Here is a 57,671-nt window from a genome sequence, read left to right on the forward strand (position 1 = left end):
GCCAGCCACCACCCCAGCCTCCGTGCCAGCCACCACCCCAGCGAACTTGTACCGTATTCTCAGTCGATTTCGCTAATCCGGAAAGGGACGACAGCGGTGCAGCAGAAGCGGGCGCGCTGACCAACGATATCGTGCCGGCGACAAAGAGCGCGGCTGCTGTCTTGACGATGCTCATGGATCACCTCCACTCGTAAAAGACAAAGGCGTGACCAACAACCCTGCAAAACGCCCCGGGTTCCTTATGGTCGTTGCCAGTCACAAGCCTGCTGCCCCTGCCGATGGACTTCTGCTTCTCGTGGGTGTGGAGAAATGGCGTTCGAAAGATACGCCATCGAATATAGCGCTGACCGATCTCGTCTTTCGTGTCGGCGGCAGCGCCACCGAGCAGTGAACGCGAATTCGCGGGTTGCGCTCGCGTTGCGCGGAGCGGTTTGTAATGTCCCGTAGCGCGTGGAATTTGCTGCAAGCGTGAAGTGGGGCGCCACGTATCGGTTCGAAGAGCGACGCCAATACGCCTGCCTGTCGATTTGCGGAAAATGGCGATCCCGGCAGGGCTCGAACCTGCAACCCGCGGAGTAGAAATCCGCTACTCTATCCAGTTGAGCTACGGGACCGTCTGGACGGCCCCGGGGATGGGGCCCGGCGACGTCTTTAGCACGCCAAATATGAAAAATCCGCGCGTCCGCCAAGCCCGGATCGAACCGTTTTCCTCAGCCGAGCGACAAAGCGAAGCGATGGACGTTTATTGTCCCGGGTCTGCGACAGCGACGCTTGAGATGTTGCGCCCGCGTCCGGGACGGGTCCACCGGCTAATTTTGTCCGGTGCTGCCACAGGCTGAGGCGGCGCCAGGGGCGGCACTTGGATTTGCTTGCCAATGGCGCATGCGACGTTCTGCTATTCTGGTTCCATCGCCTTGAGTCTGTCACCTTTCCGCGCATTTCATCGCCTACGCGGCGCTCGTCCGCGCTCCCGGGAGTCCATCATGATCGGTTTGATTCGCGCCGTCACAATCTGCGCAGCGCTGGCGCTCGGCCTGGTATCGGCGCAGGCCGCCGACAAGGCGTTCAAGCGCGACGATCTCGCGGATGCCGCGATCAAGCTGGAAGCCCAGATCAAGAGCGAGGCCGGGCCGGTCGCCAAGACCAACGCGACCCTGCGCACCGACGCGGATGCCGCCTTCAGGCGCAACGACGGCCGCAGCGGCCTTTCGATCCTCGGCCAGATCGCCGCCACCACGCCGGAGGATGCCGGCAACTGGCTGCGCATTGCCCGTGTCATCTTCCAGATCACCCCGAAGAGCTCGAGCGAGCAGACTTTCCTGCTCGAGCGCGCCTCGACCGCCGCCTACATCGCCTACATGCGCGCCGGCAATCCGGGCGAGGAGGCTGACGCGCTCGCGATGCTCGGCAGGTCGCTCGCCGAGCGGCATTTGTTCCGGCCGGCGCTGGATGCGCTGCGGCTGTCGCTCGACATGCGGGAGGTCGCCGACGTCCGCGGCCAATATGAGAAGCTGCGGGACGAGCATGGCTTCCGGCTGCTCGACTACACCGTCGATTCCGACTCGGCGGGCCCGCGCGCCTGCTTCCAGTTCTCCGAGGAGCTTGCCAAGCGCACCGACTTCGCGCCGTTCCTGGCGCTCGCGGGGCAGGACAAGCCGGCGCTGTCGGCCGAGGGTAAGCAGCTCTGCGTCGACGGCCTGAAGCACGGCGAGCGCTACAACATCAACCTGCGCGCCGGTCTGCCTTCAACCGTGAAGGAGGGGCTGCCGAAATCGGCCGAGTTCAACATCTATGTGCGCGACCGCAAGCCGTTCGTGCGCTTCACCAGCCGTGCCTACGTGCTGCCGCGCACCGGCCAGCGCGGCATTCCCGTGGTCAGCGTCAATACGCCGGCGGTCAACATCAACGTGTTCCGGATCGGCGACCGCAACCTGATCAACACGGTTGTCGACAGCGACTTTCAGAAGACGCTGTCGCGTTACCAGCTCTCCGATCTCGGTGGCGAGCGCGGCGTGAAGGTGTGGTCCGGCGAACTCGCGACCGCGACGACGCTGAACCAGGACGTCACCACCGCATTCCCGGTCGACCAGGCACTCGGCGATCTCCAGCCCGGCGTGTACGTGATGACGGCCGCGGCCAAGGGGCCGGGCAGCGACGACGATTCCCAGCTCGCGACGCAATGGTTCATCGTTTCGGATCTCGGCGTCACCGCCTATTCCGGCAACGACGGCATCCACGTCTTCGTCAACTCGCTGGCGTCGACCGATCCGGTCGGCAAGGCCGAGGTGAGGCTGGTTGCCCGCAACAACGAAATTCTGGCGACTCGCAAAACGGACGATGCCGGCCATGTGCTGTTCGAGGCAGGGCTGGCGCGCGGCGAGGGCGGGCTGTCGCCGGCGCTGCTCACGGTCAGCGGCGAGAAGACCGACTATGCCTTCCTGAGCCTGAAGACCAGCGCCTTCGATCTCACCGACCGCGGTGTTGCGGGACGCGCGGTGCCGGCCGGCGCCGACGCCTTCGTCTATGCCGAGCGCGGCGTCTATCGCTCCAACGAGACCGTGTATCTCACGGCGCTCCTGCGCGACGGGCAGGGCAATGCCGTCACTGGCGGGCCGCTGACGCTGGTGATCGAGCGTCCCGACGGCGTCGAATTCCGCCGCGCCGTGCTGTCGGACCAGGGGGCCGGCGGCCGCACGCTCTCCTTGCCGCTCAACTCGGCGGTGCCGACCGGCACTTGGCGGGTGCGCGCCTTCACCGATCCGAAGGGCTCGTCGGTCGGCGAGACCACCTTCATGGTCGAGGATTACGTCCCGGACAGAATCGAGTTCGATCTCACGTCCAAGGACAAGCTGATCAAGGCCAATGCTCCGGTCGAACTGAAGGTCGACGGCCATTTCCTCTATGGCGCGCCGGCCTCGGGCCTCCAGCTCGAAGGCGACATGCTGGTTGCGCCCGCCGACGAGCGGCCGGGCTTCGCCGGCTACCAGTTCGGCGTCGCCGACGAGGAGACCACCAGCAACGAGCGCACGCCGCTGGAGAATTTGCCGGAGGCCGACGCCAATGGCGTAGCGACTTTCCCGGTCACGTTGGACAAGCAGCCGTCATCGACGCGGCCGCAGGAGGCGCAGATCTTCGTCCGCATGGCGGAGACGGGCGGCCGCGCCGTCGAGCGCAAGATCGTGCTGCCGGTCGCACCCGCGGCCGCGATGCTCGGCGTCAAGCCGCTGTTCGGCGACAGGAACGTTGCCGAAGGCGACAAGGCCGAGTTCGACGTGGTGTTCGTCTCGCCTGAGGGCAAGACGCATCTCCGCGACGGCCTGCGCTACGAGCTCCTGAAGATGGAGTCGCGCTACCAGTGGTATCGCCAGAACAATTATTGGGAGTACGAGCCGGTCAAGTCGACCTCGCGCGTCGCTGACGGCGATCTCACCATTGCCGCCGACAAGCCGTCGCGCATTTCGCTCAACCCGCAGCCCGGCCGCTACCGGCTGGACGTGAAGTCTACCGATGCGGATGGTCCGGTGACGTCGGTGCAGTTCGATGTCGGCTGGTATTCGGACGGCAGCGCCGACACGCCCGACCTTTTGGAAACCTCGATCGACAAGCCGCAATACGCCTCCGGCGACACCATGACGGTGTCGGTGAACGTGCGTAGCGCCGGCAAGCTCACCATCAACGTGCTCGGTGACCGCCTGCTGACCACGCAGACCGTCGACGTCAAGGAAGGCACCGCGCAGGTGAAGATCCCCGTCGGCAACGACTGGGGCACCGGCGCCTATGTCGTGGCGACGCTCCGCCGGCCCCTCGATGCGGCGGCCCAGCGCATGCCGGGCCGGGCGATTGGTCTCAAATGGTTCGGCATCGACAAGCAGACGCGCACGCTCGCCGTGAAGCTGACGCCGCCGGCACCGATCCGGCCGAATGCGGCGCTGAAAATCCCGGTGAAGCTCGACGGACTCAATCCGGGCGAGGACGCCAAGATCGTCATCGCGGCAGTCGATGTCGGCATTCTCAACCTTACCAACTACAAGCCGCCGGCGCCGGATGATTATTATCTCGGCCAGCGCCGCCTGACCGCCGAGATCCGCGATCTCTATGGCCAGCTTATCGACGGCATGTCGGGCACGCGCGGCCAGATTAAGTCCGGCGGCGACGCGGGTGCTGCCGAGCTCCAGGGCTCGCCGCCCACACAAAAGCCGCTCGCGCTCTATTCCGGCATCCTCACGGTTGCCGCGGACGGCACCGCGGAGGTGAGCTTCGACATTCCTGAGTTCGCCGGCACCGCGCGCGTCATGGCGGTGGCGTGGACCGCCACCAAGCTTGGCCGCGCCAATACCGACGTCGTGATCCGCGATCCCGTGGTGCTGACGGCGACGCTGCCGCGCTTCCTGCTCAATGGCGACCACGGCACGGTCAATCTCGAGATCGACAATGTCGAGGGGCAGGCCGGCGACTACACGATCAATGTGAAGACCGCTGGCCCGGTCAAGATGACCGGCAATCCCGCGACCACGGTCAGGCTCGCCGCCAAGCAGCGCAACTCGTTCTCGCTTGCGCTCGATGCAACCGCGGCGGGGCAGGCGACGCTCGATGTCGACATCAAGGGGCCGAACGGGCTTGCGCTCGCGCGGCACTATGCGCTCGACGTCAAGGCGGCGACGCAGGTGCTGGCGCGCCGCTCGATCCGCACGCTGGCGAAGGGCGAGAGCCTGACGCTGACCTCGGACATGTTCTCCGACCTCGTGCCGGGTACCGGCAGCGTCTCGGTCTCGGCGAGCCTGTCGACCGCGCTCGACGCCGCGACGATCCTCAAGGCGCTCGATCGCTATCCCTATGGCTGCTCGGAGCAGATCACGAGCCGCGCCATGCCGCTGCTTTACGTCAACGAGCTCGCGGCCGGTGCGCATCTTGCCATGGACACCGAGGTCGACCAGCGCATCCGCGATGCAATCGAGCGGCTGCTGGCCCGCCAGGGCTCGAACGGCTCGTTCGGCCTGTGGTCAGCAGGCGGCGACGACGCCTGGCTCGATGCCTATGTGACTGACTTCCTCAGCCGCGCCCCGTGAAAAAGGCTTTGTGGTGCCGGACGTGCTGTTCAAGAACGCGCTCGACCGCATCCGCAACTCGGTGGTGAATGCCAACGAGCCGGAGAAGGACGGCGGCCGTGATCTCGCCTACGGCCTCTACGTGCTCGCGCGCAACGGCGCAGCTCCGATCGGCGATCTCCGCTATCTCGCCGATACCAAGCTGAACAATCTGGCGACGCCGATTGCGAAATCGCAGCTTGCGGCAGCGCTCGCTCTGGTCGGTGACCGCAACCGTGCGGAGCGGGTCTACGGCGCAGCGCTCGACTCGCTCGCGCCAAAGCCCGTGCTGGAGTTCGGCCGCAGTGATTACGGCTCGCAGCTCCGCGATGCCGCAGCATTGGTTTCGCTCGCCGGCGAAGGCAACGCGCCGAAGGCGACGTTGACGCAAGCGGTGTCGCGGGTCGAGACCGCACGCGGACTGACACCCTACACCTCGACACAGGAGAATGCGTGGCTGGTGCTGGCGGCGCGGGCGCTGGCGAAGGAAAGCCTGTCGCTCGATGTCGATGGCCAGGGCGTCAAGACCGCGCTGTACCGCAGCTACAAGGCGGCGACGCTGGAGGGCAAGCCGCTGAAGATCACCAACACGGGTGATGCTCCGATACAGGCCGTGGTCTCGGTGTCGGGTTCGCCGGTTACGCCGGAGCCAGCCGCTTCGGCCGGGTTCAAGATCGAGCGCAACTACTTCACGCTCGACGGCAAGCCCGCCGACATCAGCAAGGTCAAGCAGAACGATCGCTTCGCCGTGGTGTTGAAGATCACCGAGGCCAAGCCTGAGTACGGTCACATCATGGTGTCCGACTATCTGCCGGCGGGCCTCGAGATCGACAATCCAAAGCTGGTGTCGTCGGGCGACAGCGGCACGCTGGACTGGATCGAGGACGGAGTGGAGCCCGAGGATACCGAGTTCCGCGACGACCGCTTCACCGCCGCAGTCGACCGGGCCTCGGACGCCAAGTCGGTCTTTACCGTCGCCTATGTCGTGCGCGCGGTCTCGCCCGGCAAATACGTGCTGCCGCAGGCCTATGTCGAGGACATGTACAATCCCTCGCGCTACGGCCGGACGGGGACGGGGTCGGTCGAGGTGCGAGCGGCGAAGTGAGATGGGCTCGAACCTGAGCTAGTTCGTATGAGCGAAGCCGCGCAACAAACTCCATCGTCATGCCCTGGCTTGACCCGGGCATCCACGGCCACGCGTGCGGTGGGTGACGACGTGGATGGCCGGGTCAAGCCCGGCCATGACGGCGCGAGGGGAGGCGTCGCACGTATCCTCTCGATAGCCGCGTTTGCGCTTGTCGTTGCAATCGGTGCATTCGTGGCCTGGGTGTATTCCCTCGGCCCGCTGCCGCTCGACGAGGCGCGCGCAGTTTCCACCACCATCGTCGATCGCAACGGCAAGCTCCTGCGCGCCTACGCCATGGCCGACGGGCGCTGGCGGTTGCCGGCCGAGACCAAAGCGAACGTCGATCCGACTTACGTGAAGCTGCTGCTCGCCTATGAGGACCAGCGCTTCTACGCGCATGACGGCGTCGATCCGCTCGCACTGGGGCGCGCCGCGATCCAGCTTGCGACGCGCGGTCATATCGTCTCGGGCGGATCGACCATCACGATGCAGCTCGCTCGGCTGATGGAGCCGCGGCGGCAGCGCTCGCTCCACGCAAAGCTGCGGCAGATCGTGCGCGCGATCGAGCTGGAGCGCAGCCTGAGCAAGGACCAGATCCTCGATCTCTACCTTACACTCGCGCCCTATGGCGGCAATCTCGAGGGTATTCGTGCCGCATCCATCGCCTATCTCGGCAAGGAGCCGAAGCGGCTGTCGCTCGCGGAAGCCGCGCTTCTGGTCGCGTTGCCGCAATCGCCGGAAACACGCCGGCTCGATCGCTATCCCGAGGCGGCGCGCAAGGCGCGCGACCGCGTGCTGGACCGCATGGTCGAGGAGCATCAGATCAGCGCCGATGACGCCAAGCAAGCGAAGGCCGTACCCGTGCCGAAGCTGCGCAAGCCGATGCCGATCCTGGCGCCGCATGCGTCCGATACAGCGCTTTCAACCGTCAAGGACGCGCCGGTCATCAAGCTGACGCTGGACGCCAATCTCCAGAAGGTGCTGGAGCCGCTCGCACGCGACCGCGCCATCGCGTTGGGTCCGAACATTTCGGTCGGCATCATCGTCGTCGACAATGAGAGCGGCGACGTGCTGGCACGCGTCGGCTCCGCCGATTATTTCGACGAGAGCCGGGCAGGGCAGGTCGACATGACCCGCGCATTGCGCTCGCCGGGCTCGACGCTGAAGCCGTTCATCTATGGCCTCGCGTTCGAGGACGGCTTCGTCCATCCCGACAGCCTGATCGACGATCGCCCGGTCCGCTTCGGCTCCTACGCGCCGGAAAATTTCGACATGACTTTCCAGGGCACTGTGCCGGTGAAGAAGGCGCTGCAGATGTCGCTGAACGTACCGGCGATCGTGCTGCTCGACCGGGTCGGCTCCAGCCGCATGGCCTCGCGGCTGCGGCAGGCCGGCGGCAATCTGGTGCTCCCCAAGGACGAAGCGCCGGGTCTAGCCATGGGCCTCGGCGGTGTCGGCGTCACGCTCCAGGATCTTGCGCAGCTCTATGCGGGCCTCGCCAGGCTCGGAACCACGCGCCCGCTGCGCGAAATCATGACCGACAGGGACGTGCGCGAGCCATTGCGGCTGCTTGACCAGGTCGCGGCCTGGCAGGTCGGCAACGTGCTTCTCGGTACGCCGCCACCCGAAAACGCCGCCCACAACCGCATCGCCTTCAAGACCGGGACCTCCTACGGCTATCGTGATGCCTGGTCGGTCGGCTTCGATGGCCGCATGACCATCGCCGTCTGGGTCGGCCGTCCCGACGGCGCGCCGGTTCCCGGTCTGATCGGCCGCGCGGCAGCAGCGCCCATCCTGTTCGATGCCTTCGCCCGGAGCGGAAAGTTGCCGGTCCCGCTGCCCAAGCCGCCGAAGGGAACCCTCCTCGTCAGTAACGCCAAGCTGCCGTTGCCTCTGCGGCGGTTCCGTCCTGTAGGGGAACTCGTGCGCGCTGGCGGCGAGCAGGCTCCCCACATCCAGTTTCCCCTGAATGGTTCCCGGATCGACGTCGACCGCTCGGCCGGCAGCGAGGCTGCCACCATGCCCGTGAAGGTCGCCGGCGGCGTTCTGCCCATGACGATACTGGTCAACGGCACCGCGCTCGGCGAGATCGACGGACGGCGCCAGAGGCTGATCGATCCGCCCGGCCCGGGCTTTGCGCGGCTGACCGTGATCGACGCCACGGGCGCCGCCGACACAGTCGTCATTCGAATTCAATGAGCCCGGCTTAAGCGGTTGTAGGGGCGGTGGTTTCAGCGTATGCGGAACCAATGGTCGAGACCTTTGCCCGCCCCCGTTTCGGAGAGCCCCGCGAGCCGAAAACCCCCGTAAATCCGGGCAACCGGTTCGTGCGCGTGATCGATGCCGTCACCGGCAGCCACGCCCGCGCAATCGGCTTCCTGGTGCTGTGCGCGCTGCTTCTGCTCTTGCCCGGCTTCTTCACGATTCCGCCGGTCGATCGCGACGAGGCGCGCTTTGCGCAGGCGACCAAGCAGATGGTCGAGACCGGCGATTACGTCGACATCCGCTTCCAGGACGACGTCCGCTACAAGAAGCCGGTCGGCATCTACTGGCTGCAGGCAGCCGCCGTTCATACCGCGTCCGCGCTCGGCCTGCCGCGCGCCCAATTGCGCATCTGGGTCTACCGCGTGCCGTCGCTGGTCGGCGCGATCGGTGCGGTGCTGATGACCTATTGGACCGCGCTCGGCTTCGTCACGCGCCGCGCCGCCGTGCTTGCGGCGCTGGTCATGTGCGCGTCCGTGCTGCTCGGCGTCGAGGCGCGGCTTGCCAAGACCGATGCGGTGCTGCTCTTCACCGTGGTTGCGGCCATGGGCGCGATGGCACGGGTTTACCTCGCCTGGCAGCGCGGCGAGGACGAGGCGCATCCGCCGTGGAGCTATCCCGCGATCTTCTGGACCGCAATCGCCGCCGGCATCCTGATCAAGGGGCCGCTGATCCTGATGTTCGCCGCGCTCACCATCATCGTGCTGGCGATCCAGGACCGCGACGCGTCCTGGCTGTGGCGGCTGCGCCCGCTCTGGGGCCTGATGTGGGTGCTGGTGCTGGTGCTGCCCTGGTTCATCGCGATCTTCTGGCGTGCAGGCGATGCCTTCTTCGCCGATTCCGTCGGCGGCGACATGCTGAGCAAGCTTGGCGCCCAGGAATCCCATGGCGCGCCGCCCGGACTCTATCTGGTCCTGTTCTGGATCACCTTCTGGCCGGGCGCGCCGCTCGCGGCGATGGCGGCGCCGGCGGTGTGGCGGGCCCGGCGCGAGCCGGGTGCACAATATCTGCTGGCGTGGCTGATCCCGTCCTGGATCGTGTTCGAAGCGGTGCTGACCAAGCTGCCGCACTACGTGCTGCCGCTCTATCCGGCGATCGCGATCCTCACGGCCGGGGCCGTGGAGCGGCGCGTGCTGTCGCGCTCCTGGCTGATGCGCGGCTCGGCCTGGTGGTTCGCCATCCCGGCGCTCGGCTCGATCATGGCGGTCGTCGGTGCGGTCATGCTGACGCGCCAGCCGGCTTTCGCGGCATGGCCCTTCATCGCGGCGTCGCTGATCTTCGGCCTGTTCGCCTGGTGGCTCTACGACAACAACCGCGCCGAACGCTCGCTACTCAATGCACTGGTTGCGGCGCTGATGCTGGCGGTCGTGGTCTGGGGCCTGGTCCTGCCGTCGCTGACGCCGCTGTTTCCGAGCGTCGAGATCGCGCGCGAATTGCGCAACGTGCGCTGCGTCGGCCCGAAGGCGGCCTCTGCCGGCTATCACGAGCCGAGCCTCGTCTTCCTAACGGGAACGTCGACCCTCCTGACCGATGGCTCGGGTGCTGCCGACTTCCTCAAGCAGGGCAACTGCCGCTTTGCGTTCGTCGAGCAGCGTTCCGAGCGCAGCTTCGTCCAGCGTGCCGAGGCGATCGGGCTTCGTTACCGCGTTGGCTCGCGCATCGACGGCTACAACTTCTCGCAGGGGCGCGCGATCTCGATTGCGATCTTCCGTTCGGAAGGGTCCGAGTAAGATGTCCGCCGACGTCGCACATCGCCCGAGCTACGGCGCGCAATTGCTGACGGTCTCGGGCCGCGCACTGGCACAACTCGTCCGTGCTCCCTCGCATTCGCGGCGCGCCGAAGCGGCGCGCCGGCTGGCGCTGCATTCACTCTGGCTGAGTGCGGCCGGCGCGGCCCTGATCATCGCGCTGATGGTCGTGTTCGACATGAGCGAGATCCAGATGATGCCGGCGCGCGGCACGCCCGGCCTGTGGCCGATCAAGATCCTCACCGATTTCGGCAAGGACGAGTATGTGCTGACGGCGCTCGCCGCCGCACTCGTGACTGTGGCACTGATTGCGGCCGGCCGGCACGGCACCTCGCGTGCGCTGCTGCTCGGCTTCGGCACGCGGTTGCAATTCATCTTCTTTTCCGTGCTCTTCTCGGTGCTGGTCGTCGAGGTCCTGAAATACGTCATTGGCCGCGGCCGGCCCTTCGTCGGCGGCAAGGCGAACGCGTTCAATTTCATTCCCTTCAGTGGAACGGAAGCCCATGCCAGCCTGCCTTCCGGCCATGCGGTGACCGCGTTCGCATTGGCCTTTGCCGTCAGCGCAGTGTGGCCGCGCCTGCGCGTGTTCATGTTCACCTATGCCATCGTCATCTTGCTGACGCGGCTGGTCCTGCTGGCCCATCATCCGAGCGACGTCGTGGCCGGCGCTCTGGTCGGCATCGTCGGCACCATGGCGGTACGCTACTGGTTTGCGGCACGCCGGCTCGGCTTTGCCATCAGCAGCGACGGGGTGATCGTGGCGCTTCCAGGGCCGGTATTCGCACGCCTCAAAAGGGTTGCCCGCGGGGCATCCGCCCCATAAAAGCGGCTGCCTGCTGACCGGACCGGTTCCCGCCGCGGGCCCATTCCAACCACGAGCATCGATTTGTCGTTCCAGCCCTCGGTTTCCATCGTCGTCCCCGTGCGCAATGAGGCGGACAACATCGCGCCTCTGATCGAGGAGATCGGCGCTGCGCTCGATGGCCGCTGGGCCTATGAGATCGTCTACGTCAATGACGGCTCGACCGATGCGACCGGCGAGCGGCTGTCGGCCATCATGAAGCAGCGGGGCAATCTGCGTCAGCTCCGCCATGCCAGGTCAACCGGACAGTCGGCGGCCGTACGCAGCGGTGTACGAGCGGCACGTGGGGCGATCGTGGCCACGCTCGATGGCGACGGCCAGAACAATCCGGCCTTCCTGCCGGACCTGATCGCAGCGGTCGAGAAAAGCGATCGCATCGGCCTCGTCGCCGGCCAGCGGGTCGGGCGCAAGGACACCGGCTTCAAGAAGTTGCAGTCGCGCATCGCCAACGGCGTGCGCGGCACGATCCTGAAGGACGGCACGCGCGACACCGGATGCGGCCTGAAGGTCTTCCGCCGCGAGGTGTTTCTGATGCTGCCCTATTTCGACGGGCTGCATCGCTTCCTGCCTGCGCTGGTGCGCCGCGAGGGTTTCGAGATCGCCTATGTCGACGTGATCGACCGGCCGCGCCGCGCAGGCGTATCAAACTACGGCTTCTTCGACCGGCTATGGATCGGGATCATGGATCTCGCCGGCGTGTGGTGGTTGATCCGGCGCAAGAAGCCGACGCCAGAAGTCAGCGAGGTGAAGGCATGATCATCCAATACGGCCAGGCGCTGAGCAACTATCTCTACGACGTCTTCGTCGCCAAGTTCGACTTCTGGCTCGCATTCGGCCTGGTCGCGCAGCTCTTCTTCACGGCGCGCTTTCTCGTGCAATGGATCGCGAGCGAGCGTGCCGGAAACAGCGTGGTGCCGATGGCCTTCTGGTTCTGCTCCATGGGCGGCGGGCTGATGACGCTGGTTTATGGCGTCGTGAAGCGCGAGCCGGTCATCATCCTCGGACAGGCGCTGGCGACCATCATCTACGTCCGCAACATCATGCTGATCTGGAAGAACCGCGGCAGCGCCTCGAAGACGCTGGATCGCTGATCCCTGTCCGGGCCAGGGCTTTTGGCCCGTCCGACCAAAATGTCGAAAACAACCCCATGCAAAGTAAGACTGGCGATCGCCGGTCCTAAACGCCAGGCATCCGGTAGATAAGGCGTATCGAACAAATTGGAGTTGACGCAGAGCCGGGCAGGGCGGCCGCCTCCGCCTCGTTTCTGCGGTAGGGCCCGCCCTCGCGCAGGCGATCGAGATGCCGCTGCTCTCGGGCGCATGGATAGACTCATTTCAGCGAGCAGCGATTTCCGCCGTGGCACTTTTATGGGTTGAGCGCCTTCTGGTGCCTGGCTTTCCGGCGCTTGATCACGTCAGGATAGAGCGAGCACAGCGTCACGACCACAATCGCAAAGCTGGCCGCCGCGCCGCCCTGCTTGTCGATCAGATATCCAAAGAGAGGCGCAACGAGCGAAAATGATCCATCTCCCGCCATGGATGCGACAGACATCGCCGTAGCGCGGCTGTCTGATGATTCAGCATACCGGTTGATCAGTATGCGCATGATCGGATCGGAGATGCCTTGGGCGACCGCGTGGAGCGCAAGCCCTATGGAGACGATGACGATGCCAACCTTGCCTTCGGATGCAAAGGAGAGGCTCATGATGGCGAAGGCGGCCACGATCAGCGCGGTTTGCGTATGCAGCAGGCCGAAGACGCGACAGATGCGCTCGACGAAGAACGAGGCGACGAGCGAAATGAACAGGAGTGCCGTGAAGCATGTGCCGATCCATTCCAACGGCAGATGGTGCAAATCCGAGAAGGGCTGAAACGCCCAGAAACCGGCCTTTACGCCGATCGTGATAATCGCGAATTGCAGCAGGACCCGCCGATATTCGGCGTTGCGTCGGACCAGCGCGACCGCGGACACGACAACGGTCTTAAGCGCCGTGCTTCTGCGGCCACCTTCCTTGAGGAACAGGGCTGCTACGGGCGCGGAAATGAAGATTGCGATGGACGTGAGAATGAATGTGCTGCCCATCGTGTACCAGGTTGCGAAGACCGACCCGAAGGCCGAAGCAACACCGCGCGCGATGTTCCGCATGCCCCATCCGATGGACTCGACCCGCTCATATTCTTCGGTCTTTGCAAGGGCCTTATACTCGTCGTACACAAGAGCGGAGTCGGTGCCGGACGCCATCGACATCGAGAGGCCCAGGCCAGCCTCGAAGAGCATCATCTGCCAGTACTGATCGCAAAGTCCGAGACCAAGATAGCAGGATGCGGCCACCAGCGAGCCAAGGACCAGCGTGAGCTTCCGGCCGATACTGTCTGCAAAGACACCGCACGGCACTTCGAAACCAGCTTTGGCGATATAGTAGAAGCTCTCCAATGAGAGAGCCGTTGCGAGTGAGAAGCCCAGGCTCTGGAAGTACAAGACGCTAAAGGCCACGTGAAAGTAGCTGTTGCGCGAGAACCGGAAGACGATGAAGGCTAACCCGAACGGCTCTACCCTCATTGAGCGGCCCTTCCGAGCATTCGAATACCCGTCGCATAGATGGAGGCCCAGGTCGGCAGGTCCGGCACGACGGTCTGAGATCTCAGCCATCCGAAACACGAGTTCGCGGCATAAAGGTAGAACCTGACACGCCAGTTTCCGCGCAGCGCAGCAGCCGGCAGCATCTGTGCAACACTTTCTTCCGCCGCCTCGATCCCGGCCTCCGTCGAGGCGAAGTAGCGGTCGTCCAGGTCCATGACAAGCTGGGAGCCGGAGAGTGACAGCGCGTAAACGGGGGCGGCGCTTTTGCTTTCCTTCTTGATGAGGATCGGCGAAAGGCCAGCTATGCTGTGCAGCACGTTGGCGGCATCGTAAAGCGGCGATCCATGGAAAGCCACGTGCGGTGCCTTTCCTTCCCAGCTCGCCCTCGGATCTATGAGTAGGAAGCCCTCGTGTTGCTGCGAGGGGATAATATTCCGCAATTGTAAATCGCCGTGAATGAAGGAGGACGGAGCCGCATCGTCTGTCATGCGGCTCACGGCCGTATCCAGCATCGTGAGCGGCGCAGCGAAGGTACGTCCGTTGATGATCACGCGGCTCGCGACGATGTCCGAAAGAGGGGGAAGGCCCACAATCCGCCCGGCATTGATGCGCATGGCCTCGTTGTCGGTCAGGAGTGCGGTGGTCCGTCCCGTGAGGTGATACTGATCGAGCCGCCAGGCCTCCGGCGTCAGTGTCTCCGAATAGATCGGGGCCATGCAGTTTGCAAAGCGATTGAGGGTACGTTCCCATCCTTCGACCAGTTCGCCCACACCATCGTAGAGATCATGTTCGATCGTCACGTCTTTGCCAGCTTCCATGGCGAACCACCCGACAGATCGTTCGACGGATCGGCAATACACCGCGGGAAAATCGATATGCGGTGCACTGCTCATGAATTTCCGGGCGGCTTCGAAGAAGTCCGTCTCCTCGCGCATTACATCGCTTGCGCCGATCTTGATGACGACCGACGGCTCTGCGCTAACGTAGAACAAGGCGAGGGAGCCCGTTCCACTCGTCAGCCGACGAAAAGTAGTCGCAAAGCCGCGGTTTCTCACCGATCCATTGGCCATGCATGAGTCCAGCGCTTGCTGGACCCACATGGTCATATCGGGGGGAGAAGCATGAAGGTGGCTGTTCATGGGAGGACTCTTTTAGTTACGCGTCGGGGCCAGCAGCTCACGCGGCGACGGCCGGGACTGCGCCGATCGCTTCCAGCGCGTCGAGGGCTGATGCGAGGGATTCGAGCTCGATCGTCAGCGGCGGCAGGAATTTCAGGACCTCATCGTTGGGCCCGCAGGTCTCCGCGATGACGCCACGACGATAGAGTCCCCGCGAGAGGTTCTGGGCGATGGCTGCGTCCGTGAAGGCGAGACCAGTGAAGAGCCCGCGCCCCCTGATCGAAGCCACGCCTGGTGGAAAGAGGGGGACGATTTTTTCGAGTCTGCTTCGGAGGAAGGCGGCCTTGCGGGCGATCCCGGTCGCGAAGCTGTCGTCGGTCCAATAGGCGTGGATCGCCGCCGTTGCGCCGACAAAGCCGAGATTGTTACCGCGGAACGTGCCATTGTGTTCGCCCGGTGCCCATTTATCGAGTTCGGGTTTGAGAAGGACGACCGCGAGCGGCGTCCCAAATCCACTGAGCGATTTGGACAGGGTTACGATGTCCGGCACGACGCCGGACTCCTCGAAGCTGAAGAATGTTCCGGTGCGCCCGCATCCGGCCTGAATATCGTTCACGATCAGGAGGGCTCCGACCTCCTTGGCGAGTTCGCTGATCTTCCGCAGCCATTCCGGCCGGCAATGCGAAAGACCGCCCTCTCCCTGAACGGTCTCCACGATGAAGGCGGCCGGTGCGTCCACGCCGCCGCCCTTGCACTGGCTGAGTTGTGAAGCCAGCGCCGCGGTGTCGATGTCCGTCCCCAAATAGCCGTCGTATGGCAGGAAGGTCGTATTTCCGAGCGGAACACCCGCACCGGCTCGCTTCGCCGGGTTTGCCGTTGCGGCCAACGCTCCGAGCGACATGCCATGATAGCCGTTCGTGAAGGCTACGACGTTGCGACGGCCCGTCACCTTCCGTGCGAGCTTCAGGGCAGCTTCGACCGCATTGGTGCCGGTGGGCCCAGGAAATTGTACCTTGTACCGGAGTCCCCGCGGAGCGAGGATCACCCGTTCAAAGGCCTCGAGGAAGCGTCCCTTCGCTTCGGTGTGCAAGTCGAGCGAATGCACGATTCCGCCGTCGCGAAGATACTGGATGACCGGCTCAACAATGGCCGGATTGTTGTGGCCGTAGTTCAGCGTTCCTGCCCCGGCGAGCAGGTCGATATATCTGTGGCCGGATCGATCCTCCAGCATGGCGCCCGTCGCCTTGCTGAACACCGTCGGGAAGTGCCGGCAATAGGATCGAACATTCGATTCCAGCTTCTCGAAGATCTCGGTGGTCATGCGTCCCCCTGAAAGACGTTGCTTAAGGTTCGTTTGGTGTCGCGAGCTGGTCGTCTCGCGCGTGCTGACGTTCGATGAGTCTCACTCGGCTGCTTGCTGGGCTTCGAGCAGATAGCCGCTGAGGGCGTCGTAGATGGTGCTCGATCGCATCGACAGCAGGCTGAAGGATCCCGCATCGCCAAAGCCGTGCGTCGACTCGCAAAGACCGTTCACGAACAGGGGCGGCAGGTCGTGGCGCCCAACCCCTTCAATTCGGAAATCACGGGCGACGTGAAGGGATCCGTCTTCGCGACGGCGCGCCTGTTCCGCTACCTCCCGCAAGAGGGGGTGGAAGAGTTCTCGTCCTTCACTCGCACCGAAATTCTTGTAACCGGTCGCGAGGATCACTCCGTCCACCGGCAGCGTGGTGAGGCCGCCCTGATTGCGCTCGCGTACCAAGAGCGTAATCGGCGCGGCATCACTGCGTGTTTCGGTGACTTCGCTGAAGGGATGCGTATGAATTCGAATCCGTCCGCTCACCTTCTGTTCGTAAAGCTTCAGATAGAGCGAGGAGATGACGTCGTGATCCGCCGATCCGTAATTGCTGCGCCATAGATCGACGCTTAGCGACCGTTGCACGCCCTCGGGCGCCGCATGGAAATAATCGACAAAGTCCGGGAAGTAGATGTGCTCGGTGAAGGGGCTTGTATCCTTCAGCTTGACGCCCTGTCCGCGCCAGATCAGGTGAAGCTGAACGTCCGGGTAGCGACCAAGCAGGTCGAGGGCGATCTCGATAGCGCTTTGGCTGGCGCCAACGATCGCAAGGCTCCTTGGGGCCGCCTCGAGTCCGATAGCATTGAGACCAAAGAGGTACTGGGAGGCATGAAAGATACGCTTATCGTTCACCTCGGCGAAGACGGGCGGCACCAAGGGCGATCGACCGGGCGCAAATGCGATCGTTCGAGCCAGGCGCGTTCTGCCATCGGCCGATCGGATTTGATAGAGATCGGCACCAAGCGACCGATCCACCTGGATCGATACAATTTCCTCGCCGTAGGAGACGACCTCGGCAAATTGCTCTGCGACCCAGCGGACATAGCCCGCGTACTCCGTGCGCGGCGGGAACGGCTGGTCGAGATTGAGGAAATCGAACAAGCGTCCGACGGACTCCAGATAGCTCAGGAAACCGTATCGGCTGCGTGGATTTCTGGGAGTGGCGAAATCCCGAAGCGGATTGTGCTGGATGTCGCTTCCCTCGAGAAGCATTCCCGGCTGCCAATTGGGCTCAAGAGATCGCTCGAGAAAAAGAACATTCCCTCGGAAATGCGCCTCCTTCATCATCACCGCCAGAGCGATGTTTGCGGGACCAAAGCCGATCCCAATGCAATCGTAGATATCGCGCATCATTGCCAGTGCACCTCAGCGGTTTGCGGACACAATCGATGAAAGTCTGTTCGTGGAAATCGCGCGGCGAGGGGCGGCTCACCTGTCCGGACGGCCGCCGGATCGTTTCATGCGCGATACCGGCCGGCCGCGGAGATGTTCGCTTGACCACGCGTGCGCCGCGCAGCTCGAACCGGGAGATACTTCTCTCAAGGCTGATCGCGGCGAAGGATCATTCTTCCAATGACGCTGCCCGGAAATCGCCAGTTCTCCGTTCGGGCTGAAGCGAGCCTTACGGCTCGGCCTGAAAGCGGCCGTATGAATTCCGTCGACGGCGTAGCGTCCATCGTCGAAAGATTGCGCGTAGCCCATCCGATGCCCCATCGCCTTGGTCTTCAAAATCTTCGGGAGCCACTGATTGGTCCGCACTGATCTTGCGTGACACTTTTGTGAATTAGTTGCGCCGAGGCAATTGACAATTTCTAATACACATTAGAAAAGCCAGCGCATGACCTTCGCGAACCTTCCACCCCTCAATGCCTTGCGCTATTTCGAAGCTGCGGCCCGCAGGAGGAGCTTCACGTCGGCGGCCGAAGAACTGCACATCACCCAGAGCGCGGTGAGCCAGCAGATCAGAAACCTGGAAAGTTTCATCGGAGCCGCTCTTTTCAAGCGCGGCACTGCGACGGTCGTATTGACCGACATCGGCAAGAAATATTTTGAAACTGTCAGCAAGGCGCTTGAGCGTATTGATACGGCGACGTCCAAAGCGAAGACAACGCAGCGAAGCAAGAAGATCGAGCAAATCTGCCTTAGCGTGTCGCCGTCATTCACGCATCTATGGCTCGTCAAGCGTCTCTATAAATTCCACCAGGACGTGAAAGACATCCAGTTGGCCCTGAATGTCACGCGGCACTACGTGGATTTCGAAGTCGAGAACGTGGATATGGCCATCCGTCACGGCGATGGTGAATGGCCCGGCCTTCATGCCGATCTTCTGATGAAGGACCGCATGGTGGCGGTCTGCAGTCCACGGCTCCTTCAGAAGCAGCGGGTGCCGAAGAGTCTGCCGGAGATTGCCAACTATCCCATCATCGAGGATCCCGTCTATCGGTACTGGGCCCGCTATGCCCGCCAAGTCGGCCATCAACTCGATCTGACCGACGCCGTCCAATACGATGACAGCGGGGTCATCGTCGAAGCCGCCATCAACGAGCAAGGTATCACGATGGCGCGTGCATCGCTCGCTTCCGCGGCTCTTGCGCGCGGCCAGCTCGTCAAGCTGTTCGACGCCGATTTTTCCGACGCACTCGGATATTACATCGTTTTTCCATCTGCCCATAAGATTCGTCGAAGCGTGACGCGTGTGAGCAAATGGTTGCGACTGGAAGCTTCGCGTGAGCGCACCATCTAGTTCCTTCCAGGTCGGACCCGCCTGAGCGCGTTAGCTATCTCGGATATCTTGCTAGCGCGGCAGAGCGGACGCCGCGCCAGAGACGAACAGGGCAGCCGCCTCGGCCTAGTTCCTGGGTAGGGCTCGCCGGCTACATCGAGCACGGGATGGGCCACCGAGCAGATATGCGAGTGAATGCAGCGCAAGTCGTGCAGGCGATCGAGATGCCGCTCGGCGTCGGCGAGTTAGGTGTTACGCGGCCTGGACATTTCCACCAGCAGTTTGCGCGCCTCGTTGGCATCGCCCGACATGAGCACATCGAAGGCGATGCACAGCGAGTCCATAGTCCGCTGGTAGAAGGTTGCCAACTGCAACGCGCCCGCATCACCCCTTTGTTGCGGTGCGTTTGTTAGGCGGGATGCCCAATTTCGAAGCTCAAATTGCCGCGTTGAAGGCAGCAAAGCCGCGATCGAGATCAGCCTTGAGGTCCTCGACGCTCTCGAGCCCGATATGCAGACGCAGCGTCGGACCGCCCGGGGCCCACTTCGTTGCCGTGCGATAACTGTCGCAGTCGAAGGGGATGGCGAGGCTCTCGAAGCCGCCCCAGGAATAGCCCATTCCGAACAGCTTGAGGCTATCGAGCATGGCATCGACTGCCTTCTGCGGCGCGGGCTTCAAGATGACGCTGAACAGGCCGGAGGCGCCGGTGAAGTCGCGCTTCCAGATCGCGTGGCCCGGATCTGTCTCGAGCGCGGGATGGAGCACGCGCGCAACCTCCGGCCGCGTGGCGAGCCAGCGCGCCACGTCGAGCCCCGAGCGATAGTGCTGTGCCAGCCGCACCGACAGCGTGCGCATGCCGCGCAGCGCGAGGAAAACGTCGTCGGGCCCCGCGCAGACGCCGAGCAGGCGGATGGCCTCGGTCACGAGCGGCCACGCCTTGGCATTTGCGGAGATGGTGCCGAACATGATGTCGGAATGGCCGCCGATATATTTGGTCGCGGCCTGCATGCTGATGTCGACGCCCTGGTCGAGCGAGCGATGATAGAGCGGCGTCGCCCAGGTGTTGTCGTCGATGACGAGCGCGTCGCGGGCGTGCGCGACCTCGGCGACCGCGCGAATGTCCGGCATCTCGAAGGACTGCGAGCCCGGCGCTTCCACCAGCACCGCGCGCGTATTGGGCTTGAACAGGGCTTCGATGCCTGCACCGATCAGCGGATCGAAATAGGTGGTCTCGATGGCGTAGCGCGCGAGCAGGCCGTTGCAGAAATTGCGCGTGGGCCGATAGACGTTGTCGCAGACGAGCAGGTGATCGCCCGCCTTCAGCACCGCGAGCAGGGTGGTGGTGATCGCAGCCAGGCCCGACGGCGCGATGCCGACGCCGGCGCAGTTCGGTCCCTCCAGCGCCATCAGCGTCTCCTGGAGCGCCTTGGTGGTGGGAGTGCCGTGGCGGCCATACTGGAACTCGCCGCGATGGGCGTGCAGGTCCTCGGCCGTCGGGTAGAGCACGGTCGAACCGTGCACGACCGGCGGATTGACAAAACCCTTCTGCGCCTTGGTGTCGCGGCCGGAGGTCACCAGCCGGGTGTCGGGATGTTGCGAGAAGGGCTTCGCGCCCGCAGAAGAATCCATGCGTGTGCTTTCAAAACTGGGATTGTCGGCGCGGAAAGTCCCCGCGCGGGACGGCGGATCGACCGCAACTGGTAATAACAGATCACAGAAGAGTCCCGTCAACCCCTTGACCCGGCTCGCCAGTCGTTCTGTGATGCGCAGGTGCTATTCTGTCGCCGCATGTTGAGGGGCTTGCCGCGACCTTCGATCCACCGCCCGAGGGACCATGCCTGACAGCCTGGCGTCCAACGGTTTCCGGCAGGGGATCAACGGGGTTGGCCCACAGCTTGCACGATGTTCAGCGAAAGACGTTCAGCGAAGGATGTTCAACGAACGTTCCCATACGCCATTGGATTAGAGACGACCGCACGTCGCCCCCAACACGATGCCCTTGAAAGGCTTCAGCCCATGAAACGCGTAACTCTGGTTCTCACCCTTGCTCTCGCCGCCGGCCTGTCCGCCCCGGCCGCCCAAGCGCAAACGCTCAAGACCATCAAGGACAGGGGCATGCTGTCCTGCGGCGTCAGCCAGGGCCTGCCGGGCTTCTCGTCGCCGGACGACAAGGGCAACTGGACCGGGCTCGACGTCGACCTCTGCCGCGCGGTCGCGGCGGCCGTCTTCAACGATCCGACGAAAGTCAAATACGTGCCGACGTCCGCCAAGGACCGTTTCACCGCGCTGCAATCCGGCGAGATCGATCTGCTCTCGCGCAACACCACCTGGACGATCTCGCGCGATACCTCGCTCGGCGCCAATTTCGCCGGCGTGAACTACTATGACGGCCAGGGCTTCATGGTGAAGAAGTCGCTCAAGGTGAATTCGGCGCTGGAACTCAACAGCGCCTCGGTCTGCGTCCAGACCGGTACGACCACCGAGCAAAATCTCGCCGACTACTTCAAGGCCAACAACATGAAGTACGAGGTGATCGCGTTCGCCACCAACGACGAGACGGTCAAGGCCTATGAATCCGGCCGCTGCGACGTCTTCACCACCGACCAGTCTGGCCTCTACGCCAACCGCCTGAAGCTTGCCAATCCCAACGACCACATGGTGCTCCCGGAAATCATCTCCAAGGAGCCGCTCGGTCCGATGGTGCGCCACGGTGACGACCAGTGGTTCGACATCGTCAAATGGACCCTGTTCGCGATGGTCACGGCCGAAGAGCTTGGCATCACCTCCAAGAACGTCGACGAGAAGGCGAAGTCGGACAATCCCGAACTGAAGCGCGTCCTCGGCACCGACGGCAATTTCGGCGAACAGCTCGGCCTGACCAAGGACTGGGTGGTCCGGATCGTGAAACAGGTCGGCAATTACGGCGAGGTGTTCGACCGCAACGTCGGCACCGGCTCACCGCTCGGTATTGCCCGCGGCCTCAACAGCCTTTGGAACAAGGGCGGTCTCCAGTACGCTCCGCCGATCCGCTGATTGCCAAGCCCACGGCTTGCGGCGATGAGCACCGAGGCCCGAAAACCACCGCCGCAGATCGCGCTGAAGCTGAGGCGCGCTCTCGGTGGTAAGGCTGGCTGGAACGGCGTCGCCGTCCAGCTCGCCTTCGCCGCGATCCTGGGCTGGATGGCCTATGAGATCATCTCCAATGCCCGCGCCAATCTGGAAAACCAGCACATTGCTGCCGGTTTCGGATTCCTGAGGAACAATGCGGGCTTCGACGTCAATCAGACCCTGATCCCCTACACCGGCTCGGACACGTTCTTGCGCGTGTTCGTGGTCGGGCTTCTGAACACGCTGGTGGTCTCGGTCGTCGGCATCTTCTTTGCCACCATCATCGGCTTCATCGTCGCGCTGTGCCGGCTCTCCCCCAATTGGCTGCTGTCACGCGTCGGCGAGATCTATGTGGAGATCATCCGCAACCTGCCGCTCCTGTTCCAGCTGCTGTTCTGGTACCTCGCGGTGCTCGCGGCCTTGCCCAATCCACGGCAGAGCATCTCGCTGCTGGGCATTGCCTTCATCAGCAACCGGGGATTGGTCATTCCACGCCCGGTCGGCGAAAGTGGATTCGAGGCGTTCCTGGTGGTGCTGGCACTCGGCATCGTCGCTTCGTTGGCGCTGCGCGTCTACGCGCGGCGCGAGCTCTACCAGCGCGGCCGCATGATCCGGATCTGGCCCTACGTGCTGGGCCTTCTGTTCGGGCTTCCGCTCGTCACGATGCTGATATTCGGTCTGCCCTTCACCTTCGAGCTGCCGCAGCTCAAGGGCTTCAATTTCGCCGGCGGCTCGCGGATCATTCCGGAATTCGTGGCGCTGTCGGTGGCGCTGTCGACTTACACGGCGGCCTTCATCGCCGAGATCGTGCGCGCCGGTATCCTGTCCGTGCACAAGGGACAGATGGAGGCGGGATCCTCGCTGGGCTTGAGCCGCGGCACCACGCTACGGCTGATCGTGGTGCCGCAGGCCATGCGCGTGATCGTCCCGCCACTGACCAACCAGTATCTCAACCTCACCAAGAACTCCTCGCTTGCCGTCGGGATCGGCTATCCTGATCTGGTCTCAGTGTTCGCCGGCACATCGCTCAGCCAGACCGGGCAGGCGATCGAGATCATCGCCATGACCATGGCCGTCTACCTCCTGATCTCGCTCTTCACCAGCGCCGTCATGAGCGTCTATGGCTGGCGCATCAACCGGAGCCTGGGAGCATGACGGATATCACCGCGTCATCCTTCGTTCGCCAGGACCTCGTTGCGGAGCGGCCTGCGCCGGTGAAGACCACCGGCTTCGTCGGCCTTGTGCGCACGCGCCTGTTGAACTCGCCGACCAACATTCTCTTGACGATCCTCGGCGCGCTGCTGCTCTGGTACACCGTCATTCCCGCGCTCAGATTCCTGGTGGTCGACGCCGTCTGGACCGGAAAGGACCGTACGGCGTGCCTGCCCGAAAATGCGGGGTATGTGGTCGGTGCCTGCTGGCCCTATATACAGGCGAAGCTTCCGCAGCTCATCTATGGCTTCTATCCCGAGGCGGAACGCTGGCGGGTCAATCTGACCTTCATCCTGGCGGCAGTCCTTTTGCTGCCGCTGCTGATTCCGCGCCTGCCGGCGAAGGGACTCAATGCCGGCCTGTTCTTCTTCGCCTTCCCGGTGGTCGCATTCTTCCTGATGCACGGCGGCGGCATCACCGGTTTCGGCCTGAGCTGGACCGCCGGCCTGCTGCAACTGTTCGACGACAGCGTCATCGGCGCGGGGCAGGTACTGGTCAGCCTCGGCAAGAGTTCGGCCATCGGTCCGCTTTTGTGGGTCGTCGGAAACTTCATCGTGCTGGTCGGCACCGCGATCCAGTGGCTGATCTTTCCGCTGACCTGGCTGCGCGATCAGATCCAGGCAAGTAGCCAGTCGGTCTGGATCGATTTCGCGATCACAACTATCGTCGTCTCGTTGATCCTGTTCTTCCTGGGCGGGGGAATGCGCACCGGCTGGCGCGCGCTTGCATCGAGCATAGCGACGTTCATCGGCACCGCGCTCGTGATCAAGCTGATGGGGCTCGATCACGGCGGCCTGCCGATCGTCGATACACGCCTGTGGGGTGGGCTCCTGGTGACGCTGGTGGTTGCCGTGACCGGCATCGTCACCTCCATGCCGATCGGCGTCGCGCTGGCGCTCGGGCGCCGCTCGACGATCCCGCTGATCCGGATCTTCTCGATCGCCTATATCGAGTTCTGGCGCGGCGTGCCGCTGATCACCGTGCTGTTCTTCGCGACCTACATGCTCCCCCTGTTCCTGCCGGGCAACTTCACGGTCGACGGCCTGGTGCGCGCATTGATCGGCATTGCGTTGTTTACCGGCGCCTACCAGGCCGAAAACATTCGCGGTGGGCTCGCTGCGGTTCCGCGTGGGCAGGGAGAGGCGGCTTCAGCACTGGGCCTGTCCTGGTGGAAGACCACCTCGCTGATCGTGCTGCCGCAGGCGCTGCGCCACGTCATCCCGAGCCTCGTCAACAGCTTCATCTCGCTGTTCAAGGACACTTCTCTGGTCTCGATCGTGGCGCTGTTCGATCTGCTCGGCTCGCTCAGGGCATCCTTCTCCGACCCGGTCTGGTCGACGCCGTCGACGGCGTTCACCGGCTTTGCCTTTGCCGGAGTCCTCTATTTCCTCTTCTGCTTTGGAATGTCGCGTTACTCACTCTTCGTCGAGAACCGACTCAACGCCCATCGCCGCAACTGAACGGGGTCACCATGTCCGCCAGCCCGATCGTCAAGATTTCCGGCCTCAACAAATGGTATGGCGACTTTCACGTGCTGCGGGACATCGATCTCGAGGTCGAGAAGGGCGAGCGCATCGTGATCTGCGGTCCCTCGGGCTCGGGCAAGTCGACGCTGATCCGCTGCATCAACGCGCTGGAGGAGTTTCAGGAGGGCGAGATCGTCGTCGACGGTATCGAGCTCGGGCCGAACCTGAAACACATCGACGCGGTGCGCCGCGAGGTTGGCATGGTATTCCAGAGCTTCAATCTATTCCCGCACCTCACGGTGCTCGACAATTGCACGCTGGCGCCGATCTGGGTCCGCAACATCCCGAAGAAGGACGCCGAGGCGACCGCGATGAAATTCCTGGAGCGGGTCAAGATCCCGCACCAGGCCAACAAGTTTCCGGGCCAGATGTCCGGCGGCCAGCAGCAGCGCGTCGCGATCGCGCGCGCACTCACCATGAATCCGAAGGTGATGCTGTTCGACGAACCCACCTCGGCGCTCGACCCAGAAATGGTCAAGGAGGTCCTCGACACCATGGTCGACCTCGCCAAGGAAGGCATGACCATGCTCGTCGTGACGCATGAAATGGGCTTTGCGAAGGAGGTCGCCAACCGCGTGGTGTTTATGGACGCCGGTCAGATCATCGAATCCAACACGCCGCAGGAATTCTTCGCCCATCCGCAGCACGCGCGCTCACAGCTTTTCCTGAGCCAGATATTGCGGTGATCTCGATCCTCATGGTGAGGAGCGAGCAAAGCGCGCGTCTCGAACCATGAAGGCCCCTTCGTCCTCGCGGCCATCCTTCGAGACGCGGCGCAAGGCGCCGCTCCTCAGGATGAGGTCGGAAGGCGCGCCGCGCCTTACACAAACGGCGGCTTGATGTTGCTGCGCTTCTCCAGCCAGGCCGGCACCGGCAGATTCTTGGCGCGCATGAAGTCCGCATTGAACAGCTTGGACTGATAGCGGCTGCCGGAATCGGCGAGCACGGTGACGATGGTCTTGCCGGGCCCGAGCTTCTTCGCGAGGCGAATGGCGCCAGCGATGTTGACGCCCGTCGAGCCGCCGAGGCACAGGCCCTCATGCTGGAGCAAATCGTAGATCAGGTTGACCGCTTCCTCGTCGGGAATGAGGAAGGCATCGTCGACCTTCGCGGTCTCGACGATTGCGGTCGCGCGGTTGAGCCCGATACCCTCAGTGATCGAGCCGCCGGACGTCGCAGTGGGCTCGCCGGTCCGGAAATATTCGTACATCCCGGCGCCGTGCGGATCGGCACAGGCGATGGCGACGTCCTTGTTTTTCTCCTTCAAATAGCGGCTGACGCCGGCAAGCGTACCGCCGCTGCCGACCGAGCAGGCGAAGCCGTCAACCTTGCCCCCGGTCTGCTGCCAGATTTCGGGGCCGGTGGATTCGTAATGCGCCTTGGCATTGTCGAGGTTGTTCCACTGGTCGGCGAACAGCACGCCGTTCGGCTCGCTCTTGCGCAACTCATCCGCGAGTCGGCGCCCGACATGCTGGTAGTTGTTGGGATTGGCGTAAGGCAGCGCCGGCACCTCGACGAGCTCGGCGCCGCACAGCTTCAGGAAATCCTTTTTCTCCTGGCTCTGGGTCTCCGGGATCACGATCAGCGTGCGATAGCCGCGCGCGCTTGCCACGACTGCAAGGCCGATGCCGGTGTTGCCGGCGGTTGCCTCGACCACCAGGCCCCCCGGCCTCAGTTCGCCGCGCTTCTCGGCCTCCAAGATCATCCATTTGCCGGCGCGGTCTTTCACCGACTGGCCGGGATTCATGAATTCGGCCTTGCCGAGAATGGTGCAGCCGGTCTGTTCGGACGCACGCTTGAGCTTGATGAGGGGAGTGTTGCCGATGGCTTCGACAACGTCGTTTTTGATGGTCATGTCAGGCAATTACCGGCTGGTTCTGTGAGGTGATCGAGACCCTAAAGTAGGGTCTCCGGCCACACAAGGCGAGGGCGCAAAGTCTTAATGCTGCTTTGCGAAGACGACCTGCCGGACGTCGATATTTCCGGAGAGGAAACCGGCCTCGCAATAGGAGAGATAGTACTCCCAGAGTCGCCGGAACCGATCGTCGAAGCCGAGCGGCACGAGGTTGGGCCAGGCGCTGCGGAAGTTATTTCGCCAGGTGGCAAGCGTCTTGGCATAATCTTGCCCAAAGATGCGCTCTCGGATGACGGGGACACCAAACGTCTCGCCAAGGGATTTGAGCACGGCGGGCGAGGGCAGCATGCCGCCGGGAAACACGTAGCGCTGGATGAAGTCGACCTCGCGCCGATAGGTCTGAAACAACCCGTCCTGGATGGTGATGGCCTGGATGCCGGCAAGACCGCCCGGCAACAGGCGATCACGTAGCTGCGCGAAATATTTCGGCCAAAACTGCTCGCCGACGGCCTCGATCATCTCGATCGAGGCGATGCGGTCATACCGGTCGCGCTCATCGCGGTAGTCCTGAAGGCGGATCTCGACCTTGTCGGAGAGACCGGCGTCCTGGATGCGCTTTTGCGCAAAGTCGCGCTGCTCGGTCGAGATTGTCAGCCCGACAACGTGCGCACCAAAAGTCTTGGCCGCGTACTCGGCAAATCCCCCCCAGCCGCAGCCGATCTCGAGCAGCTTCTGTCCCGGCTTGAGATCGATGGCTTCGGCGAGCCTGCGATACTTGTTGGTTTGGGCTGCCGTGAGATCGGTGGTGTTCTCTTCGAACAGCGCCGAGGAATAGGTCATGCTCGGATCGAGCCAGGCGGAATAAAAGGCGTTGCCGATGTCGTAATGCGCATGGATATTGCGCCGCGCCTGGCGCCTGGTGTTGCGGTTGAACCAGTGCCGGACCACCTGGACGAGGCGCATCAGCGGCTTGTCGCGGAGCATGGCCTGGATCAGGTCGTGGTTGACGCAGAAGATATAGAGGAACTGCGTGAGATCGGGCGTATCCCAATCGCCCGCGAGATAGGCTTCGGCAATCCCGATATCGCCGGCATTGATGAGGCGCGGCGCAAAATCGTAATTGTGCAGCCGCATCACGGCATTCGGGCCGGGCTCGAGGCCGCCGAGCCGGATGACGCGGCCGTCGGGCAGGATCACGTCGAGCGTGCCGCGCCTCAGACGTGAGCCGAAGGCGAGCGCGAGGCGAACCAGGCGGGGCAGGTCTGCGAGGACCGTCTCGACATTGTCGGGGGTGACCGGAATCGCGTTCTGCATCGGCATCACCTGAACTGGCACTGTCCGACCGCTCAGGTAGCCGCGCCCATCCCGGTTCTCGCTGGACCCGAGAGCGCCCCCGCAGGCAGTCAGCGACGGGTAGTATAAGCGCGCGTTTCCGCGGCCGCCAAGCTGTCGCGTTGTCGGCAATGCCCCCTGCCGCTCGATGTCTGAAGAGCTTCGGTGCGCTGCGGCGCAGGATTCAGTGGAGGGCAGCCCTTCTGTGGCCGTCCCGATCCCGCTGTGGCGGCAATACCACATGAAATGTTGGTAAGCTTGCCGACGCCGGGGAGCGCGTCGAAATGCGAGAAAGCCCTATAGAAGTAGGCAAAACCTGCGTGTTTCGCGACTTCGTGAAGTCCATTTGCGGGGCGGGCTTCGCAGTTGCGGGACTGTCCGCCCCGGCCACGCCCCGCTAATATGCGGCACGGTTGCAGGAAAGCATCACGCTGTGAACGAAACGGAGACCATCCCCCAACTGAACCACCGCGAATCGGTTAATCCGGCCGCGCGGTGGCAGTTGCGTCTGCCCGGCAGGGGGTGGATGTGACCCGAAGATTTCCGATGGTCGTCGTCCGGCGATCGTACTGTCCCGCACGTGAGCTGCTGGTTGGGCTGCTGGGCGCAGTGGGCCGGGCGGTGGCGCTTGGCCTGGCACTGAGCTCCGCCGGCTGCGTGCTGACGCAGGACTTACCCGATCCGGCGCTCGACGTGCCCAGCCAGTATAAATACGCCGGCAAGCCCGATGCGCCGCCGCCGCTCGACTGGTGGCGCGGCTTCCGCTCGGCGGAGCTGACGCAATTGATGGAGGAGGCACAGACCGTCAACCTGGACATCGCCGCCGCCGTCTCGCGCATCTTCGAGGCCGACGCCCAGGCGCGGCAGGCCGGTGCAGCCCTGCTGCCGAGCTTGTCCGGCTCGGGCTCGGAGACCTATTCGCGGACGTCAGGCTCCTCGTCCTCCGGACTCACCAACGGCGGCCGCGAGGTCGTCAACTATTCGGCCTCGCTGAGCGCGAGCTACCAGCTCGATTTCTGGGGCCAGAATCGGGACGCATTGCAGTCCGCCGAAGAGACCGCCCACGCCAATCGCTTCGATCGCGACGTCGTGGCGCTGACCACGCTCACCAGCGTTGCCAACGCGTATTTCCAGGTGCTGGCCTCGCAGGATCGCTTGCGCACCGCGCAAAGCAACATCGCCAGTGCCCAGCGGATCCTCGATGCCATCAAGGAGCGGCGCAAGGCGGGCACGGGCACGGACCTCGACGTCGCGCAGCAGGAGAGCGTGCTCGCCAACCAGAAGGCGCTGGTGCCGCCGCTGCGGCAGACGCTCGATCAGAACATCAACGCGCTGGCCGTGTTGGTGTCGCGCCCGCGGGAGAGCGTGCGGGTCGCGGGCGGCTCGCTGAACCAGATCGGGATCCCGCGCGTCACACCGGGACTGCCGTCCGAACTCTTGACGCAGCGGCCCGATATTCGCCGGCAGGAAGCGCAGCTGGCGTCCGCCACCGCCAATATCGGCAATGCCCGCGCGCAGTTCTTTCCGACCATCCAGCTCACCGGCAATGGCGGCTATCAGAGCTCGGCGCTGGTATCGCTGTTCCAGCCGCACGCGGCCTTCTTCCAGCTCGTCGGCAGCGCGACGCAGCCGATCTTCGACGGCGGCAAGATTCTCGGCAATTTCGAGTATGCCAAGGCACGGCAGGACGAGTTGCTCCAGACCTACCGCAAGACGATCGTCCAGGCTTTCGCGGATGTCGACAACGCGCTGTATTCGATCAAGCAGACCACGATCAAGCTGCAGTTGCAGCGCGAGGTCGTCGTGGCGTCACGCCGCGCGTTCGATCTCGCCGAGCAGCAGTTGCGCGCCGGCACGGCCGATATCGTGACGGTGCTCAACACCCAGCTGACGCTGTTCCAGGCGGAGGACACGCTGTCGCAGGCGCAGCTTGCCCGCCTGCTCGCGATCGTCAGCCTGTACCAGGCATTGGGCGGCGGTTGGGAGCCGAGAATGGAGAAACCGGTCAATGCTCTTTAAGCCGGACACGAAGGAAGGCGCGAAGGACGAGGCAGCCAAGCGCGGCTCGTCCCGGCGCGGCCGCCGCTTTGTCTCCACGCTGATCACGCTCGCGATCATCGGCGGGCTCGGCTATTTCGGCTGGACCGCGTGGCACCAGAAGCCTGCGAATGACCGCAATGCGCGGCCAGACCTCCCCGTGCCCGTGCTGGCGGCGTCCCCGCGCATCCAGGACGTGCCTGTTTATCTCGACGGCGTCGGCGCGATCCGCGCGCTCAACACCGTCACCGTGCGTTCGCAGGTCGATGGCAAGCTGATCGCGGTGAATTTCATCGAAGGCCAGGACGTCAAGAAAGGCGACGTGCTCGCCGAGATCGATCCCGCGATCTACCAGGCGCAGTATGATCAGGCCGTGGCCAAGAAGGCGCAGGACCAGGCTCAGCTCGCCAACCAGCGCATCGACCTCACACGCTACGAGCAGCTCGCCGCCACCAACGCCGGCTCCAAGCAGCAGGCCGACACCCAGCGCGCGGCGGTCGCGCAGACCGAGGCACTGATCAAGGCCGATCAGGCCGCGATCGACAATGCGGCGGCAACGCTGAGCTACACCAAGATCGTGGCGCCGCTCTCGGGCCGCGCCGGTCTTCGCCAGGTCGATCAGGGCAACATCATCCATGCCTCCGACACCACGGGTCTCGTCGTCATCACGCAGTTGCAGCCCATTGCGGTGTGGTTCAGCCTGCCGCAGCAGCAGATCATGCGCGTCAACGCCGCCGCGTCGAAAGGCGCATTGCCGGTCGACGTGTTCGGCAATGACGGTGTGACGGTGATCGACACCGGCAAGCTGACCGGCATCGACAACCAGGTCGACCCGACGACCGGCACGCTCAAGCTCAAGGCGGAATTCCCCAATGCCAGCTACCAGCTCTGGCCGGGCCAGTTCGTCAATGTCCGCCTCAAGGTCGAGACACTGCCGAAAGCACTGGTGGTGCCGACATCGGCCGTGCAACGCGGGCCGGTCGGCACCTTCAGCTATGTGATCGGCGAGGGTGATATCGTCTCGGCCAAACCCGTGACGGTGACGCAGCAGAATGAGCATGATGCCGTGATCGCGAGCGGTCTGTCGCCGACCGATCGTGTCGTCACCACCGGCTTTGCCAATCTCTCTGACGGCTCCAAGGTGATCATCGGCCGCGACGACCAGACGCCGTCGGCGGATCTTGCGCCGCGCAAGCGCAGCCGCGCGCCGGATGCCCAGAAAGGCGGTCAAGCCAAGGACGGGCAGGCAAAGGATGGGCAAGCCAAGGATGGGCAAGCCAAGGATGGACAGGCCAAGGATGGGGCCAAGGACCTGCAAGGCAAGGATGGCGAGCGCCGCGCCAAGCGGCAGAGCGGTGAGGGCGATCAGAAAGGCCAGACTGGACCGGCACAGGGGGCAGATTCATCGGGCAGTGGAGCGAAGCAGCCATGACCCCGACCTCGACCGGCTGATCACGTCATGGGCGTCTCCGAACCCTTCATTCGCCGGCCGATCGCGACCTCGCTGCTCGGCATCGCGCTGCTGATCGGTGGCGCGCTCGGCTACTTCTCGCTTCCGGTCTCGGCGCTGCCGCAGGTCGACTTCCCGACCGTGCAGGTAACGACGCAACTGCCCGGCGCGAGCCCCGATGTCATCGCCTCGCTCATTACCGCGCCGCTGGAGCGGCAGCTTGGCCAGATACCGTCGTTGTCGGCGATGAACTCGACGAGCTCGTTCGGCGTCAGCCAGATCTCGCTGCAATTCGATCTCAACCGCGACATCGACGGTGCGACGCAGGACGTGCAGGCTGCGATCAACGCAGCCGCCGGCGTGCTGCCCAAGACGCTGCCTTACCCCCCGACCTACGCCAAGGTGAATCCGGCGGATGCGCCGGTGATGACACTTGCGCTGCGCTCCGACACGATCTCGCTGCGGGTGATGAGCGACATCGCGGATACGCTCCTGGCGCAGCGGCTGAGCCAGATTTCCGGCGTCGGCCGCGTCTCGGTGCTTGGCGGACTGAAACCGGCGGTGCGCATCCAGGCCGACCTCGCGCGGCTGGCCGCCTACGGCATCGCCATGGAGGACCTTCGCAGCGCGATATCCAATGCCAACGTCTCGGGCCCGAAGGGGTCGCTCGACGGCGCGCAGCAATCCTACCTGATTGCGGCCAACGACCAGATCGCCGCGGCCGATGCCTATCGGCCGGTCATCGTTGCCTACCGCAATGGCTCGCCCGTCACCATCGGGGATATTGCTCAGATCGTCGACGGTCTGGAGAATGATCGGACCGGCGGCTGGTACCAGGGCTCGCCGGCGGTGATCATCGACATCCAGCGCCAGCCCGGCGCCAACGTGATCGACGTGGTCAGCCAGATCCGGGCCGAGATCCCGAAAGTCCAGCGCGCGATCCCGGCCGGCGTGAACCTGACCGTGGTCTCGGACCGGACCGTCACCATCCGGGCCTCCGTCCATGACGTGCAGTTCACGCTGATCCTTGCCGTCGTGCTGGTGACGCTGGTCGTGCTGCTGTTCCTGCGCTCGCTGCGCGCAACCGTGATCGCCGGCGTCGCGCTGCCGCTGTCGCTGATCACGAGCTTCGGCATCATGTATTTCGCCGGCTTCAGCCTCGACAACCTCTCGCTGATGGCGCTGACCATCGGCACCGGCTTCGTGGTCGACGATGCCATCGTGATGATCGAGAACATCGTCCGGCACATGGAGAACGGCGAGAGCGCGATGCAGGCCTCGCTCAGGGGAGCGAGCGAGATCGGATTCACCGTGATCTCGCTGACGGTGTCGCTGATTGCCGTCTTCATCCCGCTACTGTTCATGTCGGGCCTCGTGGGCCGGATGTTCCGCGAATTCGCGCTGACGCTGACGATCGCGGTCGTGACTTCGGCGGTGGTCTCGCTGACGCTGACGCCGATGATGTGCTCGCGCCTCCTCAAGCACGCGCACGAGGAGCTGGCTGTGCCGGGGCTCGCCGCGGTCAGCCGCTTCATCGATCGCACCGTCGAATTCTACCACAGGACCTTGCTGTGGGTTCTCGAGCATCAGCGCACGACGCTGGTCGTGACCTTCGGCACGCTGATCCTGACCCTCGTGATGTATGTCGTCGCGCCCAAGGGCTTTCTGCCGCTCCAGGATACGGCCTCGATCACGGCCGTGACGGAAGCCGGCGCCGACGTCTCCTTCGCCGAGATGCAGAAGCGGCAGGCGGAAGCCGCCGATGCCATCAAGGCCGATCCCGACGTGGTCGGCGTGGTCTCGGTGATCGGGGCGGGGTCGGTCAACCCGACCACCAATGTCGGACGCCTCGTCATGACGCTCAAGCCGCGCGGCGAGCGGCGCGACGACGTCAGCGTGGTCGTCGACAGGCTGAAGAACAGGGTTGCCGCGATCCCCGGCATGACCGTGTACTTCCAGCCGGTCCAGGACGTGCAGATCTCGACCCAGTCGAGCCGCTCGCAATATCAATACACGCTCACCGGCACCGACGCGGCATCCGTCTCGGAATGGTCGCGCAAGCTGGTCGCCGAGATGCGACGCGATCCGCTGTTCCGCGATGTGTCGTCGGAGGCGCAGGAAGGGGGGCTGCGCGCGCAGCTCGACGTCGACCGGACCCGCGCCGGCCAGCTAGGCGTCAACCTGCAAGCCGTCACCGACACCCTGAACGATGCCTTCGCGCAGCGCCAGATATCCACCATCTACGGCCAGGCCAACCAGTACCGCGTGGTGCTGGAGGCGCTGCCGATGTACCAGCGTGATCCGTCGATCCTGTCGAAGCTCTATCTGCCGGGCGCCGCAAGCGCCACCGTGGGCGCGCCTAACGCTCAAGTGCCGCTGTCTGCCGTGGCGACGCTCACGCGGACGACGGCGCCGCTGGCGATCTCGCACCAGGCGCAATTCCCAGCGATCTCGCTCAGCTTCAACCTGGCGCCGGGCGCCGCCCTCGGTGACGCCGTCGAGGCCGTGAAGGCGATCGAGACCCGCATCGGCATGCCCCGCAATATCGTCGGCGTTTACGCAGGCGATGCCGCCGAATTCGCCAAGGCGCTTGCCGGGCAGCCCTGGCTGCTGCTCGCTGCCGTCATCACGATCTACATCGTGCTGGGCGTGCTTTATGAGAGCTACATCCATCCGATCACGATCCTGTCGACGCTGCCGTCAGCCGGCGTTGGCGCAATCCTGGCGCTGGTCCTGTGCGGGCAGGACCTGTCCGTCATCGGCCTGATCGGCATCATCCTTCTGATGGGTATCGTCAAGAAGAACGCCATCATGATGATCGACTTCGCGCTGGAAGCCGAGCGCGGGCAGGGGATGGCGCCGACGGAGGCGATCGTTCAGGCCTGCCTGTTGCGCTTCCGTCCGATCATGATGACGACGCTCGCGGCGCTGTTCGGCGCGCTCCCGCTTGCGGTCGAAAGCGGCACCGGCTCGGAGCTGCGCTTTCCACTCGGCATCTCCATCATCGGCGGCCTCCTGCTCAGCCAGTTGCTGACTCTCTACACCACGCCGGTGATCTATCTCGCGCTCGACCGGATCAATCGCCGCCTCGAGCGCGCACTGCCCCCGGCCGAGCCGGGAGGCCCGCCGGTTGCGGGCGCAACCGAGGGGATGTGAGATGGCATCGATCTCGGAGCCCTTCATCCGCAGGCCCGTCGCCACGACGCTGCTCTCGATCGGGCTCTTCCTCCTGGGTGTCGTGGCCTACGAGTTCCTGCCGGTCTCGTCGGTGCCCAACGTCGACTTCCCCGCCATCTTCGTGTCGGCGAGCCGGCCTGGCGCAGACCCTTCCGTCATGGCGGCAACCGTCGCCGCACCGCTGGAGCGGCGCCTGGGCGAGATTGCCGGCATCAACCAGATCACCTCGACGAGCTCGCTCGGCACAACCAACATCCAGCTTCAGTTCAATATCGGCCGCGATATCGATCGCGCCGCGCGCGACGTGCAGGCGGCGATCAACGCATCGCTGATTGACCTGCCAAGCGATTTGCCGGCGCTGCCGCGCTTTCGCAAAGCGAATTCCGCCGCAGCCCCCGTCTACGTGCTGGCTCTGACCTCCAAGACGATCTCGACCGCCGCCATCTATGACGTCGCCGATACCGTGCTCGCGCAGAGGATCTCGCAGGTGCCGGGCGTCGGCAACGTGACGATCAGCGGCGCCGATCAGCCGGCAGTGCGCATCCAGCTCAATCCGGTCGCGCTGTCGAATGCCGGCATCGCCACCGACGACGTGCGGACCGCCATCATCAATGCCAATCCGCTCGGTCCGATCGGCATCTTCAACGGCGAGCGCCAGAGCGAGACGCTGGCGCTGAACCGGCAGATGCGCACCGCCAAGGAATTCCGCGACATCGTCATCAAGAGCTCGAACGGCAATTTCGTTCGTCTCGCCGACGTCGCCGACATCGAGGACTCCGTCCGCAACGCGCGTTCCATCGCCTGGTTCAACAAGCAGCCGGCGGTGCTGATCCAGATCACCAAGCAGGGCGATGCCAACGTCATCGATACCGTCGACCGGGTCAAGGCGCTGATCCCCGAGCTGAAGCAGTGGATTCCGGCAGGCGTGGATATCTCCACCCTGGTCGATCGCACCGGCACGATCCGCGCCAGCGTGCAGGACATGCAATGGACGCTGCTGGCGACCGCGATCCTGGTCATGGTCGTGGTGTTCGTGTTTTTGCGGCGGATCACCCCGACGATCGCGGCCGGCATCTCAGTGCCGCTTGCGCTCGCCGGCACCTGCGCCGGCATGTGGCTCGCGGGCTTCTCGATCGACAACCTCTCGCTGATGGCGCTCGCGATCTCCGTCGGATTCGTGGTCGACGACGCCATCGTGATGATCGAAAACATGTTCCGCAATCTCGAGCATGGCATGCGGCCGTTCCAGGCAGCGCAGGAGGGGGCGAAGCAGATCGGCTTCACCGTGCTGTCGATCAGCCTGTCGCTGATCGCGGCATTCACGCCGCTGATCTTCATGGACGGCATCGTCGGCCGCCTGCTGCGCGAATTCTCGCTGACGCTGACCTTTGCGATCGTGGTCTCGACGCTGGTCTCGCTCACGGTCACGCCGATGATCTGCGCCCAATATATCCGGAACACCACGTCGGAGACGGCCACGCTGTTCGACAGAGTGATCGAGGGATCGCTGTCGCGCATCGTCAATTTCTACGCGCGGACCTTGCGCGCCGTGCTTGAATTCCCGCTTTCGACGCTCATGGTCTTCTTCGCCACCATCGCCCTCACGGTGACGCTCTACGCCAAGGTGCCGAAGGGCTATTTCCCGACCGACGATTCCGGATTCATCATCGGCGCGACGCGGGCCTCCGCCGACATCTCGTTCCAGTCGATGCTGGGCTTGCAGCAACAGCTCGCCGACATCGTGATGGCCGATCCGGCCGTTGCCGGCATCGGCTCGGTGCTGGGCGGCGGCGGGCCGGGCCCGGCCACCTCCAACCGCGGCACGATGTTCATCAGCCTGAAGCCGCCGGCCGAGCGGAATTATGTCTCGACCGAGATCGTCATCGATCGCTTGCGCCGCAATCTCTTTCGTGTCGCCGGTATCCGCCTGTTCATGTTCGCGGCCCAAGACGTCCGCGCCGGCGGACGGCAGAGCGACTCGAACTACCAATATACGTTGTCGAGCACCGATCTCGACCTGTTGCAGCAGTGGGCGCCGATCGTCGCCAAGCGAATGGAGACGGTCGAAGGCATAACCGACGTTTCCGCCGATCGCGATCCCGGCGGATTGCAGCTCACCCTGTCCATCGACCGCCAGAACGCCTCGCGGCTGGGTGTCCGCGTGCAGGACATCGACAATGCGCTGAACAACGCGTTTGCGCAGCGGCAGATCTCGATCATCTACACCCAACGCAACCAGTACATGATCGTGCTCGAGACCGATCCGAAATTCCAGGTCGACCCGACCAATCTCGACCGCATCTATGTTGCGGGCGCCAATGACGTGCAGGTGCCGTTGTCAGCCGTGATCCGCGCCCAGCGCGGGCTCGCCTCGCTCGCCGTGTTTCACTCGCAGGGATTCCCCTCGACGACCGTGTCGTTCAACACCTTGCCGGACGTGCCGCTGCAGGTCGCGACCCAGAACATCCAGCGTGCGGTCGAGGAGTTGCACATGCCCGAAGGCATTCGCGGCAGCTTTGACGGCAACGCCGGCGATTTCGCCCGGACCAGCGGCCGGCAGCCGCTGCTGATCCTTGGCGCGCTGGTCGCGATGTATATCGTGCTCGGCGTGCTCTATGAGAGCCTTGCTCATCCACTCACGATCATCTCGACCTTGCCTTCGGCCGGGCTCGGGGCGCTGCTCGCTCTCCAGATCACCAACACGCCGCTGACGGTGATCGCGTTCGTCGGCATCATCCTGTTGATCGGCATCGTCAAGAAGAACGGCATCATGATGGTCGACTTCGCGCTCGACGCCGAGCGCCAGCGCGGCCTATCGTCGGCTGATGCGATTTTTGAGGCGTGCCGGGTGCGCTTCCGCCCGATCCTGATGACGACGATGGCTGCGTTGTTTGCCGGCATTCCGCTCGTCATCGCGACGGGGCCCGGCACGGAATTGCGCCGGCCGCTCGGCATCACCATCATCGGTGGCCTGTTCGTGTCGCAGATCCTGACGCTCTACACGACGCCGGTGATCTATCTCCTGATCGACCGGCTGCGCCGCCGCTCCGAGCCGGGTGCAGTGCATGCGCCTGCGGAATAACGGTTGTTGAAGCGCAGGGCCAAGCGTATAGCGGCTGGATGTCGAACCCGTCTGACGTCACCACCGCAGCTCCCGAACCAGTTGCCGAATGTCCACACTGCCAGAAGCCGATGCCGCTGTGCATCTGCGACAGCGTCACAGCGCTCGACAGCCGCATCGCGCTCCTGATCCTTCAGCATCCGCAGGAGCAGGACAGGGCGCTCGGCACCGCGCGGCTGACGGCGCGGCATTTTGCCGATGCGACGGTGCGGGTTGGGCTGTCATGGCCGAGCCTTGCCAAGGCGCTCGGACGACCGGTCGCGGATCCCGCGCGCTGGGCGGTGCTCTATCTCGGATCGGCGCGCGCCACCGATCTCGATAGCGACGCCGACATCATCGCGCTCACGCGCAAGGGCGAGATCGCCGACAATCAGCGCGCCATTTTGAACAGGATCGAGGGCGTGGTGCTGCTCGATGGCACGTGGAGCCAGGCCAAGGCGCTGTGGTGGCGCAATCCCTGGATGCTGAAGTGCCAGCGCGTGATCCTCAATCCCGCGAGGCCGTCACGCTACGGGCGCTTGCGCCGCGAGCCGCGCCGCGACGGGCTCGCCACCATCGAGGCTGCGGCCATGATGCTCGCGAGCCTCCAGCAACGGCCCGACATCGCCGAAACGCTGCATGCGAGTTTTGAACGGATGTTAACACGCTATCGCAAAGTGCTGGCGGAGACGCCTGAACTTGCGCCAAAACCGGCAGGCCGAGGCCGCCGGCGCGATTTTCGCCGCAGCCGCCGCGGCTGACCGCCAGCGCCGAGGGCTTGCCCGCTGCGGAGCGGGCAGATAGAGACTCGGGGGGCATATATTGCCATCCCGTGATCGGGCCTAGCGTTGGAAAGCCAGGAGCGGGATGGGAAGTCGCATTCAGGCTGCGGCCAGGGAAATTGTCCGGCAAGGGGCGCAATTCGATCGCTGGGGCACGCTCGCCCTGATGGACATCTCCTTGCGTTATCGCCGCACCGTGATCGGCCCGCTCTGGATCACGCTGACTCTCGCGGCAACCATCGCCAGCGTCGGCACGGTCTATGCGACGCTGTTCAAGCAGGACGTCGCGGTCTTCCTGCCGTCCTTCGCCGTCGGCCTGATCGTCTGGACGCTGATCGCCGCAACGCTCCAGGAAGGCTCGAACATCTTCGTGGCCTCCGGCCATCTGATCAAGGCCGTGCCGGCGCCGCTGATCGTGCACGTGTTGCAGATGACGGCGCGCAACGTCGTCATCTTCCTGCACCATCTGCTGCTGGTCGGTCTGCTCTATCTCGTAGTGCCCTGGCCGCTGCACTGGACCCTGGTGCTCGCGGTTCCCGGCTTTGCGATCCTGCTGGTCACGCTGGTCGGCGGTGCGACGGCGCTGGGTATGCTCTGCGCGCGCTTTCGCGATATTGGATCGGCGATCGTCAGTGGCCTGCAATTCGTCTTCTTCCTGACGCCGATCATCTGGACCGAGGACGCGGTACGCGGGACGGCCTTCCATTGGCTGACGCGGGTCAATCCGTTCGCGACGTTGCTCGATCTCGTGCGCAAGCCGCTTCTGTCGCAGCCTGCCGATCCGGAGCAGTGGCTGCTCGGATCGCTCTACGCGGTCGGCATGGCGATGATCGGCCTCGGCTGCTACGCGAGATACCGCCATCGCGTCGCGTACTGGATTTAGGTGCGCGCCATGAGCTCCGCTGCCCATATCGTGCTGCGCAATGTCTCGGTCGCGTTTCCCGTGCTGTCGTTTCGCGACCGCTCGCTGCGCAGCCGGTTCGTGCGCGCGGTGACGCTGCGGAGTGCCGGCAATGCGCCGCGCCCGCACCTTGTCTCCGCGCTGAACGGCGTCGATCTCGAGATCCGCGCCGGCGACCGGCTCGGCATCATCGGCGCCAACGGCGCCGGCAAGACCACGCTGCTCAGGGTGCTGGCCGGCATCTACCATCCGACCGCCGGCACGGTCGATGTCTGCGGCCGCTGCCTGTCGTTGTTCGATCTCGCCGCCGGCTTCGACGAGGAGGCGACCGGTTACGAGAACATCCTGCGGCGCGGGCTGGTGATCGGAGCGCGGCGCACCGAGATCGAGGCGCGGCGCGCGGAGATCGCCGAGTTCACCGAGCTCGGCGACCGGCTCGACCTGCCGCTGCGTACCTATTCCCGCGGCATGATGCTGCGCCTGATCTTCGCGGTCGCAACCGCGATCGAGGGCGAGATCGTGCTGCTCGATGAGTGGATCGGCGTCGGCGACCAGCACTTCCGCAGGAAAGCGCGGCAGCGGCTCGACGCGATCGTGGCGCGCGCCGGCATCCTCGTGCTCGCCTCGCACGACATCGATCTCATCAAGAACACCTGCAACCGCGCGATCCAGTTGCGCGACGGACGGATCGCTGCCGCAGGTTCGACCGAAGACATCCTCGGCCAATACCTGGCTGGCGCCGGCGAGGGCAGGGCTTAATCCAACCGCCGTTGGAACCTTGAGTCGGATTACCACCGCTTGTTGGCGTTTGTGACCTGACCAAGGCGGGCGCAGAAAAAAATGGAAATTATGGACTGGAAGCGCCGGCAGGGCTGAGCGAGTCTGGACATTGAGCACCACAGGCTAAAGTGGTGCCACAGGGAAGAACGCTCATGCTCGCCGCGCTCGAGATCAATTTCGCGCTGTGGGGGATGATTATCTGCGCAAGCATCAAGCTGGCCGAGATGCTTGGGTAGCGGCCGCCCCGCCGCAATCTGGACGACCTTCCAAAACTGATCGGGAAGTCGGATGAAGGCGGTTGCCTAAGTCCTTGATCCCCTATATCAGTCCGGCCTTACGGGGCCACGTGGCGGAGTGGTTACGCAGCGGTCTGCAAAACCGTTTACACCAGTTCAATTCTGGTCGTGGCCTCCATCACAACCTCCTGATTTCCCAGCGTAAATCATGCCAGCGTGCGGACCCCATTCCGCCAGATGATGCGACGCGGTCCGAACTCACCCGGATTTGTCCGGGGTTGGCGGTTAATCGCGATTCAGGTGCCTTGGCATGAAGATCGCATCACCTAGATGATGAGTCCTGAAGCCGAGAATCTTGGAGCGCACGTGGGCGAGATCGTCCGATTTATTCCGAAGTCCGAGATCGAGCGGGCCCGTCTGATACGGGAAGCCCGCGCGATCTATGAGAGCATCTTTCCGTCCACTGGTCCTGTTAGGGACTCACGTGAGTCGGACGACCAGTCAGGCACTGAGAGCTGATTGATTGTTTCCGCCAGATGCGAGGCGGCGACTGTTCTTACGGACGTAGCTTAAAGGGAAGAGTGCGGGACGTCGTGCTCAGCCGGCGGCGTACCAGCCATCCGGAAACGGCAGCAGCGGCCAAGCGCCTTCGTTGTCGTTGGCGGCCTTGAGCGACGCGTCGAATTTCCACGAGCGGGGCACGAATTCCTCCTCCGGTACGGGCTCGATGGCGGCCCGCACGGCATCCAGCAGCAAGTTGAATTCGGCTTCGCTCATCGCACCCTCCGGACCATTCCCGACGGCGCAAACTCGCAAAACCGGCTTTTTTCCCGATTGAGCGGATCGGTCGAATTTTATCGATCCGTCGATCGGCGCTCGTTTGGTTAGTGATTCCCTAAGAAAACCGGCGCGGAACCTAAGGGGTTCCACCGCTGCGCCAGTGTGAAAGAGATCACATTCCCAGAAGTTTCTTTCCCGTAAGTCTGGCGTGAAGCCGGTCAATGAAGGGCCGGGGCGGCCGAAGCCGACGGGAGACGCGACGATGAAGGCGAGGTTCCTGAAGTTAGCAGGCGTAAAGAGCCGGGCCCGGCGGGCCTCGACTCTCGGGTTGTTCCTGGCGCTGTTTGCTTCCGCCGCCTCCGCCCAAGGCACACCCGAACAGCGCCGGGCCTGTACCCCCGACGTCTATCGTCTCTGTGCCGGCGAGATCCCCAACGTTCGCGCCATCACCGCGTGCCTGCGTCGCAACAAGGCGAGCCTGAGCGAAGCCTGCCGCGCCGTGTTCGACCAGGCGGGCGGTTAAGCTGGCTACCTGTGGGTTCGTGCGCAGCAAGTTAGGTCAGGCGCAGTCGAAATCGGCGCCGCAGCCCTGTGGATATGCTGCGGACAAGCTTTGCGTGGCTGTGGTCCGGTTCTCGCATTTCGATGAAAATTGCAACCGGCGCGGGCAAGAAGTCTTGATCGGCGGTGGTGTATCGGTGAGCGGAGGTCTTTGAACGCCGTCCCTGTCGGCGGCGACTAACCAGTACAGTGCATAAGGATCAGTGAAACGTGATCGGTTTCTCGCCTTGTAAAGCACCAAAATGGTGCTTTAGTGCTTTTCATGAACCCGTCCCCCCGACAAGCGCCATCCGCACTGCGCTACAGGCTCGCCCCTGAGCCGGCCGTCAAAGCCGCGCTGGAGGCGACCTTCGACGCCTATGACCGCATGATGGAGATTCTGGAGGAGGTCGCCCGCACCCATAATGTGGGCTCCAACGTCGTGCTGCTGCATGCCCATGCCTACGACGCGATCCGGAAACAGACCGGCCTGCCGTCACGTCTGGTAACGCTGGGGCTGCGCGACCGCGCCGACTATCGCGCATCGAGCGGCCGGCGGCTGCCGCTCGACGACAAGCTCGCCAAGCTCAAGGGGCCGACCACGATCTCGATCGCCACCGTGCAAGGGCGCTTCAGCGTGCCGTTCGATTATGTCGGCTACGCCGAGGGCTGGGGCCAGAGCGTGCCCGCCCATCTGATCCGCACCGACGACGGTTTTGAAATTCACTACGGCGTCACGCCGAACAATCTGCCAGAGGAGGAGAACGCCATGGAGACCATCGCTGCCGCCCCCGAGAACTTCCTGTCCCGGGTCGGACGCCTGATCGCAGGCATCGCCTATGACGCGATCGAGCAGGCCGAAGGCAAGAACAAGCTGAAGGTCGTGGGCCAGGCCATCCGTGAGATCGAGAACGCGGAGAACGAGGCCCGCGAAGCGCTCGCCGCCGCGCGCGCCGAGGAATATCGGCTGAACGCCCGGCGCAGCGAGATCGAGCGCGCGATGACCGATCTCGCCACAAAGATCCAGGGCGCGATCGACGACAGCCGTGATGACCTCGCCCGCGCCGGCATAGCACGGCAGATGGACCTCGAAGCGCAGTTCGAGGTGCTGTCGCGCGCGATCGACGAGAACAACGAGAAGATCGAGCAGTGCGTTACCTCGTTGCGCGCGGTGCTCTCGGCACTTCAGGATGCCGAGCAGCGGCGCGCCGATCTCGAGAAGAGCGAGGCGGCCGCAGGCACACATTCTACCGCAACTTCGACGAAACAGACCGGCAACTCGGCTGCAGCAAAGGCGCTGCGCGCGGGCAGGGCGGTGGCGCGGGCCACCGGCGTGCCGGCCGGCATTGCGTTCTCGAGCGACATCGACGAGCTCAGCGCGTTGCATCGCGACAAGGAGATTGCGGCGAGGCTTGCGCGGTTGAAGACGCGCTCCTGAGTTCGCGGCCATGAGCACATTGCTCGAACATGTGATGGCGCCCGAGGTCAGGCCGTTCGCGATCGCGGCGGCCATGATCGTCATCGTCGGCTCGGTCGAGGTGGTCTCGATGATGGTCGGGGCCTCCCTGAGCGAGATCCTCGGCAACGCCGTCGACTTCGACCATCCCGGCCACAGCGGCGTAATCAACGCGATCTCCTGGATCAATCTCGGCGGCGTGCCGCTGTTGATCTTCCTGCTGCTGATGCTCGGCGCCTTCTCCATCACCGGTTTCCTGATCCAGGACGTGGCGCGGATGGTCGCCGGCCCCTTGCCGGCGAGCATCGCCTCGCTCGGCGCGGTGATCGTGTTCGTCCCGCTGGTGCGTGTCTCCAGCGGCTTCATCGCAAAAATCATTCCCAAGGACGAAAGCTACGCCGTCGGGCTCGGGGATCTCGTCGGCCGTGTCGGCGAGGTCGTCATCGGGCCCTTGGACCAGGGCCCGCCCGGCCGCGTCAGCGTCGCCGACGTCCATGGCAACCGGCATTTCGTTTGGGCGGTCGCGGCGCCTTCCTCAGAACCGCTGGCGCAGGGAAGCCTCGTCCTGCTGGTCGATCGCGACGGCACCCGCTTTTTGGCGGTGAAAGCCGACGATGAACTCAAACCGTCCAAGTCCACTCTAAGCAATCAGCACAGCCATTAGCGGAGAGATTCATGTTTGACATCGCAGTCCCAGCCATGATCGGCGTTGCGCTGATCGTCGTCCTGGGCATTGTGTTCACCACCCTCTACAAGCGCGCCACGCGCGACGAGGCATTCGTCCGCACCGGCCTCGGGGGCAAGAAGGTCGTGCTCGACGGCGGCGCCATGATCCTGCCGATCTTCCACTCCTATGCCAGCGTCAATCTGAAGACGCTGCGGCTGACGGTCGAGCGCAAGGAGCGGGAATCCCTGATCACCAAGGACCGGCTGCGCGTCGATATCGTCGCCGAGTTCTATGTCCGCGTCCGTCCCGACGATGAGAGCATTGCGCTGGCGAGCCAAACGCTGGGCGCGCTGACCAATGACGCCGAAGCCCTGCGCAACCAGGTCGAGGCAAAATTCGTCGACGGCCTGCGCTCAGTGGCGGCCACCATGACCATCCTGGAACTGCAGGAGAAGCGTAGCGATTTCGTCAAGCACGTGCAGGCTACCGTGGAATCCGACGTCAAGTCCAACGGACTTGAACTGGAGTCGGTGTCATTGACGAAACTCGACCAGACCGACGTCAAGTTCTTCAACCCGGAAAACTTCTTCGACGCGGAGGGTCTCACCCAGCTCAAGACCATCACCGAGACCCGCCGGCGCGACCGCAACGCCATCGTGCGCGACAACGAGGTGGCGATCGCACAAAAGGACCTCGAGGCGCGGCAGCAGACCCTCGGGATCGAGCGGACCAAGAAGGAGGCCGAGCTCTCGCAGGAGCGCGACATCGCCAACAAGACCGCAAGCACGCGCGCCGAAGTGGCCACCGCGACGCAGACCGCGCGCCTGACCGAGGAGAACGCCCGCATCGACACCGATCGCGCGGTCGCCGAGAAAGAGGCCGGCGCCAAGCAGATCAAGGAAACGGCGGTGATCGAATCCGATCTCGCCATCAACAAGCGCAAGACCGACGCGCAGCGCGAAATCCAGATCGCGACGCAGGAGAACGAGATCCAGATCGCGGCCAAGAGCAAGCAGACCTCCGAAGCCGTCGCAGAAGCCAAGACTGCGGAAGCCGTGGCCGTGTCAGCGGAGGAAAAGGTCGTGACCGCGCGCGCGGTCGAGGTCGCCGACCGTGCCCGCCTCACGCAGGTGCTCGCCGCGCGCACCGAGGCCGAGCGCAAGTCGACCGAGCTGATCGTTGCGGCCGAAGCCGAGAAAAAGGCCGCCCTCGATCGCGCCGAGGCCACCAAGACGCTCGCGAGCGCGGAAGCCGAAGCCAACAAGATCAAGGCAGCCGGCGTCAAGAACATCGGTGAAGCCGAGGCGGCCGTGATCACCATGAAGAACGAGGCGCAGAACAAGCTCGGCAGCAACGTCATCGATTTCGAGATCGCCAAGAAGCGGATCGAGATGATGCCGTCGGCGCTCGCCGAGATGGTGAAACCGATCGCCAACATCAAGGACGTCCGCATCCTGCATACCGGCGGCGCTTTCGGAGGCAACGGCGCAGGTGGCAGCAATGCCGGATTCGGCGAAGGTCTCGCCGGCGAGTTGTTGAAGGTGCACGCGCTGCGGCCGATGATCGACGAGATCCTGCGCCAGAGCGGCTTTGCACCGGGCGAGGATCCGGTGAAGGCACTGGTCGGTGCCGTCACCGGCAAGAGCAATGGCGCTGCGGTCGAAGTTGCGGGAAGCGTGCCCGCGCCGCAGACAACCGACGCGGCAGAGTAGGCCGTGAATGCGCCGGCTATGAATGCCCATTCATTGCTGGCGTGAGCCCTAGTCGATAAGAACAGGCCGTGCGCTTCTCGCGTGGCGTACCGTTCCGGAGTGCAGGTCGATCGCGTGTCGAACCTTTCGATCGCTCTCCGGACGAACCCTGCAAGGTAATGCATTGGTTGCCCCGGCGCCTCCGCCCACGACGGGCAAGCGCCGGATTTTCTTTTTCATTGGGGCTCTCATGAAATATTTTCTGTCTGCACTCATTGCACTCGGTCTCGCGGTCACAGCCGCGCCATCGCAGGCCGCGGATTCCCGCAACGTCTCCGTCGTCAACGAGACCGGCTACGCCATCAAATTCCTCGGCTTCAATTCGCCGGACGATGGTCTGGACGAATGGGACAACGAGCTCGACAAGACCTTGCAGAACCAGGCGAGCACGTATGTCGAGTTCGACGAGGACGATGAAGGATGCGTCTGGAACATCCGCGTCGACTGGCAGAACTACAACGAGTCCGTGCTGTGGAAGAACGTCAACCTCTGCAAGTTCAACGTGCTGAGGTTGCGCTACGACCCCGGCACCAAGACGACCTCCTTCATCGCGGAGTGAGCGTCGCATCACGGCGCGTCCGCGCCCGCAGCGGGGACCGGCGGGGAGGGGACGAGCGCCCTTCCTCCTGATGGCGAGGATATGACGAATTCGTCCTTTGCAAGCGCCGGAGGCTTTGTTATACGCAGCCGCGCGAACGTTGGTTCGCCCTTTTCCTCGGTAGCTCAGCGGTAGAGCATCCGACTGTTAATCGGATGGTCGCTGGTTCGAATCCAGCCCGGGGAGCCATCAGGCTGTTCTCAGCCGTTCTTTCTCATTCGCACTCATCCGCTAACCCCGTCTAACCATTGAATTTTCCGGCTGACCCGACTGCGTCGGCGTTCGGAGCGGAACGGTTTCGTTCCCCGCCGTTCGCGAAATTTCCGGCGTATCAGTCGGGTATCGGCAAGAAGCAGGGCGGTTTCGAATGAGGTGGTATTTCGAAATCGAGAACGAACCATGAAACTGGCGTTGGCGCTCTCCGACTGGCGAAGCCGCCTAGGCGGTGAAGCTGGCGGAGGCTCGCCGGGGGGCATCAGGACACCAAGATCACCCTCCAGGAAGGCGTTGACCCTTCGGCGGCTCGGCAGGTCTCACGACTCGCGGCTGAATGTCTCTTGCTAGTCGTGACGCTGGTCGATGACGCCGAACTGCCTCGCCTAACTGCGTTCGCTCACGAGGAGCTTGATCGCGCTCTCGATGAGCGGAAGGCGGACAAGCGAACCGGTCCATAGGACATCCCGCTGAACGGCAAGACTAGACCTCGGCGCGTCGGTCCACTTTTGAACACTTGGCGTTCACCCGCGCGACGCTCTGCCGTCGCGGAACGAAGGCATCCGTTGCTCCGTTGGTCGATCTCATTCGTTCAAGGAGGATCGTGATGGACTGGAACCGCGTCGAAGGAAACTGGAAGCAGATGAAGGGGAAGGTGAAAGAGCAGTGGGGCAAGCTCACCGACGACGACCTTGATGTGATCAACGGCAGGCAGGAACAACTCGAAGGCCGACTGCAGCAACGGTACGGCTACGCCAAGGATCAGGCGCAGAAGGAAGTGAATGACTGGTACGGCCGTCAGAAATGGTGATGATAGTCCACTCGAAGAACCCCGCAGATGCGGGGTTCTTTTTTGCTTACGACGCCGCATCTTGCCGCATGTTAGTGCGTGCCGCTGCGATATCTGCCAGAATTTCCCGGTGGTCCAACGATGGGCCAAGTCTTCCAAAAATCAACAACAACCAAGGAGACTTGCCATGCGTGCCTGTGCTCGCGCGGATGATGCTGCTGTTGTGTTTCGCCAAGATATTGAAAGACTTGCGTATCAACTTGCCGAATTGGAGGAACTGCGGAGCCAAGTGCTTGAGGCCGAGCAGAAGAAGCGAAATAGACGAACGCAGAAACACATGGGATTGGGCGCATCGAGCCAAGGCACGCATTGCGGGCAATGATCGTTAAAGGGGTGTTCTTTGTCGCATTGGCATCGCTTGAGACTGCTTGGCTATATGGCCTTGCCAAAGCAGCGATAGCCGTTGGCGATTGGTTGCTATCCTAGAAGCGCAATCACGGCACTTCCCAAGGAAGCTCGCTCAACGCGTTACTCCGGGCGAGGAAGATCAGATGCGCCGATAGGCGGCCTCTCGGCCGTGCGACGACAGGAGGACCAACTGAGGCGGCCTTGCTTCTCGCGCGAAAGCTTCTCTTGGACGGTTGCTAAGATTGCGCTGCCAGAGCGGGCAGGCAACGACCAAGGGGCAAAAACGACCCCGGCCATGGGGGGCTTCTAGAGTAAGCCGGGGCCGTTGAAGTTTGCTTGGCAGGAGTTGCCAAGCGCCGGCAGCCTAACCGGTTGGGGCGTTTCGCTCTGTTCACTTTGGACATAAAATTGGCCCCAGCTATTTGGGCGGCGAGCTGGGGCCATCTCCGCTCGGTGCAGGGGGGATTGCCGACCGGAGCATGCCGAGAACACGCGAAGTTGCCACTTGTTCCTGAGTCACTCGACCGTGCACTTTACTCCCCGCTATCCACAGTCTTGCACGTAAGGGAGATTGACAATCGAGTTGATTCGGCACTTCGGCCCTGTAGCCTTCGTCTTGGGAATGCCAAGGGTTTTGCGTAGGGGGAATCCATGGATAGTACCGAGCGAGCCTTCGTCGTTATCGCGGCGACGGGTTTCTACGTCATGGTCGCTGGCATCACTTGGCTACTGGTTAGTTGAGATAGAGCTGCCGTTACACGCTGACAGGAAACAGACCGCCAACTAAGGCGGCCTAAAGTGAGTGCCAAATCGCCACATCGCGAACCATGTTCTTCGCCGGAGAACTACGGGTATTCGCGAGAGGGCTCTGCGCGCTTCAGCAAGCGGGCTGGCAATGGAGGCAAAGCCCAACCGGACCTCGCGGCCACGAATCCTCCGCGGAGCAGCGCGACCTGTAAGGCCCACGTCAGTTTGTCGCCGTACGATCACTCCGCCGAAGCTATAGGCGACGAGAAATAGGCGGCTTTAGCTGGAGGGTCAGATGGTAGTTCGGACCCTTTTGATAGCTGTTTGCATTTTGCCGTTGAGCGTATGCCCGGGTCTTTCCAAAGGAAGCGGCTCTCATACAGACCCTCCTTGGAATCACGAGCATATAGACGTCCTGCCTGCCGATGTCCGCGCCTACATCACAGGCGTCTGCAAGGGGCCGCCTCAAGCCCAGCACGACTTCGCTACCTACCTGCCGAGCGAACACCGGTGGCGCATCAATCTTGAATACCTTCAATGCGAGGGTCTCGGTCGTGACTTCCGACGAGGCAACCAATGTCTCGATGTGGACTTCGTACAAGTCGGCTCCCACTTTCGGCTCGTCAGAAAGCAATATGCAGCCTGCGGTTTTTGACGGCTAAGCCTCCGTCCAGAAAGTCGAGCAATAGCCAATGAAGTGAAGCCGCCGACGTAAACAAGTCGGTGCCTGTGTTGCCGCCTCAGCCAGCAGGCAAACGCCATAACCTATGCCGGAGCGCAAAGGTCTTCACGCGGTCGTGCACACCGTTTGCCGCGCCGACATCGGAAGGACGCCAAATCGACTCAATTCAAATCGAGGTTCCCTGACGCTGGGCTTACGCGGAGCTGATTCCGATGCCGAACGTTCAGGTCGACCATTCCCTGTTGGTCCCCTCGATTCTGCCCACCGACATCCCCGATCTCAGCGACGACGAATGCCTCGCGTTGCTCGCGCGCGCGGTCGAGACACGCGATTCGGCCCGGCTGGATGAAGTCGCAGCCTTGATCGGCCGGCTCGCCGTCGCGATCGAATAGGGCGCAAAGGCGTCAGGCCTGCGTCGACCGGCCCGAGGCTGCCGCCTTCGGGGCAATCGCCATGTTGCGTTTTGGCGAGGCATGTTCCAAAGATGCCGCCACGTTTTTCCCGCGGCGCCGTCCGCATTCCAGGGTTCCCTAATGTCCGGTTTTGCGACCGCGCGCCAAAAGATGGTCGATGGCCAGGTGCGCACCAGCGACGTCACCGATCGCCGTATCCTCGATGCCATGCTCGCGGTTCCACGCGAGGCTTTCGTCCCCGCAAGCCGGCAGGCGCTGGCCTACCTCGACCTGGACCTCGACGTGGCCGAAGGCGGATCGGCCAAGCGATATCTGATCAAGCCGGCGCTCACCGCCAAGCTGCTGCAGGCGGCCGAGATCGGCGAAGCTGATCGTGTCCTGGTGGTCGGCTGCGCCACCGGCTACGTCGCGGCCCTTGCCGCGCGGCTCGCTGGGCAAGTCACGGCTACGGAAAGCGATTCAGCGCTCGCCGCAAAAGCGAAGAGCAATCTGGCCGCCCTGGGATTTGCCAATGTGACGTGCGCAGCAGCGCCCTGTGAAGAGGGGGATCCGGCGGCCGCTCCCTACGATGTGATCATCGTGAACGGGGCGACCGAAGTGACGCCCAGCGGGCTCTTCGAGCAACTCAAGGAGGGCGGTCGGTTGGTCGGCGTGTCGGCCGAGACGACGCCCCAGCGGGCCGTGATCGTGACCCGCGCTCACGGCGAATTTGGCCACCGCGCGCTGTTCGACGCCGCAGCCCCGGTCCTTCCCGGCCTTGCGCGGGCGCCCGCCTTCGTCTTCTGACGGGATGGAACCCGTTAAAAATACCGTTCTGAATCAGAAGTGTGGCAGGGATGCTGCACGTGAAGAGTTTCCGCTGCGAACAACCGTCGGGTAGTTCCGTCCGGCTTGCCCCCGTCCTATGGTGCGCCGGGGGCAATGACTCTCTGTCACCCGGCTCGCGGGCACGAGCCGGCGATAAGAATGAAACGGAATATCTGGATGCATGGGGTGAAGCTCTTCACCGGAGCTGCGGTTTCGGTCCTCCTGATGGCGCTTGCCGGGCCGACTCCTGCCTTGGCGGAGACGATCGAAGGTGCGCTGGTGCGCGCCTATCAGGACAATCCGCAGCTCAACGCGCAGCGCGCATTTGTCCGTTCGACGGACGAAAACGTGCCGCAGGCATTGTCCGGATATCGCCCCAAAGTCTCGGTGACTGCGAGCGTCGGCACTCAGTATCTGCACACCGACTCGACGGCGGCTAGTAACAGTGGCCTCGTGATACACACGCTCACGAGTGGAAATAATGCGCCGCGCGCTGCCGGTCTCACCGTGACGCAGACACTATTCAACGGCAACCAGACCGGTAACCGGACCCGGGCCGCGGAGAATCAGGTTTCCGGCGCTCGCGAGGGATTGCGCAATCTCGAGCAGCAGGTGCTGTTCTCGGCGGCGCAGGCCTATATGGACTATCTGCGCGATTCGGCGACGGTCGAGGTCAACAAGAGCAACGTACGGGTGCTCGAGCAGACGCTCAAGCAGACCCGAGATCGCTTCAACGTCGGCGAAGTCACCAGAACCGACGTGGCACAGTCGGAAGCGCAACTGGCCGCGGGGCGAACTCTCGAGCAGCAATCCGAAGCCACTCTGACGGCGACGCGAGCGACCTATCGGCGCATCATCGGCATCGAGCCGATCAATCTTGCGCCGGGCTCACCGGTGGATCGCCTGCTGCCGCAATCACTGCCTAGGGCGGTCGAGCTTACGCTCATCCAAAACCCGACCGTGACAGCGGCGATGTTCGGGATCGATGTCGCCTTCATGAATCTGAAGGTGAACGAAGGCGCGTTGCTGCCGACGGTCACGTTCCAGGCCTCGGTCAATCAAGCCTATGAACAAACTCTGATCACTCCAAGCACGTTCAGCGCTGCCGCCATCGCGCAGGCCTCGATGCCACTGTATCAAGGCGGCGCCGAATATGCGCTGATCAGGCAGTCCAAGGAGTCGCTGGCGCAGCAGCGCCTCACGCTCGATCAAACGCGCGACCAGGCTCGGTCCGACACCGTATCTGCCTGGGGCCAGCTCGAAGCGTCCAAGGCGCAGGTGCAATCGGCGCAGGCCCAGGTGACGGCATCGGAGATCGCATTGAACGGTGTGCGCGAGGAGGCGAAGGCCGGCCAACGCACCACGCTCGACGTTCTCAACGCACAGCAGGCGCTGGTCAACGCCCGCATCAACCTCGTGAATGCGCAGCACGATCGTGTCGTGAACTCCTATCGCGTTCTCAGCTCGGTCGGCCGCCTGTCGCCGATCGTGCTCGGCCTGAAGACCAACGTCTACGATCCCAGCGTGCATTACCACCAGGTGCGCGATAGCTGGGCCGGCGTACGCACGCCCGACGGACGCTGATCTCCGCGCTCAAGGCATGATCCGCAATCTAAAGCGCGATGAAGATTCATCGCGCTTTAGATTGGCGTCGCCACATCGCGATGCTGCCTTGCGGTTTGCTTGCAATCGTCAAACGCCCTGACATAGCCTTTCACTGAGATGAGGGCGCGATTCGCGCCGCATCTCATGTTGTTTGCGTAGGGCTTCGGTGACGTGGGCAGGGGCGCACCGCCGCGCAGTGAGTCGCAATCGCCTGATCTGGGGACAAGTCAGGCGGTCGCGGCGAAAATGTCGAGCCACCCATTCGGAACCGGTCAATCCTGTCGTGCTTGGTGTAAAACAACGCATGCGAGGGCGTTGATGATGTGGAGTCGGAGATGACGCAGCCTGCAAAGGTGCAAGAACCCTCGATGGAGGAGATTCTGGCCTCGATCCGGCGCATCATTGCCGACGATGAGGCCAAGCCGCCGCCGACCGAGAAGGCCGCCGAACCTACCAAGCCCGCAGCCGCGCCGGCGCCCAAGCCGTCCGCGATGAACGACATTCCGCCGTCCAAGATCGCGCCGACCAAGCCTGTCGCCGAAAAAACTGCTGCGCCACCACCGGCTGCAAAGCCCGCAGCACCGCCGCCTGCGCCGGCCGCAAGCAACAACCAGGACGATATCGACGCGCTGCTGGCGGGGCTGGACGAGGCGACCCCCGCGCCCGAGGTGCGGGCGCCGGAACCCGAGCCCGAGCCCGACGTGCTCGAGCTGACCGACGAGATGGCGGTTGAAACGCCCGCGCCTCCACCACCGAGCTTTCGCAAGGTCGAACCGGGCGACGATGTCGAATTCGCCGAGGCTGCAGCGCCGTCTTTCCGGCCAGCTCCTCCGCCCCCATCCTACCAGCCGGTCGATTTCAATGCGCCGCCGCTGCCGCCGCAGCAGCCGATCCTAGCCCAGACGACGATCTCGGCCGTCGAGTCCGCCTTCAATTCCCTGGCCCATACCGTCCTGAGCTCGAATGCGCGCACACTGGAGGATCTGGTCAAGGAGATGCTGCGGCCGATGCTGAAATCCTGGCTCGACGACAACCTGCCGGGCCTCGTTGAACGCATCGTGAAGGCGGAAATCGAGCGGGTCTCGCGCGGCGGCCGCTAAGGCGCCGGGCCGCGCGGTCCTGATAAAGCCCTGCTTCTATGACCCATTCGGCCTGGCGACCGGGCCGGAAAGCCGTTTTGCCGCCGGGCCTTCCATAGACCTTTCCATTGACACTTTCCGTTGACTTGGCCCCCGTGCACGGCTTTTTAGCAGCCCCATGATCGAGAAAAACTACCAGCCCGCCGATATCGAAGCCCGCATGTCCGTCGTCTGGGAGGACAGCCTTGCCTTCAAGGCTGGCCGCCCCGACCGGCGCGAGGCCACCCCCTTCACCATCGTGATCCCGCCGCCGAACGTGACGGGCTCGCTGCACATGGGCCACGCGCTCAACAACACGCTTCAGGACGTGCTGTGCCGCTTCGAGCGAATGCGCGGCCGCGACGTGCTGTGGCAGCCCGGTACCGACCATGCCGGTATCGCGACGCAGATGGTGGTCGAGCGGCAGTTGATGGAGCGGCAGCAGCCCGGCCGCCGCGAGATGGGCCGCGAGAAATTTTTGGAGCGGGTCTGGGAGTGGAAGGCCGAGAGCGGCGACACCATCATCAACCAGCTCAAGCGGCTCGGCGCGTCCTGCGACTGGTCGCGCGAGCGCTTCACCATGGACGAGGGCCTGTCGAAGGCCGTCATCAAGGTGTTCGTCGAGCTGCATCGCGATGGCCTGATCTACAAGGACAAGCGCCTCGTCAACTGGGACCCGAAGCTGCTCACCGCGATCTCCGATCTCGAGGTGCAGCAGGTCGAGGTCAAGGGCAGCCTCTGGTATCTGCGCTATCCGATCGAGGGCAAAACCTTCAGCCCTGACGATCCCGCGAGCTTCATCGTCGTCGCCACCACACGCCCGGAGACCATGCTGGGCGATACCGGCGTTGCCGTGCATCCCGAGGACGAGCGCTACCAGAAGCTCGTCGGCAAGCACGTGATTCTGCCGCTCGTCGGCCGCAAGATCAAAATCGTCGCCGACGACTATTCCGATCCCGAGAAGGGCTCGGGCGCGGTGAAGGTGACGCCGGCGCACGACTTCAACGACTTCGAGGTCGGCAGGCGCCATGGCCTGCGCCAGATCAGCGTGCTCGACAAGGAAGGCTGTCTCGACCTCGTCGACAATGAGGATTACCTGCGCGACCTGCCCGAAGGTGCATCGCAATTCGCCGAGGAATTCAACGACGTCGAGCGCTTCGCCGCGCGCAAGCGCATCGTCGAGCGGCTGGAGGCGTTCGGCTTCATCGAGCGCATTGAGCCGCACACCCATATGGTGCCGCATGGCGACCGTTCCGGCGTCGTGATCGAGCCCTTCCTCACCGACCAGTGGTATGTCGACGCCAAGACGCTGGCAAAGCCCGCCATCGCTGCGGTGCGGAGCGGCGCGACGACCTTCGTGCCCAAGAACTGGGAAAAGACCTATTACGAGTGGATGGAGAACATCCAGCCCTGGTGCATCTCGCGTCAGCTCTGGTGGGGCCATCAGATCCCGGCCTGGTACGGGCCGGACGGCAAGGTGTTCGTCGCCGAGACCGAGGAGGAGGCCGTCAGCCACGCGCTCGGCTATTACGTCGAGCAGGAGGTCATCACGCCGGAGCAGGGGCGCGAGATGGCACTCGACCGAAACAAGCGCGAAAGCTTCATCACCCGCGACGAGGACGTGCTCGACACCTGGTTCTCCTCGGCGCTGTGGCCGTTCTCCACCCTCGGCTGGCCCGACGATACGCCGGAGGTGAAGCGCTACTACCCGACCGACGTGCTGGTTACCGGCTTCGACATCATCTTCTTCTGGGTCGCCCGGATGATGATGATGGGCCTTCACTTCATGAAGGAGGTGCCGTTCTCGACCGTCTACATCCACGCCCTTGTCCGCGACGAGAAGGGCGCCAAGATGTCGAAGTCGAAGGGCAACGTCATCGATCCCCTGCACCTGATCGACGAATACGGCGCCGACGCGCTGCGCTTCACGCTGGCGGCGATGGCGGCGCAAGGCCGCGACATCAAGCTCGCCACCAGCCGCGTCGAAGGCTATCGCAATTTCGCGACCAAGCTCTGGAACGCCTGCCGCTTCGCGGAGATGAACCAGTGCGTCGTGCCGGAAGGTTTTGAGCCCGCGAAAGCGACGCAGACTCTGAACCGCTGGATCGCGCACGAGACCGCGCACACCACGCGCGAGGTGACGGAAGCGATCGAAGCCTATCGCTTCAACGACGCGGCGGGCGCGATCTACCGCTTCGTCTGGAACGTCTATTGCGACTGGTATGTCGAGCTCGCAAAGCCCGTGCTGCTCGGCCCGGATGGTCCTGCGAAGGCCGAGACCCGCGCGATGGTCGCCTGGGCGCGCGACGAGATTCTGAAGCTGCTGCACCCCTTCATGCCCTTCATCACCGAAGAGCTGTGGGAGGTGACCGCCAAGCGCGAGGGGTTGCTGACGCTCGAGTCTTGGCCGCTGAAGTCCGCTGGCCCGACGGCGGAAGAGCTCGCGATGGTCGCCGCATCGATGCCGAATGACGGGGCTTTCATTTCCCCGATCGTGCTGCCGATCTTCGATCATGCCGACTTCACCGATCCTGCGGCGGAAGCCGAGATCGGCTGGGTGATCGACCTGGTCACGCAGATCCGTTCCGTGCGCGCCGAGATGAACATCACGCCGGCGACGCTGACGGCGCTGGTGCTGGCCGGAGCCTCCGCCGAGACGAAGGAGCGCGCGCCGCGCTGGGCCGACGTCATCAAGCGCCTGGCGCGGCTCTCGGACATCTCCTTCGCCGATCGCGCGCCCGACGGTGCCGTGCAGATCCTGGTGCGCGGCGAGGTCGCAGCGCTCCCGCTGAAGGGCGTGGTCGATCTCGCAGCTGAGCGCGTGCGTCTCGACAAGGAGATCGCCAAGGCTGACGCCGACATCAAGCGCGCCGAGTCCAAGCTGGCGAACGAGAAATTCGTCGCCAATGCGGCCGAAGAGGTCGTCGAGGAGGAGCGCGAAAAGCGCGAGGCCGCGCTGGCGCGAAAGGCGAAGCTGCTTGAGGCGCTGGAGCGGTTGAAGCAGGTGTCGTGAGGCCCGTTCAGGCGCTACGCGGAAACGGCTTGCTCAGGAATTTCGAGCCGGTGACGCCGTAGCGCCAGGGCAACTCGACCGCCTTGGTGAGGCCGATCCGGATGCCGGTCGCGACCACCATTTTGTCGGTGCGCGCATGCAGCGCAATCGGCGGGCGGTCGAGGGGCAGGGCGTTATGCGCGATCGTGATGCCGAGCGCCTCCGTCAGCTTGCCCGGCCCCGAACACAGCGCATGCACGTCGACCAGATGCCGGCGGCGGCGCATCGCGGCAATCCCATGCGTCGGCTCCAGCGCGCGTATCAGGACGGCGCTGGCCGAGCCTTCCTCCTCGCAGACGAAATTCACGCACCAGTGGATGCCGTAGGAGCGGTAGACGTAGGCAAAGCCGGGCGGACCGAACATCACCTGGTTCCGCGGCGTCGGCCCGCGATAGGAGTGCGCTGCCGGGTCGGTATGATGATAGGCCTCGACCTCCACGATGATGCCGCCGACGCCGTTCACCATCAATGTGGCACCGATCAGGTCGGGGGCGACCTCGTGGACGCTGCGCGCGAAGAAGTCGCGCTTCAGCGGCTTGCCCAGTGCGGCCCTGGAGGGTTTCGATTTTGGAGCCATTCGAGGTGAGAATCGCTAGACGACAGAGCAGGATATTGCCCATATCTGCCATGTTCCCTGAAGCGGCGCGAGCCGGGTTGCGGCTAACGGCGATACCGACTAGGTAGGACCTGAACAGGCCGGACACCCCATGGTCGTTATTGTCGATACCATCACCAACCCGCTGCGCCCGCGTCACCCGGAAAAAGTGAACCGGCCTGATGCTGCTTCACCGCCGAAACCGGACTGGATCCGCGTGCGCGCGCCCAACACCCGCGGCTATGCCGACACCCGCAACATCGTGCGTGCCAACGGCCTGCATACGGTGTGCGAGGAGGCGGGCTGCCCGAACATCGGCGAGTGCTGGGACAAGAAGCACGCCACATTCATGATCATGGGCGACACCTGCACCCGCGCGTGCGCCTTCTGTAACGTCAAGACCGGCCTGCCAAACCCGCTCGATGCGGCCGAGCCGGAGCATGTCGCCGAGGCGACCGCCAAGCTTGGGCTTGCCCATGTCGTCATCACGTCTGTCGACCGCGACGATCTCGCCGACGGCGGCGCTGAGCATTTTGCCAGGACGATCCGCGCGATCCGTGCTGCCTGTCCCTCGACGACGATCGAGATCCTGACACCCGACTTCCTGCGCAAGGAGGGGGCGCTCGAGGTCGTCGCCGCAGCCAAGCCCGACGTCTTCAACCACAACCTCGAGACCGTGCCGTCGCGTTACCTGACGGTGAGGCCCGGCGCGCGTTATTTCCATTCGATCCGGCTGTTGCAGCGGGTGAAGGAGATCGATCCCACGATCTTCACCAAGTCCGGCATCATGGTCGGCCTCGGCGAGGAGCGACACGAGGTGCTCCAGGTGATGGACGATCTGCGCTCGGCCGAGGTCGACTTCCTGACCATCGGGCAATATCTCCAGCCGACCCGCAAGCACCACGCCGTGATGCGTTACGTGCCGCCAGACGAGTTCGCGTCCTACGAGAAGGTGGCCTACACCAAGGGCTTTCTGATGGTGTCGGCAAGCCCGCTCACCCGTTCGTCGCATCATGCCGGCGAAGATTTCGCGAGACTGAAGGCAGCGCGGGCCTCGATCGCCCGCTGACGTCATATGCATCGAGTGTCGAGCAAGC

At 63.8% G+C, this 57,671-nt stretch carries 41 protein-coding genes, 3 tRNA genes and 1 pseudogene (1 of these 45 cut by a window edge); 35 read left to right on the top strand and 10 right to left on the bottom strand.

Annotation, left to right across the window (positions count from 1 at the left end; translation table 11 throughout):
* Positions 1-205: 205 nt before the first annotated feature.
* A complete protein-coding gene (locus tag SO140_RS03620) occupies positions 206-391 on the top strand; it encodes a hypothetical protein (protein WP_449381790.1) in 186 nt (61 codons plus the stop codon).
* A gap of 146 nt (positions 392-537) precedes the next feature.
* On the opposite strand, the gene SO140_RS03625 is transcribed toward SO140_RS03620, so the two are convergent.
* Positions 538-614 (bottom strand) — tRNA-Arg (locus SO140_RS03625).
* Between the two features lie 369 nt (positions 615-983).
* On the opposite strand from SO140_RS03625, the pseudogene SO140_RS03630 reads away from it, so the two are divergent.
* The 6 genes and pseudogenes from SO140_RS03630 (at position 984) to SO140_RS03655 (ending at position 12,173) form a co-directional block, all read left to right on the top strand.
* Positions 984-6,189, top strand: a pseudogene (locus tag SO140_RS03630) (alpha-2-macroglobulin family protein).
* A 111-nt stretch (positions 6,190-6,300) separates the two neighbouring features.
* Positions 6,301-8,409 (top strand): penicillin-binding protein 1C, encoded by a 2,109-nt coding sequence (gene pbpC / locus SO140_RS03635; protein ID WP_449381020.1) that lies wholly within the window; start codon positions 6,301-6,303, stop codon positions 8,407-8,409.
* A gap of 50 nt (positions 8,410-8,459) precedes the next feature.
* Positions 8,460-10,202: an ArnT family glycosyltransferase gene (locus SO140_RS03640; RefSeq protein ID WP_498540413.1), complete on the top strand. Its 1,743-nt coding sequence runs from the start codon at positions 8,460-8,462 to the stop codon at positions 10,200-10,202.
* A 1-nt stretch (position 10,203) separates the two neighbouring features.
* Positions 10,204-11,043, top strand: coding sequence for a phosphatase PAP2 family protein (locus SO140_RS03645; protein WP_498542358.1), 840 nt, complete (start codon positions 10,204-10,206; stop codon positions 11,041-11,043).
* Between the two features lie 63 nt (positions 11,044-11,106).
* Positions 11,107-11,838: a glycosyltransferase family 2 protein gene (locus SO140_RS03650; protein WP_449381021.1), complete on the top strand. Its 732-nt coding sequence runs from the start codon at positions 11,107-11,109 to the stop codon at positions 11,836-11,838.
* The gene (locus SO140_RS03655) at positions 11,835-12,173 is read left to right on the top strand and encodes a lipid-A-disaccharide synthase N-terminal domain-containing protein (protein WP_449381022.1); all 339 of its coding nucleotides are present in this window, start codon (positions 11,835-11,837) and stop codon (positions 12,171-12,173) included. The genes SO140_RS03650 and SO140_RS03655 overlap by 4 nt, the downstream gene beginning before the upstream one ends.
* 274 nt (positions 12,174-12,447) lie before the next feature.
* Here the strand turns inward: SO140_RS03655 and SO140_RS03660 are convergent, their stop codons facing one another.
* The 4 genes from SO140_RS03660 to SO140_RS03675 form a co-directional block, all read right to left on the bottom strand.
* Positions 12,448-13,731 carry an MFS transporter gene (locus SO140_RS03660; RefSeq protein WP_498542359.1) on the bottom strand — a complete coding sequence of 428 codons (1,284 nt, stop codon included), beginning with the start codon at positions 13,729-13,731 and terminating at the stop codon, positions 12,448-12,450.
* Positions 13,638-14,801, bottom strand: coding sequence for a hypothetical protein (locus tag SO140_RS03665; protein WP_498542360.1), 1,164 nt, complete (start codon positions 14,799-14,801; stop codon positions 13,638-13,640). Before SO140_RS03665 ends, SO140_RS03660 begins: the two co-directional genes overlap by 94 nt.
* A gap of 37 nt (positions 14,802-14,838) precedes the next feature.
* A complete protein-coding gene (ectB, locus tag SO140_RS03670; protein WP_498542361.1) occupies positions 14,839-16,101 on the bottom strand; it encodes a diaminobutyrate--2-oxoglutarate transaminase in 1,263 nt (420 codons plus the stop codon).
* Positions 16,102-16,182: 81 nt separating this feature from the next.
* Positions 16,183-17,487, bottom strand: coding sequence for a SidA/IucD/PvdA family monooxygenase (locus SO140_RS03675; RefSeq protein ID WP_498542362.1), 1,305 nt, complete (start codon positions 17,485-17,487; stop codon positions 16,183-16,185).
* Positions 17,488-17,971: 484 nt separating this feature from the next.
* Here SO140_RS03675 and SO140_RS03680 point away from each other — a divergent pair, with 484 nt between their 5' ends.
* Positions 17,972-18,877, top strand: a complete 906-nt coding sequence (locus tag SO140_RS03680; RefSeq protein ID WP_498542363.1) for a LysR substrate-binding domain-containing protein — start codon at positions 17,972-17,974, stop codon at positions 18,875-18,877.
* Positions 18,878-19,291: 414 nt separating this feature from the next.
* Here the strand turns inward: SO140_RS03680 and metC are convergent, their stop codons facing one another.
* Positions 19,292-20,485 carry a cystathionine beta-lyase gene (gene metC, locus SO140_RS03685; RefSeq protein WP_449381027.1) on the bottom strand — a complete coding sequence of 398 codons (1,194 nt, stop codon included), beginning with the start codon at positions 20,483-20,485 and terminating at the stop codon, positions 19,292-19,294.
* A 387-nt stretch (positions 20,486-20,872) separates the two neighbouring features.
* Between metC and SO140_RS03690 the strand changes: the two genes are divergently transcribed.
* From SO140_RS03690 to SO140_RS03705, 4 genes are read left to right on the top strand one after another with little or no spacing between them, the layout of a single operon-like run.
* Entirely contained in the window at positions 20,873-21,889 is a 1,017-nt protein-coding gene (locus tag SO140_RS03690) for an amino acid ABC transporter substrate-binding protein (RefSeq protein WP_449381028.1), read from the top strand.
* Between the two features lie 24 nt (positions 21,890-21,913).
* Positions 21,914-23,119, top strand: a complete 1,206-nt coding sequence (locus SO140_RS03695; RefSeq protein WP_474800782.1) for an amino acid ABC transporter permease — start codon at positions 21,914-21,916, stop codon at positions 23,117-23,119.
* Positions 23,116-24,636: an amino acid ABC transporter permease gene (locus tag SO140_RS03700; RefSeq protein WP_449381030.1), complete on the top strand. Its 1,521-nt coding sequence runs from the start codon at positions 23,116-23,118 to the stop codon at positions 24,634-24,636. The genes SO140_RS03695 and SO140_RS03700 overlap by 4 nt, the downstream gene beginning before the upstream one ends.
* Before the next feature lie 11 nt (positions 24,637-24,647).
* A complete protein-coding gene (locus SO140_RS03705) occupies positions 24,648-25,388 on the top strand; it encodes an amino acid ABC transporter ATP-binding protein (RefSeq protein ID WP_449381031.1) in 741 nt (246 codons plus the stop codon).
* Between the two features lie 134 nt (positions 25,389-25,522).
* On the opposite strand, the gene SO140_RS03710 is transcribed toward SO140_RS03705, so the two are convergent.
* Together SO140_RS03710 and SO140_RS03715 are read right to left on the bottom strand one after the other, a co-directional pair.
* Positions 25,523-26,557 carry a cysteine synthase A gene (locus SO140_RS03710; RefSeq protein ID WP_449381032.1) on the bottom strand — a complete coding sequence of 345 codons (1,035 nt, stop codon included), beginning with the start codon at positions 26,555-26,557 and terminating at the stop codon, positions 25,523-25,525.
* 84 nt (positions 26,558-26,641) lie between these two features.
* Positions 26,642-27,871, bottom strand: coding sequence for a class I SAM-dependent methyltransferase (locus tag SO140_RS03715; RefSeq protein ID WP_449381033.1), 1,230 nt, complete (start codon positions 27,869-27,871; stop codon positions 26,642-26,644).
* A 564-nt stretch (positions 27,872-28,435) separates the two neighbouring features.
* Between SO140_RS03715 and SO140_RS03720 the strand changes: the two genes are divergently transcribed.
* The 8 genes from SO140_RS03720 (at position 28,436) to SO140_RS03755 (ending at position 40,530) form a co-directional block, all read left to right on the top strand.
* Positions 28,436-29,908 (top strand): efflux transporter outer membrane subunit, encoded by a 1,473-nt coding sequence (locus SO140_RS03720; protein ID WP_449381049.1) that lies wholly within the window; start codon positions 28,436-28,438, stop codon positions 29,906-29,908.
* On the top strand, positions 29,898-31,358 hold the full coding sequence (locus SO140_RS03725) for an efflux RND transporter periplasmic adaptor subunit (RefSeq protein WP_498540416.1): 1,461 nt from the start codon (positions 29,898-29,900) through the stop codon (positions 31,356-31,358). The genes SO140_RS03720 and SO140_RS03725 overlap by 11 nt, the downstream gene beginning before the upstream one ends.
* 27 nt (positions 31,359-31,385) lie before the next feature.
* On the top strand, positions 31,386-34,532 hold the full coding sequence (locus SO140_RS03730; protein ID WP_449381035.1) for an efflux RND transporter permease subunit: 3,147 nt from the start codon (positions 31,386-31,388) through the stop codon (positions 34,530-34,532).
* A 1-nt stretch (position 34,533) separates the two neighbouring features.
* Positions 34,534-37,635, top strand: a complete 3,102-nt coding sequence (locus SO140_RS03735) for an efflux RND transporter permease subunit (protein WP_449381036.1) — start codon at positions 34,534-34,536, stop codon at positions 37,633-37,635.
* A 38-nt stretch (positions 37,636-37,673) separates the two neighbouring features.
* The gene (locus SO140_RS03740) at positions 37,674-38,414 is read left to right on the top strand and encodes a tRNA-uridine aminocarboxypropyltransferase (RefSeq protein ID WP_449381037.1); all 741 of its coding nucleotides are present in this window, start codon (positions 37,674-37,676) and stop codon (positions 38,412-38,414) included.
* 106 nt (positions 38,415-38,520) lie between these two features.
* Positions 38,521-39,318: an ABC transporter permease gene (locus SO140_RS03745; protein ID WP_449381038.1), complete on the top strand. Its 798-nt coding sequence runs from the start codon at positions 38,521-38,523 to the stop codon at positions 39,316-39,318.
* 9 nt (positions 39,319-39,327) lie between these two features.
* On the top strand, positions 39,328-40,095 hold the full coding sequence (locus SO140_RS03750; protein ID WP_498542364.1) for an ABC transporter ATP-binding protein: 768 nt from the start codon (positions 39,328-39,330) through the stop codon (positions 40,093-40,095).
* A gap of 361 nt (positions 40,096-40,456) precedes the next feature.
* A tRNA-Cys gene (locus tag SO140_RS03755) sits at positions 40,457-40,530 on the top strand.
* Positions 40,531-40,949: 419 nt separating this feature from the next.
* On the opposite strand, the gene SO140_RS03760 is transcribed toward SO140_RS03755, so the two are convergent.
* Positions 40,950-41,129: a hypothetical protein gene (locus SO140_RS03760; RefSeq protein WP_449381040.1), complete on the bottom strand. Its 180-nt coding sequence runs from the start codon at positions 41,127-41,129 to the stop codon at positions 40,950-40,952.
* A 265-nt stretch (positions 41,130-41,394) separates the two neighbouring features.
* Here SO140_RS03760 and SO140_RS03765 point away from each other — a divergent pair, with 265 nt between their 5' ends.
* From SO140_RS03765 to SO140_RS03825, 13 genes are all read left to right on the top strand, one after another.
* Positions 41,395-41,655 (top strand): hypothetical protein, encoded by a 261-nt coding sequence (locus SO140_RS03765; protein WP_449381041.1) that lies wholly within the window; start codon positions 41,395-41,397, stop codon positions 41,653-41,655.
* Between the two features lie 291 nt (positions 41,656-41,946).
* Entirely contained in the window at positions 41,947-43,110 is a 1,164-nt protein-coding gene (locus SO140_RS03770) for a PspA/IM30 family protein (protein WP_449381042.1), read from the top strand.
* A gap of 10 nt (positions 43,111-43,120) precedes the next feature.
* Complete coding sequence (locus SO140_RS03775; protein ID WP_498542365.1) at positions 43,121-43,792, top strand: OB-fold-containig protein; 672 nt, start codon at positions 43,121-43,123, stop codon at positions 43,790-43,792.
* A gap of 11 nt (positions 43,793-43,803) precedes the next feature.
* Positions 43,804-45,507: a flotillin family protein gene (locus SO140_RS03780; RefSeq protein WP_449381044.1), complete on the top strand. Its 1,704-nt coding sequence runs from the start codon at positions 43,804-43,806 to the stop codon at positions 45,505-45,507.
* Positions 45,508-45,736: 229 nt separating this feature from the next.
* Positions 45,737-46,105, top strand: a complete 369-nt coding sequence (locus SO140_RS03785) for a hypothetical protein (protein ID WP_498542366.1) — start codon at positions 45,737-45,739, stop codon at positions 46,103-46,105.
* A 153-nt stretch (positions 46,106-46,258) separates the two neighbouring features.
* A tRNA-Asn gene (locus SO140_RS03790) sits at positions 46,259-46,333 on the top strand.
* Positions 46,334-46,964: 631 nt separating this feature from the next.
* Positions 46,965-47,168, top strand: a complete 204-nt coding sequence (locus SO140_RS03795; RefSeq protein WP_449381046.1) for a CsbD family protein — start codon at positions 46,965-46,967, stop codon at positions 47,166-47,168.
* Between the two features lie 166 nt (positions 47,169-47,334).
* Entirely contained in the window at positions 47,335-47,529 is a 195-nt protein-coding gene (locus SO140_RS03800) for a hypothetical protein (protein WP_474800790.1), read from the top strand.
* 1,667 nt (positions 47,530-49,196) lie between these two features.
* Positions 49,197-49,376 (top strand): hypothetical protein, encoded by a 180-nt coding sequence (locus SO140_RS03805; protein ID WP_449383799.1) that lies wholly within the window; start codon positions 49,197-49,199, stop codon positions 49,374-49,376.
* Between the two features lie 141 nt (positions 49,377-49,517).
* Entirely contained in the window at positions 49,518-50,183 is a 666-nt protein-coding gene (locus SO140_RS03810) for a protein-L-isoaspartate O-methyltransferase family protein (protein ID WP_449383800.1), read from the top strand.
* Between the two features lie 198 nt (positions 50,184-50,381).
* Entirely contained in the window at positions 50,382-51,788 is a 1,407-nt protein-coding gene (locus SO140_RS03815; RefSeq protein WP_449383816.1) for a TolC family outer membrane protein, read from the top strand.
* A 356-nt stretch (positions 51,789-52,144) separates the two neighbouring features.
* On the top strand, positions 52,145-52,909 hold the full coding sequence (locus SO140_RS03820) for a PopZ family protein (RefSeq protein ID WP_449383801.1): 765 nt from the start codon (positions 52,145-52,147) through the stop codon (positions 52,907-52,909).
* Between the two features lie 157 nt (positions 52,910-53,066).
* Positions 53,067-55,940 (top strand): valine--tRNA ligase, encoded by a 2,874-nt coding sequence (locus SO140_RS03825; RefSeq protein WP_449383802.1) that lies wholly within the window; start codon positions 53,067-53,069, stop codon positions 55,938-55,940.
* A gap of 7 nt (positions 55,941-55,947) precedes the next feature.
* Here the strand turns inward: SO140_RS03825 and SO140_RS03830 are convergent, their stop codons facing one another.
* Positions 55,948-56,556, bottom strand: a complete 609-nt coding sequence (locus SO140_RS03830; RefSeq protein ID WP_498542367.1) for a DNA-3-methyladenine glycosylase — start codon at positions 56,554-56,556, stop codon at positions 55,948-55,950.
* Positions 56,557-56,686: 130 nt separating this feature from the next.
* Between SO140_RS03830 and lipA the strand changes: the two genes are divergently transcribed.
* Both lipA and SO140_RS03840 read left to right on the top strand, forming a co-directional pair.
* A complete protein-coding gene (lipA, locus tag SO140_RS03835; RefSeq protein WP_449383804.1) occupies positions 56,687-57,643 on the top strand; it encodes a lipoyl synthase in 957 nt (318 codons plus the stop codon).
* Positions 57,644-57,649: 6 nt separating this feature from the next.
* Positions 57,650-57,671, top strand: partial view of a type II toxin-antitoxin system RatA family toxin gene (locus SO140_RS03840; RefSeq protein WP_449383805.1) — the start only. 449 nt of this gene lie beyond the right edge of the window; only the first 22 of its 471 coding nucleotides appear in the window; it begins with the start codon at positions 57,650-57,652; its stop codon lies beyond the right edge, outside the window.

The organism is Bradyrhizobium sp. UFLA05-108, assembly GCF_059803455.1.

What these genes read in the sequence shown, in the direction of transcription:
- SO140_RS03640 (WP_498540413.1), top strand. Translation starts at nt 8,460, where the DNA reads ATGGTCGAGACCTTTGCCCGCCCCCGTTTCGGAGAGCCCCGCGAGCCG.
- SO140_RS03645 (WP_498542358.1), top strand. Translation starts at nt 10,204, where the DNA reads ATGTCCGCCGACGTCGCACATCGCCCGAGCTACGGCGCGCAATTGCTG.
- SO140_RS03655 (WP_449381022.1), top strand. Translation starts at nt 11,835, where the DNA reads ATGATCATCCAATACGGCCAGGCGCTGAGCAACTATCTCTACGACGTC.
- SO140_RS03660 (WP_498542359.1), bottom strand. Translation starts at nt 13,731, where the DNA reads ATGGCTGAGATCTCAGACCGTCGTGCCGGACCTGCCGACCTGGGCCTC.
- SO140_RS03665 (WP_498542360.1), bottom strand. Translation starts at nt 14,801, where the DNA reads ATGAACAGCCACCTTCATGCTTCTCCCCCCGATATGACCATGTGGGTC.
- ectB (WP_498542361.1), bottom strand. Translation starts at nt 16,101, where the DNA reads ATGACCACCGAGATCTTCGAGAAGCTGGAATCGAATGTTCGATCCTAT.
- SO140_RS03675 (WP_498542362.1), bottom strand. Translation starts at nt 17,487, where the DNA reads ATGATGCGCGATATCTACGATTGCATTGGGATCGGCTTTGGTCCCGCA.
- SO140_RS03680 (WP_498542363.1), top strand. Translation starts at nt 17,972, where the DNA reads ATGACCTTCGCGAACCTTCCACCCCTCAATGCCTTGCGCTATTTCGAA.
- metC (WP_449381027.1), bottom strand. Translation starts at nt 20,485, where the DNA reads ATGGATTCTTCTGCGGGCGCGAAGCCCTTCTCGCAACATCCCGACACC.
- SO140_RS03690 (WP_449381028.1), top strand. Translation starts at nt 20,873, where the DNA reads ATGAAACGCGTAACTCTGGTTCTCACCCTTGCTCTCGCCGCCGGCCTG.
- SO140_RS03695 (WP_474800782.1), top strand. Translation starts at nt 21,914, where the DNA reads ATGAGCACCGAGGCCCGAAAACCACCGCCGCAGATCGCGCTGAAGCTG.
- SO140_RS03700 (WP_449381030.1), top strand. Translation starts at nt 23,116, where the DNA reads ATGACGGATATCACCGCGTCATCCTTCGTTCGCCAGGACCTCGTTGCG.
- SO140_RS03705 (WP_449381031.1), top strand. Translation starts at nt 24,648, where the DNA reads ATGTCCGCCAGCCCGATCGTCAAGATTTCCGGCCTCAACAAATGGTAT.
- SO140_RS03710 (WP_449381032.1), bottom strand. Translation starts at nt 26,557, where the DNA reads ATGACCATCAAAAACGACGTTGTCGAAGCCATCGGCAACACTCCCCTC.
- SO140_RS03715 (WP_449381033.1), bottom strand. Translation starts at nt 27,871, where the DNA reads ATGCAGAACGCGATTCCGGTCACCCCCGACAATGTCGAGACGGTCCTC.
- SO140_RS03720 (WP_449381049.1), top strand. Translation starts at nt 28,436, where the DNA reads ATGGTCGTCGTCCGGCGATCGTACTGTCCCGCACGTGAGCTGCTGGTT.
- SO140_RS03725 (WP_498540416.1), top strand. Translation starts at nt 29,898, where the DNA reads ATGCTCTTTAAGCCGGACACGAAGGAAGGCGCGAAGGACGAGGCAGCC.
- SO140_RS03730 (WP_449381035.1), top strand. Translation starts at nt 31,386, where the DNA reads ATGGGCGTCTCCGAACCCTTCATTCGCCGGCCGATCGCGACCTCGCTG.
- SO140_RS03735 (WP_449381036.1), top strand. Translation starts at nt 34,534, where the DNA reads ATGGCATCGATCTCGGAGCCCTTCATCCGCAGGCCCGTCGCCACGACG.
- SO140_RS03740 (WP_449381037.1), top strand. Translation starts at nt 37,674, where the DNA reads ATGTCGAACCCGTCTGACGTCACCACCGCAGCTCCCGAACCAGTTGCC.
- SO140_RS03745 (WP_449381038.1), top strand. Translation starts at nt 38,521, where the DNA reads ATGGGAAGTCGCATTCAGGCTGCGGCCAGGGAAATTGTCCGGCAAGGG.
- SO140_RS03750 (WP_498542364.1), top strand. Translation starts at nt 39,328, where the DNA reads ATGAGCTCCGCTGCCCATATCGTGCTGCGCAATGTCTCGGTCGCGTTT.
- SO140_RS03760 (WP_449381040.1), bottom strand. Translation starts at nt 41,129, where the DNA reads ATGAGCGAAGCCGAATTCAACTTGCTGCTGGATGCCGTGCGGGCCGCC.
- SO140_RS03765 (WP_449381041.1), top strand. Translation starts at nt 41,395, where the DNA reads ATGAAGGCGAGGTTCCTGAAGTTAGCAGGCGTAAAGAGCCGGGCCCGG.
- SO140_RS03775 (WP_498542365.1), top strand. Translation starts at nt 43,121, where the DNA reads ATGAGCACATTGCTCGAACATGTGATGGCGCCCGAGGTCAGGCCGTTC.
- SO140_RS03780 (WP_449381044.1), top strand. Translation starts at nt 43,804, where the DNA reads ATGTTTGACATCGCAGTCCCAGCCATGATCGGCGTTGCGCTGATCGTC.
- SO140_RS03785 (WP_498542366.1), top strand. Translation starts at nt 45,737, where the DNA reads ATGAAATATTTTCTGTCTGCACTCATTGCACTCGGTCTCGCGGTCACA.
- SO140_RS03795 (WP_449381046.1), top strand. Translation starts at nt 46,965, where the DNA reads ATGGACTGGAACCGCGTCGAAGGAAACTGGAAGCAGATGAAGGGGAAG.
- SO140_RS03800 (WP_474800790.1), top strand. Translation starts at nt 47,335, where the DNA reads ATGCGTGCCTGTGCTCGCGCGGATGATGCTGCTGTTGTGTTTCGCCAA.
- SO140_RS03805 (WP_449383799.1), top strand. Translation starts at nt 49,197, where the DNA reads ATGCCGAACGTTCAGGTCGACCATTCCCTGTTGGTCCCCTCGATTCTG.
- SO140_RS03810 (WP_449383800.1), top strand. Translation starts at nt 49,518, where the DNA reads ATGTCCGGTTTTGCGACCGCGCGCCAAAAGATGGTCGATGGCCAGGTG.
- SO140_RS03815 (WP_449383816.1), top strand. Translation starts at nt 50,382, where the DNA reads ATGCATGGGGTGAAGCTCTTCACCGGAGCTGCGGTTTCGGTCCTCCTG.
- SO140_RS03820 (WP_449383801.1), top strand. Translation starts at nt 52,145, where the DNA reads ATGACGCAGCCTGCAAAGGTGCAAGAACCCTCGATGGAGGAGATTCTG.
- SO140_RS03825 (WP_449383802.1), top strand. Translation starts at nt 53,067, where the DNA reads ATGATCGAGAAAAACTACCAGCCCGCCGATATCGAAGCCCGCATGTCC.
- SO140_RS03830 (WP_498542367.1), bottom strand. Translation starts at nt 56,556, where the DNA reads ATGGCTCCAAAATCGAAACCCTCCAGGGCCGCACTGGGCAAGCCGCTG.
- lipA (WP_449383804.1), top strand. Translation starts at nt 56,687, where the DNA reads ATGGTCGTTATTGTCGATACCATCACCAACCCGCTGCGCCCGCGTCAC.